Below are 57,671 nucleotides of genomic sequence, written 5' to 3' on the forward strand. Positions count from 1 at the left end.
GCCCGCACTCCACACCGCCTGCAACATGGCCAAGACCATGATCAGCGTCACGCCGCTGTCCTTCAGCACACGGATGTCGTCGCCCAGGGTGTTGAACGGATAGATCCCAAAGAACAGAATCCCGACCACTCCCAGTGCGATCAGAATCAAATACAACGGCTGGGCCATCTCGTTTTTGGCCGTCGACAAACCCAGGGCCCAAACCCGAGGTGCCGCTTGGCGAAAGACCATCAATCCGGCGATCAACACGACGACAGCGAGGGCCGTGTAAACGATCGAACTTGCTTGCGGAATCTGTGGCAAGTTGACGAACGTAAAGACCACCGTGGCGGGGTCGATTTCACGGTTCTGGATGTGCAGCTTTGACGAATCCGGCGGCAGCGGCGGCGTGTCGCGGTCTTCGTATCGGTACTCCAGCACTTCGCCGGCATCGACGCGGAACGGCGAAGTCGAAAAGCGAGCCGGATCGTCGGCATCGGCCAACAAGACCGTGCGGTTGCTGCGGATCGTCAGTTCGGACGTGCTGCGGGTGTTGTACTCGATTTCGGCCGGATGGAACGGGGCGTCATCCGGTTCGGCGTCCGGCGATGCCGCGGGCACTTCGACTTCGTGGGTGGTCACGCCATCGGTAAAGATGTTGACGGCGGGGACCGATGCCAGGATCTCTTGCGGTGATTCCACCAGTGGTGTGGAACCCAGGCCGATCAAGGCCAACACGCCCAGCGTTCCCAGCACGTAGGGAATCACACCCTCGCCCAGCATCGAAAACCACTCCGAACGTGTGCGATGCCACATCCCGTAGATCACGCTGAATCCGGCCAGCAGGCCCAGCAACATCAGCGGCAAGACCAGCACGCCCGCGTTTTCCTCGGTCTGCGGCATGTACCACCCGCACAATGCCAGGCCGACGGGGATTCCCAGAATCAGCGATGCGATCACGCCGCGACGCGGGTGATCGGGGATATTGCCTAGGCCGGGGATGAACGACAGGATGGCCAGTACGGCGAAAATGGCCGCTGCAACCACTGCGCCCGCGGCAATGCCCACGCCCAACACCCAGATCGGGGTCAGCCACGTCGGCAGCCACTTCAGTGCCTGGCCGACGAACAGGCCGTTGGACATCAACGCGTCTGAAAATCCATGCAGGCCAACGCTGGGATCGACGAAACCACAGTCAATAAGGGCGGGGGGAACGCAGATGTCGAACATGAAGGGATCGGTCCGGCGGATGGGATGACGAGCACGGCTTTGCTACGCCTTGAGGCCCAATTGGGTTTGACAGAATCCGTCAGACTTCTGGCAATTTCAAGTGCCGGTGCCGAACTTCGTCCGAACAACTCAGACGCTTGGCTGATCCGGCGAATCCTGTGGGGATTCCGGGGCGTCCAGGTAGCGCGAAAGCGCTTCGCGGATCGAATCGGGAATCGGTGCCTTGGTCAATTTGCCGTGGGCCGCCAATTCGCAGCAGACCGAGACGACCTGCCCGCGGGCTAACATGCGATCGCCGCACCGGAACGTGAATCGATACGTGACGCTGCTGCGGCCGATGTTGCGAACCGAAACGTCGACGGTCAATTCATCTTCGAAGCGGGCGGCCGACAAATAATCGCACTGGGCGGAAACACGCGGCCAAGTCAGCGGTTTGGTGTCATCCCGTTGCCGGGGCAAAACAGAAATCCCCAGCGACCGCAGCAAGGCATGCTCCGCACTCTCCATCCACGGGAAAAATGCGGCGAAATGAACGATGCCGGCAGCGTCGGTTTCGCAGAACTCCACGCGACGCTGGACCGAAAAGACGTCCGGTTTATTCACCGACGTAGGGCATCAGAGCCATGAAGCGGGCTCGTTTGACAGCCGCGGTGACCGCGTGCTGGCTGACGGCGGTACAGCCGCTCTTGCGTCGACCGACTATTCGGCCTTGGCGATTGACCATCTTCTTCAGCAATTCCACGTCCTTGTAATCCACGTACATCGGACGTGGGCGGACGCCATCGACGAAGATCGGGTCCTTTTTGCGGGTACGTGAACGGACGCGTGAACGCTTGCGGGCTCGGCTACGCGAGCTCATGGGACGTGGGGGCATACAGTCTTTTCAACTTGTCTGCAGGACGAACGGACTACACGGCCGGCGCGATCTTTCACCGCCGGCTCGCCAAACTGCGGATCGCGGAGTATGGCGAAACCTGCTGCGACCGGCAAGTGGATTTCACGTCCGTTTTGATTCGGACGATCAATCGTCACGATCCACAAAATCGCTCGATTCGGTTGCGGTGCCCCCATCGTCGCCATGTCGCCGCCGCGATGTCCGCCGAATTGTCCGTCTCAACGCCAGGCGGCGGCCTAAGGGTTTCCTAGGTCGGCATTCGTTCCCGCAAGCCCACGGGCGGTTTGGCGATGCGAATCGACCTCGGCCGATGTCGCCCGCGGTGGGCACGGCGGCAAATGCGAACCAGGCGAACCGATCCGCCGCCCAGCCACCGGACCGGGGCGAAAAGAACCATGTCGTTATTCCATACCCGTTTGAATCAATGCCCGCAGCGACCAGAGGGGCGTCCACGGCGTGGCATTTCTGTCGTCGAAGTCTCGCTGGTGCTGGTCATCGGCGCGGTCGCGGTTTATTGGGTGCCGCGGGTGATGGCGAACATGGAACGTGAAAAGGCCACCGATGCTTTCGACTTCCTGAACAGCGTTCGCGAAGCACAAGTCGATTTTCACGCCCAGGCGGGGCACTACGCGGCAAACCTCAGCCAGTTGGACTTGGACCGCACCGCCCCGATCCATTTCTCGATCGGCCCGGTCGACAGCACCACTGACGCATGGAGTCTGACGCTGACCCGCGCCGGCACGGCGACCGACAACAAGTACACCGTGATCTTCACCGAACAAGGTTTCGATTCACGTCGCAGCAGTGTGACCGGCGACTTGATTCCACAAGATTTGCTTTCGGGCCAGTTCGTTTCGCCGGATCTGATTGCCGGCGGTTGGGCAGGGCGACCCGACATTCACGGCGATTCGGATCGGTGATGTGGAAGTCGCGAAACTGAAATCCATCCCGGAATCGCAAGCCAGCACGGCAGTCCACTGGGACGCCAACGTATTGCACGCTTGCCGAGTGCACCGAACTTGGTGGGGAGGGGTTTCGTTTCGCCACGCGTCACAGGATTTCACCCGATCGACCGAAGATGTCGCGCTCTCGGACCTGTTGAATTCCCTGGGGCATGATCTTTCCGCGGATCGTTTGGTGGTGGGATGCCCACTGTCGCTTTGCCAAGTGCGAGTCTCCGCCGACTCGCCTGTTCCGATCGAATCGTCAAACGGTGTTGCCGGCAGGCAGCTCCGGTTCAACGACGTGTCACAGGAAATGGACGGCGGTACTGTTCTGCAGTCGTTTCGTTTAAGCGATCATTTCGGTGGGCATCGTGTGGACGTGACCACGCCAGGCGGTCAAATGCGGTCGATCGTGTCTGCACTGCATGGCGGTCCAGCCGCGCAGGAGGTGAACGTCGCGAACGATCGATCACAGGTCGTTGCGATCACGCCGGATTTGATTGTGCCGTCGGCCGGCTGGAATCGACCGTTCCGGTCCTCGTCGATGGTCGCGGTGCACGTCTTCTTGGGCCTGCGCGACCAATGGGTTTGCGTTTGCTGCGGGGGTGTGCCCGTGCTGGTGCGTCGTTGCCCGCTGCCCGGTGGCGATGAAGCGTCCGGAGTCTTGGACGTGGTCGAAGGCTTGGTCGATGAAGCGTCTGGTCGTTTGTTTCGGCATCGTCCCGCTTCGCGTTTTGCCGCCGATTTGGTCGTCGTCTATGGCCGCGACGAATTGAAATCCTTGATTTCCACCACCGCTTGGGGACGTCGATGGGGACAACGCTGGACTTGGTTGCCCGCTCAGACATTGGATCGTGAATCCATCGCGATGAATCTGGCCTTGCGTGGCCAAGTTTCTGATTCGAACGGGACATCGTCGACGCCACCGTCTTCACCGCACTCAAACCCAGCGAACCCCAATTCCCCGCACCGTCGGGCGTCCAGCGAAAAGGACCGTTCGATGTCGTCCGGCGGGTCGTCGGCCTTGCCCAGGACGGTTTTCGTCCGGCGACAACGCCCGCCAAAGCCTTCGGCCAAGTCAACGATTCGCTCCTGGTCGGTTCGTTTGGTTGCGTTGGGTCGATGGTCCCAGGCTTGTTTTGAAAAGATCGTCCGCCCTGCCCCGCTGGGATCTCGGACCCATTAGCGACCGCTTTTTTGTGTCAAAGAGTCACCACGTGATGAAATCCATCTCCAACGAGATCTCCGTTGATCCTCAGGGTTCCGCCGGTACCAGTCAGTGGGCGATGCAGGTGGGACGCATGGATCCCGATGCCGTGCTGCGCTGGTGCGAGGCCCCGGAGGATGCCAGCGATTCTCCGCTGCAAGACGGTGTCGGCAGCGCCCCGGTTCTGGGCACCGATGGATTGATCGATCAGACGGCGATCGCACATGCGTTTTCACAAATGTACCTGATCCCCGTCTTTGATCCGCCCGTCGATGAGCCGTTGCCGGTCGACCGATCGGTCGCCGAATCGATTCCCAAGGAGGTGTGCGAGAAGCATTCGCTGGCACCGTTGGCTGATGACGGTTTCACTTTGGAAGTGGCCGTCGCCTGTCCCGACGGGCTGCGTCACGCCGATGCGATCGGTCGCCAATTGGATCGCCGGATTCGCCCCATGTTTGCCACCGCCGATGTCGTCGGACGGCTGATCGCCGCGTTGCATGATTCAACCAATCGTCAGGATGGCTTGCTGCGACACGCAAAGGCAGCGGAGGCCTGCGATGACCCTTCGCACGATGAACGTCCGACGATCCAGCGCCCGGCGGAGCAGGTTTCGCCAGCGGAACGGCCGTCCGACGAAATCGATGCGGCCAAACGCACACTTTCGATCGGCGCTGCATCGGAATCCGACCAAGCCATCGCCGACCTTCTGGCGGAAGCCATTCGCCAAGACGCCACGGATATTCACTTGGAACCGGCCGGCGACACCTGCCGCATTCGAATCCGTGCCGAAGGCCGCTTGTCTGTCCACGGCGCGTTTTCCGTCGCTTTGTATCGCCAAATCAGCGACGCGTTGAAGTTGCGATCGCGTGTTCGCCGCAGCGAGAGTCGTCTGCCACAAGAAGGCGGATTCACCCTGCTGCGCGGGGCAAAACGTTTTCATGTTTCCCTGCAGACTTTTCCGACCGCCGCCGGCGAAAGCATGGTTCTGGGGTTGCGCGAACTTTCGGCTGTCGCGGAATCCTTGGACGCGTTGTCGATGGACCCGGTCCAGCTGGCACGGGTACGCACGATCCTGCAATCGTCCCACGGTCTGGTTGCCATTTGCGGGCCGCGTGGGAGCGGAAAGCGGGCCACCATGCAAGCCTTTGCCGCCGAATTGAACGACGTCACCCGAAACGTATGCTCGGCGGAGCGGCGTGGAACGGTGTCGATGCCCGGCATTAACCAAGTGCTGACCTGCGAGGCCGCCGGCTTGGGGATGACACAAACCCTACAGGTCTGCTTGAACCAAGATCCCGATGTCGTGTTGCTCGGTGAACCCTGGAATGCAGGCACCGCGCGTCTGTGTGCCGACGCGGCATCGGCCGGCGCGCTGGTCATCGGCATGATGCGCAGTAGCGATTCGTTGTCGGGCTTTCGTCGGTTGTGCAGCTACGGCGATTCCGCTGCGCCTTTCACATCATCACTGTCCGGCATCATCGGCCAGCGCAGCTTGCGACGGCTGTGCGATCATTGTCGCCGACCGACGCGTCCCGATCGGGCGACCGCCCAGCGTTTGTCGTTGACGCAGGATGCCGTGCTGTACCAGGCCGCCGGATGTGACGCGTGTGACCAGTCCGGGTATCAGGGAACGATGTATCTGTATGAAGTGATACGGATCCCCGATGAGATTGATCGAAACGACGTTTGGAACGACGCCGGTTCAGTCACTCGATCGGCCAGCGATTTCAAAACCATCGCGCGCCGGCAAGGCGTTCTGACTCTGGCCGAACAGACAAGGACGCATTTGTTGGCCGGGCACGTCAGTGTTCAAGACGCATTGCGGGGCGGGACCGTCATGGGGTCCAGATCTTAGGGGCCGTGGCATTCGATGCCGAAGCGTTGATCGCACGATGGTTTGGGCTTGTGGGTGTTGTTCTGCGACGTGCCTTGATGCGAACGTAAGGTGCCGCAAACCGGCATCGGTCGGCAAACGAGTCGGCGGCGCTGGTCGAATCCGCATGCATGGGTTCGGTTAAGTCTTCGACCACAAATCCCGATCGACACATCCCGCCGATCAGTTCTTCCCAGCGGTGAAGGTATTCCGTGGCACCATGTTCGCGCAGCCGGCGTGCCGCTGCCGACCAATGCTCCGGTGCAGGCACTGGATCGCGTCGATAGTACGAATGCAGGATTTCATAGCTGCCACCGCCACCGCGTCGCAAAGACGTTTGAAGGCTGACCGGTGTCTTGTGCTGGCTGATGTACAGACCACCGGGTTTGGTGACCCGGGCGACTTCGGAAAAGACACCGGACACATCCGGCAGATAACACGTGCTGACCGGGTGGACGACCAAGTCGAAGGATTCGTCACCCAGGCCCGCCAAGTCGTCCATGCTGGTTTCGATGATCCGCACCCGGTGCCCGTGGCGGGCGGCCATCTGACGATCCAGCTCCAGCATCGCGGGGCTGTAATCGACCACGGTTACCTCCGCACCGGCGGCGCTGTACAGCGAACTGTGACGCCCCCCGCCTGCGGCCAAGCACAACACACGCCAACCGTGAATCGATCCCCCCAGCCAGCCGATCGGGTCCACCGTGGACAGCGGATCGGCCAATTCCGCGTCGCTGGCCGGGCGGCAAAGCGGATCTTTCTTCGCCGCCATCGCGTCGTAAGTGTGGCGATTGGCCCGCAATGCGGCGTTTCGTGGATCCATGGCGTGGCCGGCCTTCGGGGGCCGATGAAAACGGGGAAGATGAGCGTCGCGTGGGGGGATACTCGAAAAAACGCGAAAAAAATGCGTGGTTTTTCGAATCCGGCCCACGACGCGGGAACTTTTGCAACGCGGTGGTCATCCGATGCCATGAATCACCACCGACCGCACGACCGTGCCGACGAAGCCGCCAGCGTTGCCTGGGGCTGCTGTTTCATGGATGAAACCCATCGGCCTGGTCGGTCACGCCGGATACACGATCCGGATAACATAACGCGGCGTGGTCCTTGAACGAATCGTGAATGATGTCTGATTTAGACCCCGAAATCGAAGAACGGCTCAGCGGCTATTTGGATGGTGCCGTTGATGCGCAACAGCAGGCGAGGATCGATGCCCGTCTGCGACACGACGCCGATGCGCGGGCGGATCTGGAAAGTCTGCGTGATCTGGGTGACCGTTTGCGCGAACTGTCCGCAAGCGAATCGAATGTTTTGCCCGACGGTTTTGCCGACCGCGTGGTGGAATCGGCGATCGAACGAGCCCGTTTGGAGGGCTGTGAGGACAGCCACCCGCTGTTGAAGGCGTCGACACAACCCGTACGGACCGCCATCGCGGTGCCGGTCAAACGCGTCGTTGCCGTGGGCGCCTGCTTGGCCTTGGCCGCATCGGTTGCATTGGCCGTCGTTTTGTTGCCCGACCCATCACCGGTCGATCCGATCAACGGTCTGGCGCAGACCGATTCGTCAGACGTCCGCGATGTCGACACGCAGCCGGGAAGCCAAGTTGTGGTTCCACCGGAGATGCCTCAAGCGGATCCGTCGTCGATCCAGCAGGATTCGATGCTGGTGCAATCGGACCCCGATGTTGATGGCGGGATCGATTCGACGTCGCGCGAAACCGTGCTGCCACGACCGGATACCGTCGCCAGCCGAACGCAACCGAAAGATGCCTCGACGATGACTCCGGCGGCTGAAGACACGGTTGCACCGCCCGAAGATGCGGCGGTGTTGGATTCTTTGGTCGGCGCATCGGCAACGGGCCGGTCACGTTCGACCAAGGCCGTTTTGGTGCTGGACATCCGGCTGGTCGATAAGCGATTGGGGATGGCACCGATCCGCGACGCGATGCGACGTGCACGCGTGGCCGACGAAAGCGAACAACCGGTCGACCCGTCCGTTTTGGGCGCCGTCGCCAACGCGGTGGATGATGCAAACCTGTCGGGTTCGCTGATGTATTTGAAAGCCCCGGCGAAGCAGCTGGACCGATTCATCATGAATCTGCTGGCGGATCGCGAACAGGTCGAATCCGTGGGGCTTAGCTTGGCGTCAGATGCTCCGGTACTAGGCGTTGCATCGGAGTTTGCCGATGTCAAACCGACGTCGGTTCGTCACGACTTTGGTGACATGATCGATTCGGCAGAATCGTCGAAGTTGGTGGATAGCCTGGCCGACCGTGCGTTCCTGCCACTGCAAGCGACATTGGTACCTGATGCCATCGCCGGGCTTCAGCCGGGTGGTGCCGATGACGGGCCGGACGTCATGTCCAACGTTTTTATCCTGGTCCGCTAGGCCGACCACGAGTCTCGGCCGCTGGTTTTGACCGTTTGCCTAAATCGCTGCTGCCGCCCAAAGCGATTGGCAGGGCTTAGCGGTCGATTCCGCGACCGGCGGCGGCCGACAGGATGTCTTCGATCCGTTCGGTGGTACGTTGCACGTTGTGGTGTTGCCCGATCACATCGAAACCGTTTTCAACATGGCGGCTGACCCTTTCGGGGCTACGTGACATGGCCGCGATCGCGGCAGCCAGTTGATCGGCATTGCCCTGCCCTGCCCAGAAAGCGATCGGCTTGTCTCGCTGGATTTCCGGTGCACCGCCGGCGGTCGTGCAAATGACCGGGACCTTCAGCGCCAATGCTTCCAGCACGACGTTGGGCATGCCTTCGAACAGCGATGGCAGTACCAAGGCATCGGCCGTCACCATGTGTGCCGCCGGACGTTCCGATCGGCCCAGAAATCGGACCCAGTGATTGGTCGGACGCCCGGGTTCGGACGTCGCAGTCGGATGGTTCCAGCCGTTTGACGCGACGATCTTTTGAAGCTTTGGCCGCAGCGGTCCGTCGCCGACCAAGTCCAATTGAATTGCAATGCGGTTGGCGGACGGCCCGGATTGCAGCTTCCGAAGTGAATCCAGCAGAACCTCGTGCCCTTTTTCCGGCGTCATTCTGGCGACACAGACCAGACGCAAACGTTGGTGCTGTTGGCCGATTCGGGTTTCCGCATCTGCGGCGTCATTGCGCAACGCATCCAAATCGATAGGATTGGGAATGACTCGGATCCGATTGGGCGACAATCCATAAGACTGGGCGGCTGATTCGGCGGATTGTCGGCTGACCGCGATCACCTGGAAGGATCGGCGATAGGCCATCGCCAGCAAACGGCGTTTCCAAGCAATGAATTTCGTTTCGACCATTGGCAACGCGTGACTTGGCGGGCTGACAATCGTGGAAACACGTGGCACGCGGCACCGTCGGCAAGCCGACGACGCAGTCAATGTCATGTGGTACGTGCGGTCGTAAACGACATCGATCTGTTCGTCACGCAGCAGCATCGCCAGTTCTCGGGATTCTTGGCGGTGGATTCGACCGGGCCAATTGCGTTGGATGTCCGTGGCAAAATCCGATGCCACGTGGACCGGAACATCCGGCGGAACGGCCTTCAAAAAGATCCCTTCGGCACGTTTCAGATACAGATGCGGTTCAAACCGGTCGCGATCCAAATGACGCAGCAAATGCAGGATTTGTCGTTCGCTGCCGCCGCCGTCCATCGATCCGATCATCAACAGCACACGGATGGGGGCGTTGGGATCGGGCGTCACGGCCATACGACGTCAATCCACACCAAGCGGTGATCACTGGCCGTGATCCAATAGCGTTGCGGGGAATCCGGTCCCGGCCAAAACACACCGCTGTCACGAAGCTCCAGTGATTGATCAGGTACCACGTAGTCGACCCGCATCCATCCGTTGCGACCAAAGTCGGCAGTCGCGTGAGGGCTGACGCTATCGGAAGGTTCCTTTTCCGCGACCGCCGCGCCGATGGGCTGTGGATCGGTCGTGCGATCGTGTTCCAGCAAGTTGATGATGGCTTCACGTCGGCCGTCGCCGCGAACCGGATCGGCATTCAGGTCACCCATGATCACGAACGGGTCGTCGGAATCAAAGCCGCCTTGAACCCCCGCATCATCAATCATCCAGGCGTCGGACGAACCGTCCAAGTAATCCGTCCAGAAGCGAATCTCATCGTGGTTGCGGCATCCATTGTGGTCTTCTGGACCGTCGAAAACCGGCGGCGTCGGGTGGCTGGCAAGAACGTGCAGCGTGCGTTCACCGATTCGCACCGGAACGTCGATGTGATTCTTGCTGGACAACCGCAGCTGATTCCAAACGTCTTCGTCGTAGTACGTTTCACCCGATTTGGGATCGACCGGAACTTGGGGATCGGGCATCGACGCCCAACGCAACGTCTGAAATGTCCGGATCTGTTCGTCATCGATGGGAAAACGGCTAAGCACGGCCATCGCATACTGCCCCTCGTACACACCGTATCCCCAAGCATCATTGGGTTGGCCGGGTAGCCCGTTATCGTCCAGGTCCAGTCCCGAATCGACGCCCGTGTTGCTGGGGAATGAACGAACGTGCTCGAACCGGTGTCCTTCGCGTTCGGTATTGCCGACCGCAAAGAACAAATCGTTCAGCGCGTTTACCGTCGCGGCGTCTTCGTCAAAATCGATTTCATTCAGTAGCAAGACATCCGGACGCACCGTTTGAACGATCGCCGCGATCCGTTCGGCTTGCTGGTCCTTGCCATCAGCCAGGCGTTCCATCATTTGTCCGGGGGCTTTGCCGTACAGCGACACATTGAACGTGGCGATCCGAAGAACGCCGTCCTTCTTAGGCGGAATTTCGCCGGTCGCGGGTGAGATCACAGTGCCCGGCATCGATTGGGGGGCTTGGGGGTCCGGAGTGTCGGAGTCTGCCGGATCTGCTGCGATCGGCGATGCTGGTTGAGTCGAATCAGAACCGGATGGCTTTGCCGACGCGGTGGCATCGGGTTCCGATTTGGCGCATCCGGTGATCACCATGGCCAGCACTGCAATGACGCAAATCCAGCGATTCATTCGACATCCACACTCTACATACAGGATCGCTACGGATCCGGATCGGAAAGGAGACGGCAGGGCGATGGTTCGGTCGACGCCCACGCCCGTGCGTGTTCCAATCGCGTCGCCCGATCACCGCCACGGTTGACGTCGTCAAACGGTCAAGCCAAGTGTTTTCGATATTCACACCCTATCAAACGAGACCCGGGACGGGCACCGGCGGCGTCGCACCACACTCGAAGCCCATCCAATCCTGATCCGTCATTCGCTCAGTATTGAATCTCATGGAATCCAATCAACCAAAGCACTCGTATTTGGCAACCGACCTGGACGGCACTCTGATCCCGCTGCAGGTGCGGGAGGCGGTGCGTGGCGGCTTGTCGGTCGACGAAGCGGAACGCCGGCTCGAAGCCAGCACCGAAGCTTTACGGCGATTTCATCAAGCCATCCAACCGACGCCCGGGCAGCCGCGTTTGCGCATGGCGTTTTTAACGGGGCGGCATTTGGAATCAGTGGGCGATGCGATCGGACAGTTTGATCTGCCCCTGCCCGAATGGATTCTGTGCGATGTCGGTAGCAGCATCTATCACCGTCAGGCCGGTGACGTTGCGGGACGCTCCCCCGCGGGCGATGTCGTGACCGACGGGTTTGAACGCCTGCAAGCCTATGACGACGAACTGTCGCGGATCACCGGTGACATCGACGCGGATGATCTGCGGCGACGTTTGCAAGCGATCGACGGCATTCGATTGCAAGAGCCCGAAAAACAGGCCCGCTTCAAACTGAGTTTTTACGCGGACCAGCATGAACTTGAGCAGCGGGTCGCCGCGATTCGTGAGTTTCTGGATCAGCAAGATTTGCCTTTTGGCATCGTTCACAGCGTTGACCCGTTCAACGGTGACGGGTTGATCGATGTGATGCCCCGCGGGGTGACCAAAGCCCATGCATTGCATTGGTGGATTCAACACTTTGGAATCGATTCCGACCAAATCGCCTTCGCCGGTGATTCGGGGAACGATCTGGCTGCTTTGATCAGCGGCATTCCAGCGGTGGTTGTCGGCAACGCTGATCGTTCCTTGGCTTCACGCGTGTTGCGGCATCATCGTGAATCGGGCTGGGAAGGACGGCTGTTTTTGGCCGACGATCACAGCACCGCCGGCGTCTGGCAAGGGTGTCGGTGGTTCGGATTGGTGGGGCGTGACGGATCAGATCCCACCATTGGCTCCGATGCAACGACGTGTCCTTCGAGCCTGGAGATTGATCGCCTGCACGGTCATTTGGGGGCATCGCTGATCCATCGGGATACCACGCGTTTTGTGGTGTTTGCACCTTCGCACCAAGAGGTTGAAGTCTTGCTGGTCGACCAAGGCGATCAACCAATGTCCACCCATCGGCTGCGTCGGACGGATGTTGGATATCACGTGGGGTTGGTCAATGAGTGTCCTGCGGGGACACGCTATCGCTATCGATTGTCCGGTGAAACCGTTGTCCCCGATCCGGCCAGTCGTTTTCAGCCGGATGGTGTTCATGGTCCGTCACAAGTCGTCGACCGCCGACACGCATGGGCACACCGATGCGCCGATTCGATCGGTCGTGATGATTTGATTATCTACGAACTGCATCTGGGAACGTTCACCGATGCGGGGACCTATCAGGCGGCGATTGATCGACTGGACGAACTGGTCGAACTGGGTGTCAATGCGATTGAAATCATGCCGGTCGCGGCCTGTGGCGGACGCTGGAACTGGGGCTATGACGGCGTCGATTGGTTTGCACCCATGGCCGACTATGGCACGCCGGATCAGTTTCGCGACTTCGTCGATGCGGCCCATGGCAAAGGATTGGCTGTCATCCTGGACGTCGTCTACAACCACTTTGGGCCGGAAGGCAACTATCTGCATCCACTGGGCGGATACATTTCCGCCAAGCATCACACGGTCTGGGGTGATGCACCAAACTTTGACCAGCCGCCGACCGATCGCGAAGTCCGACGGTTCGCGATCGCTAACGCGATTCACTGGTTGGATGAATACCGTATCGACGGTTTACGTGTCGACGCGATCCACTGCATCGCCGACGACAGTGAAAACCACTGGGTGGCTGAATTGTCGGAGGCGGTTCGAAAGTGGGGTGATTCGAAGGGCCGCAAACCATCGCTGATCGCCGAGTCCAACATCTACGATCCCCAGATGCTGATTCCTCGGTCACAGGGCGGCATGAACTTTGACGCGCAGTGGTGTGACGACTTTCTGCACAGCGTCTTTGCCGTTCTTCGTCCGGGCGAACAACTGTCCCAACGGACCTATCACGCCGAAAGCGACCTGCGACAGGTCATGTCACAGGGCTATGTCTTCGAAGGCACGGTACGTTCGCCACGCCAGCGGACCGAACCGGGGGCGCGAGTGGACACTGCGGGCTTGGTCTATTCGATTCAGAATCATGATTTCATCGGCAATCATCCGCTGGGCCAAAGGCTGCACACCATCGCCGGGATGTCGGCGCAACGTGCCGCTGCTGCCTTGCTGATTCTGTCGCCCGCCATTCCGATGCTATTCATGGGGGAAGAGTTCGCTTGCCCCAACCCGTTTTCGTTCTTTGTCGATTTTGGCGATGATCATCTTCGGCAATCCGTGGTCGAAGGGCGGCGCCGCGAATATCCACAGCACGATTGGTCGGCCGGGCATTTGCCCACCGATCCTGCCGCCATGGAATCATCCAAGATCGGTCCGAGGTCGGCCGGATCGGAATCGATGTGGCGATGGTATCGCGATTTGATTGCGATGCGAAAGCAACTGCAACAGGCTGCTTGCTTCGGCGATGATTGTTATGACGTCTTGGCAGGACCAAAGAACGTGTTTGTCATGCGTTACAGCAACGACAAGGTCGCCGTTACGATTCAAGTGTGCTTGGCCGGCCAGGTTTCCGCTGCCGTCCTGCAGTGCCGCGATGGTGAATCGACGGTGATGGATTCCATGGCCGATCAGTATCGTGAGGAAACCGATAGCGCCGCCGACCAAGAACATGCCGCGGCATCACGGGCATTGATCACCGCACGCGGCTTGGCTGACGGTTGATGCGTTACGTCAGCGCCGGGCATCGTCGTCTTTCGACTTACGAAACGGGAGTTCGGGGACGCTGCTTTTGCGAAGCGAGAGGCAACCCGCGGTAGGCGGTTCGAACCGGTCAGGTTACACGCCCGGGCCACAAATAAGCGGCAGCGACGCCGCCCAGTAATCCGCCCAAGTGAGCGCCGTTGGCAACGTTGCCGATCAGTGGCGTCATGCAAATCACCAGCCATCCCAGCATCAGCATGACGTTCTGGGGTGGCATGCGGATCGGGTACAGGGCTTCGACCTTCGGACGAATCCAGATGTATCCGAACAGTCCGAACACTGCACCGGAGGCACCGATGGCGAACGGTGATCCTTGCAACGACGGGGGCAACCAGTCGGGCAGCAGCACCTGCACCAGCATTCCCGCGATCTGGCTGACCAGCACCAGACCGGCGAAAAACAGCGACCCGTGCAGTCGTTCCAGCGACGACCCCAAGGTGTAGATCCACAGCATGTTGAACAGCAGGTGAATCACGCTGCCGTGCAAAAACATCGGTGTGATCAGACGCCAAACTTGGCCCTTTTTTAACGATGCCAAGCTGTCGCCACCGTCCGCGGTCGCGAACACCGTCCAGTCGACCACTTCACCACGTTCGCTTTGCAAGGTTGCATAGTCGTAGCGGTCGACAAACGACATCGCCAAATAACTTTTGGTTTCCAACGAGAGGTTGTCCCGAAAATCGGCGTTCCGGGGATCCGCCCAATCGACGTTGCCAAAGTTGGTCCCAAAGCTGGCCAGGACCGAAATTGCAATGATCCCGATGGTCAGCGGGATGTTCGCCTGACGCATGCGTCCCATCCCCGGACCGCCGGTGGGTACCGAACGGATGTTCTTCTGCATCCGCTGTTGCTGTTTGGCCTGCTCGCTGCGAATTTTTTTGACCTGATCACCCACGTCATAGCGGGGGGCACCCGGGTCTTGGCGGAACGTGCCGAGTTCGGTTCGGGCCGCTTCCACGTCCGATTCGTCACGGATCCAGACGTCGCATCCGTCGGATTCCTGTTCCCACGTCGCGTCGATCTGGCGTGTTAACAGATAGTCGCAAAACCGGCGGGCGTCCCTGGGCTGTGAAAGAGTCCCGATTTTTCGCATGAATGAGGGGGGGATGGGGGGAGTTAAAGCGTGGCCAATGGCGGATTGGATGGTTCGGCGCCCATCACTCGACCGTGATCGGACGCGAAAAGACTTGTCGAAATCGTCCGTTGATGAATATCATGCATTGTCGGTTGGAACGATAGACCGGCCGGAAAGACCGATTCATAGCCCCGACGAATTGACGAAAAGGGAAATCCCGATATGGCAATCAAGCTCAGCGAACGTGCTGCCGAAGAAGTCAAACGCTTCCAAAAAGAACACAATTTTGACGATTCGATGCTGCTGCGCATCGGCGTCGCCGGTGGCGGCTGCAGCGGCTTCAACTACACCCTGAACTTCGACGACAGCTTCGACGACAAAGTCGATTCCAAGTACGAATGGCACGGCGTGGCCGTGGTCGTCGACAAGAAAAGTGCTCTGTACCTGGATGGCACGACCGTCGATTGGTACGAAAGCCTGGAAAAGAAGGGGTTCACCTTCGACAACCCCAACGCAGTTAAAAGCTGTGGCTGCGGCAGCAGTTTCCAGGCCTGATTGCCAAGACAGGATGCCTTTGACGCCGTCGCACTGACGGGCTGGCACGAATCAAATTTCGCCGACGGCCATGCGATCGATCGCATGGCCGTTTCTGTTGGCCAGCCGTTTCTGTTGGCAGCCAGTGGCCGCTTGCCGTCCCGCGGTGGCGGAATTGTGCTTGAGGCCTCCGTTTCAAATCGACGCCGGGACCGCCACGTTGGATTCCTTAATGCCATTAGAAGACTGGATTTGCGACGTTGCGGGCGCCGAATCGGTCGGCCCCACGACGCCAGTTCAGTCGCTTTGGAGCGGGTACGGCCAAATCGTCCGTGTTCCCTTGGTGAAAGCGTCGGTCCCTACGGTGATCGTCAAGCAGGTGCGGCCGCCGCAAGTCGGCGACCAGCCCGGACGCCACCCTCGCGGATGGGATACACCGATTTCTCATCGACGAAAGTTGCGTTCCTACGAAGTGGAATCGGCGTTCTATGCCCGATTCGCGGACCGATGCGACGATCGTTGCCGCGTCGCCCGTTGCTGGGGCCAAGCCAGTGACCAAGATAGCCTGACATTGGTGCTGGAAGATCTGGATGCCGCAGGGTTTCCCTTGCGATTGGGCCGATTGGACATCGACGGTGTGGCTCGCGGGCTGGCGTGGTTAGCCAATTTCCATGGCACGTTCTTGCACCCGGCCGACGATGCGACCGGCTTCGATGGACTGTGGCCGATCGGAACGTACTGGCATTTGGACACCCGGCCGGACGAATGGCGGGCGATGCCCGAGAATGATCTGAAACGCCAAGCCGCTGTGATTGATCAGCGTTTGAATGAGAGCTTCTTCCAGACGCTGGTTCATGGTGATGCCAAGGTCGCCAACATGTGTTTTCCCGCTGACGAGCGATCGGCGCCGGCGATGGTGGATTTCCAGTACGTCGGTCGCGGATGCGGAATGAAGGACGTGGCGTACTTCTTAAGCAGTTGCGTCGACGAATCGGAATGTCAGCGAAACGAATCGACTTACCTGGCCATCTATTTCGCTGCACTGCGTGCCGCCGTGGTCCGCCATCACGGTGATCGATTCGATCTGGACGCCTTGGAAACGCAGTGGCGACAACTGTATCCACTGGCCTGGGCGGATTTCGTGCGTTTTCTGGAAGGCTGGTGTCCCGGCCATGCCAAGCTGACCGGCTATTCCCGGCATATGGTTCACCAAGCGTTGACGTCGGCGCAATCACCGACGTCCTCCGACGTCTGAACCATTTGGTGACGATGCTGAATCGGCGTGCCGCGAACCGAAACGAATCAGCGACCGGAGGTCACTGTTCGTTTTGATCTTCCGCCGCCGGAACGTTGTCCGAGTCATTGGAGTCACCGCCGTCAGGTGTCGGCGCTGTTTCGGCTTCTTCCTCATCGCGTTCTTCGGCCGGCACACGCACCACTTCGATCAGAGAATCGTCCGCGTCGACGTTCATGATCCGAACACCTTGGGTGTTGCGACCGATCACGCTGATATCGCCGGCCTTGATCCGCTGGATCTTGCCTTTGGCAGTCATCATGAACACTTCGTCGTCGTTTTTGACGACGGCAATGCCGACCACTTGTCCGTTGCGTTCGCTGGTGCGGATGTCTCGCAGCCCCTTACCACCACGCTTTTGTGTTCGGTATCGGGCACCCGAGCTGGTCGATTCTTCTTCTCCCGCATCGTCTTCATCGGTTTCCACCAAATTCGGACCGAACGGGGTGCGTTTGCCGTAGCCGTTTTCGCAAACGGTCAGCAGCGTCGCATCGGGATCGGCGACCACCATGCCGACGACTTCGTCGTCGCCGACCAGGGAGATGCCTTTGACCCCCGAGGTGTTACGACCCATCGGGCGAGAATCGGATTCCTTAAAACGAATCGCCATGCCGGTCTTGGTGACCATCATTAATTCATCACCGGGGCCGACGACGGCGGCATCGACCAATTCGTCATCCTCGCGAAGTTTGATGGCGATAATGCCGCCTCGCTTCGGTCGGCTGTACTGTTCCAGCGGTGTTTTTTTGACCAAGCCTTTTCGGGTCGCCATCGCGACGTAGTAACCTTCCTGGTCAAAGTCCCGCACGACCAAACACTCGGCGATCTGTTCGCCATCTTCCAAGTTCAGCAGATTGACGATCGCGCGTCCCTTAGAATCTCGGGCAAGTTGCGGCAAGTCATAGACCTTTTGCCAGCGAACTTTACCGGTCGTCGTCAAGAACAACAGGTACGCGTGGGTACTGGCGACAAACAGCAACGCGATCGGATCGGCTTCGTCGGTCTTGGCACCCTTCAGGCCTTTGCCGCCACGACGCTGGGTGTTGTAGACACTGGTTGGCGTGCGTTTGATGTACCCGTTGTGGCTGATCGAAACCACCATGGTTTCTTCGGTGATCAGGTCTTCCAGATCGATGTTACCAAGTTCTTCACCGGAGATTTCCGTCCGGCGTGCGTCACCAAAGCGTCGTTTGATCTCTTCCAAGTCATCTTTGATGATCCCGTAGACGCGTGCCTGATCGCCCAGGATGTCCAAATAGTCGGAAATTTCCTTCAGCAACTCAGCATGTTCATCGGTCAGTTTTTCCTGTTCCAGGTTGACCAACTGGCCCAACCGCATCCGCAGGATCTCGTCCGCTTGGACGCTGGTCAGCGTGTACGATTCCGCCTCGCCGCGTTCAATGACGAATTGTTTGAAACCTTCGTCGCCCAGAGCCCGCTGCATCAGTGATGAGGGGCATTCGATGCCCATCAACCGCTGTTTGGCTTCCGGCTGGGTACGGCTGGTGCGGATCGTTTGGATGATCTCGTCGATGTTGGCCAGTGCCAGCAACAAACCTTCGACGGTGTGTTTGCGGCGGCGTGCTTTGGCCAGCAAGAATTGGGTGCGGCGCCGAATCACGTGGACGCGGTGACGAAGGAACTCCGTCAGCATTTCCTTCAGCGTCAGTTCACGCGGCTTGCCGTCGACCAGGGCCAAGAAGATCAGCGAAAAGGTGTCTTGAAGCGGGCTGAATTGATACAGCTGATTCAGCACGACATCCGGATCGGCGTCGCGTTTCAGTTCGACGACCAGACGAACCGGTTCCTTCAGATCACTTTCATCGCGGATCGCGGAGATGCCTTTGACTTTGTCGCCGTTGACCAGCGCGGCGATCTTTTCAACGATCCGGTCGCGATACTGTTGGTACGGAATCTCGGTGATGATGATGCGATGGCGGTTGCCCTTCATCTCCTCGATTCGGCAACGGGCGCGCACCACCATTGTGCTGCGTCCGGTCTTGTAACCGCGTCGAATGCCGGCCCGTCCGCAAATGATCCCGCCGGTGGGAAAATCGGGACCCGGGATGATTTCGCACAATTCGTCGATCGTTGTTTCCGGTTCATCGATCAACCGAATCAACGCATCGCAGACTTCCGTTGGGTTGTGCGGTGGGATGCTGGTCGCCATCCCAACGGCAATCCCGCCGGAACCGTTGATCAACAGGTTCGGAAACTTGCTGGGCAGAACGGTCGGCTCGCTGCGTGCTTCGTCGTAGGTCGGGACGTAATCGACCGTGTCCAGTTTCAGGTCGTCCAGCATGTTGGCCGCGACGGCACTCAAGCGAGCTTCGGTATATCGCATCGCCGCCGGGGGAAGGCCCGCGATACTGCCGAAGTTCCCCTGCTTGTCGATCAACAGGCTGCGCATGTTCCATTCTTGGGCCATGCGAACCAGCGTCGGATAGATGACGCTTTCACCGTGCGGGTGATAGTTACCCGAAGTGTCGCCGGAAATCTTTGCGCACTTGACCCGCTTGCTGCCCGGGCCGAGGTTCAGGTCGTTCATCGCGACCAAAATCCGACGTTGGGATGGTTTCAAACCGTCACGGACGTCGGGCAAGGCACGGCTGACGATCACGCTCATCGCGTACGTCAGATAGCTGTCACGCAGTTCGTCTTCGATCGGCAGATCGACCATCCGCAGGGCACCACGGCCCCCTTCCCCGTCTCCGGCCGGCGTGACCATGTCGGTGCCCGACGGTGGATCGCCGTTGCCGTTTTCTGAACCGGCTTCGACGTCATCGGCGCCGGTATTTTCCGGACCCGACTCGGACGGTTCGGCGTCCGACGGATTGTCTGATTGGTTTTCGTTGCCGTCTTCGAATTCGTCGTCTGCCAACGTCGTTGCTCTTGGCTATAGGGGGACCGGCCGGCCGAATTTGGGGCTCAGATTCGCCGCTGAACGAACCGGTTAGTGTAAGGATTTTGGGTCCCGGCCACAACGGCCCCGGAGTGACGTGCAGGCGTCATAAGTTATTGACTGGCATGGCTTTATGTGGTGAATTTGCGGTCGCCCAGTGCGGCAGGGCGCGGTGCCGCCGTCGCCACGGTAGGATTGTGTGGCGACGCCTTGGCGTGTCGGCACGCGCTGCCCCACAAGGGTGCCCTTTTCCATCGATCGGTGCTTCGCCTTCGGGCGGATCGGCGGTCCCGTTTCTCGAGTCTGTCATGTCTGATCCCAACGACGCCATTATCGAGTCCATTCGGCTGTATCGCGAGGCACTTCAAGAGACCCGGACGCTGTTTATCGAAAGCGGCAAGCTGATCCGTGGCTCCTACAGCTGGCTGGGCCAGGGCGACGGGGACGCCGCATCGATTGCCGATCAGATGGATGATCTGCACCAGGGGTTGGTGATGAAGGTGTTTGCCACCGTGGTGCCCGACGCAGGTTTCCAATCGATGCAGCAGCGTCAAATGGGACGCGTGTTGTTGGAACACCTGTGGGGACAAACCGTCATGGGATCCAAGCTGCGCGACGCGGTCGATTGGCTGGTCCAAACGGCGGTTCAGTTCCAGTGGGCCGATCTGGTACGTCCGTTCGCCCAGATCCCTTCGATCCGCGACCGATACGGTGAACTGGAATCGTTGGTCATGCGGATGGCCAAGCTGATTGCCGCGGTCGACGGCGGAATCGATTTGAATGAACAGGATTGCATCGAATCAATCATGCGGCAGATGGAGATCAGCGAAGGTCGAACTTGGCAATCGACCAGCCCGTCCGAACCAGCGGTTGAACCGGAGGTCAATCATCCCGAAGACACCGACGCCGCCCGGGAAGCCATTGATTGGTTGCGTCGTGAAGCCCAACGGTTGCGTGATGGGGCCGGTGCCAGTGCGGGCCGGCCCGCCGAGCCGACACCGATGCCGACCGGTGGACCGGCCGCGGCGTCACCGAAACCGGCGGTCACCGCAAGAACGCCGGCAGTGGATCCCGACGACGATCGGACTCCGGAACAGCGTTTGGACGACGCACGCCAGAAACTGAACCGGCTGGTCGGCCTGGATGGAATCAAGGACCAGATCGAAACGCTGACCAATTTTTTGCGGATGGAAAAGCTGCGGACCGAAGCGGGCTTGCCCACCAGCAAACCCAGTCTGCACATGGCGTTCGTCGGGAACCCCGGCACCGGAAAGACAACCGTGGCGCGGATCGTTGCCGAAATCTATGGTGCCCTTGGCGTCCTGGAAAAAGGTCACTTGGTGGAAACCGATCGCAGCGGTTTGGTCGCGGAATATGCGGGGCAGACGGGACCGAAAACCAACGCCAAGATCGATGAGGCTTTGGACGGCGTTCTGTTTGTCGACGAAGCCTACACCTTGATCGATGAAAGCGGCCAGGATCAGTATGGCCGTGAAGCCGTGCAGACGCTTTTGAAACGCATGGAAGATCAACGCGAGCGACTGGTCGTCATCTTGGCCGGGTATCCGAATGAAATGAACAAGATGATTCGCAGTAATCCCGGGCTAAGTTCGCGGGTCGGGACGACGATGCGATTCGAGGATTATGATCCGGCCGCGTTGTGCCGGATTTTCGAATTGATCGCCAAGAAGTCGAAATACGAATTGACCACCGAGGCACGGCGAAGACTGCTACGTGGCTTCACCTATCTTTATCTGAAACGTGACCGACACTTCGGCAACGGCCGCACGTCGCGCAACAGTTTTGAACGCAGCGTCCGTCGGTTGGCCAATCGCTTGGCGGGGATGACGGAAGTGAATCGCGAACTGCTGACGACGTTGGAAGCGGACGACATCGAAGTGGCCGGCGTCACCCAAGCTCATTTGGCTGCGATGGCGGCCGAGCCGGGCAAAGTCCGTGTGACCTGTACGCTATGTGACGTGGCGATGGTCATTGACGACGCGCTGTTGGGGACCGAGGTGACCTGTGAACACGACCCGCAGGTCCGCTTCACACCGGACTTTGGCGATCCGGTGGTCCAGTTGCCTGAAGCCGCTGCAAGTGAGCAAGATGCGACGAGCGACCCATCCAGCAATGGGAACGCCGCTGATGATGGCGATGCCGCTTGAGGTGAAACCAACGCGTCGGCCGACGATCCAAAAAGAAACCGCCGACCCTTTCGGGGCCGGCGGCTGAAGTGCTTTCTGGCGATTGTCAGCGTTCGCGTTAGAAAGGCGAATCACCGAACGGATTGTCGTCGCCGCCCATGTCGCCGAACGGGTTGTCGTCACCACCGGTGTCGCCAAACGGGTTGGAATCGTCGCTGCCGCCGAACGGGTTGTCGTCGGCAGGGGCGTCGGCCGGCTGTGCCGCGGCCGCATTGCCGTCGGTCTTGAACGGATCTTCGTCCAAGGTGCCTTCCAGCACATCCTTGCTTTCGACCGTGGCGTCGGCCACCGGATCGTCGGCGAACGGGTCGACTTGATCAGCCGGCGGCATGGCGGGTGCGTCAGCGACCGGGGGGGCGGGGGGCGGCGTGGCTGGTGCAGGCGAAGCGGCTTGGATCTCGTTCATCCGCTGATTGGACCGTGCTTGGCCAAGCATCAATTGCTGGACGCGTGCTTCACGGCGAATTTCTTCCAGCTTCAACCGCGCGGATCCTTGAATTCGTGACAAGGAACGGCCGATGTCACCGTTAACTTTACCGCGGGCTTCCAGCTCGGCACCGGCCTGCCAATCGGCCTCCGCCTCGTATTGCCGCCCCATCGCATCGGCCGCAAAACCGCGGAAGTAGTAGGCCCGAGGGTCTTGATAGCCGTGGGTGATTGCCTGGCTGAAGAGTTGATACGCCTGGTCGTACTGATGCGAGTTATAGGCGTGGACGCCCTGGCCGTAGATCGTGTTCAGGACCGAAAGCTGGCCTTGTGCGGGGGCCGTCGTCAGGCAGCAAGCCAGAAGGGCAGCGGCCGCGTAAAACCACTGGAAATGTCGCGTCATTCGGGATCGTCTCCACCCGGAATCGGGCTTCTTAGGGGAGGTCAGAGAAGCTGAATTCAGTCTCCAGCACTCTAGTCGTCCCGACGATCGTCTTCAAACATTTTTGCCGTCTATGACGATCAAATGTTCATTCACACCGGTTCTTCGTTGAATTCTCGCGTTTCGGTGACCGCACCGGGGACGATCTTGGTGACGCTGACCTTGGTGCGACGCAGTTCCTGGATCTCGGTCGCCATTTCGTTGATCAGGTTCGCGATTTCTGCACCGGCCTCTTCACCGATGTGCACCATCAGGGCTTTGCGGGCTCGATAGCTGAGTTCGAAATCTTTCATAGGACGGCGTCTTCGAAGTGGATTCGGGTTGTCTGAAAAGACCCGGAGTGGCCCGATCAGGCTCATGCGGGTGGTCGGCGAGTGCCCCTTGCGGGTTTCCGCCTCACGCTAAGCCATTCTGGCTACCAAGTCTGCAAAGACAACGCTATCGCTAAATTTTCACTCCACGGTGACGCTTTTCGCCAGATTGCGTGGCTTATCAACGTCACAACCCCGCAAAAGCGCAATGTGGTAGGACAATAGTTGGAGGGGGACGATCGACACGATCGGCTGGGTCAGCCCGGGGGCATCGGGGATCGTGATAACGTCATCGGCGATCTTTTGGACCTGCGGATCGTCCTGGCTTGCGATCGCAATGATCGGGCCGCCGCGGGCTTTGACCTCTTCCATGTTGGCCACGACTTTGTCGTAGGTCGTGCCTTTGGGGACGATGAAGACACTGGGCGTGTGTTCGTCGACCAAGGCGATCGGCCCGTGTTTCATCTCGGCCGCCGGATAACCCTCGGCGTGGATGTAACTGATTTCTTTCAGCTTCAACGCGCCTTCCAAGGCGGTCGGGAAATTGTATTGCCGACCGAGGTACAGGAACGTGGACGCCTCGTGGTACTTGGCCGCGATTTCTTTGACGGTGGCATCACAGCGCAACGCTTCGGCGACTGCGTTGGGCAGCATCCGCAATTCTTCGATGATGCGTTGACCGCTTTCAAAGCTCAGGTGACGCATCCGTCCGAAGTACAACGCCAGCATGGCCAAGACACAACACTGTGATGTGTAGGCTTTGGTGCTGGCCACACCGATTTCCGGACCCGCGTGCAAGTAGATGCCGCCGTCGGCCGCTTGGGCGATGCTACTGCCGACGACGTTGTTGATGGCCAGCGTCCGGTGCCCTTTGCGTTTGGTTTCACGGATCGCTGCCAAGGTATCGGCGGTTTCACCGCTTTGGGTGATCCCGAACACCAACGTGTCATTTTCGATCGGCGGGTTGCGGTACCGCAGTTCACTGGCGTATTCAACCGACACGGGAATCCGTGCCAATTCTTCGATCATGTATTCGCCGACCAGCGCGCTGTGCCAACTGGTACCACAGCCGGTCAGAATGATTCGACGGACGGTTCGGATCTGTTGCGGCGTCATGTTCAGACCGCCGAAGACCGCCGTCGCGTTTTCGTCATCCAGGCGACCACGCATCGCGTTGCGCAGCGATTCGGGTTGCTCGTGGATTTCTTTCAGCATGTAGTGCGGGAAACCCGCCAGATCGACATCGTTGCTTTCCACGCTTAGCGGTTGAATGTCGACGCGGATCTTGCCCTGGTCCTTATGCAGGACCGAAAAGCCGTCCTTGGTCAGGACCGCGACTTGGTGATCGGCCAAGTACACGATGCGGTCGGTGCGCCCGGCGATGGGCGATGCGTCACTGGCGACAAAGAATTCACCCCGTCCCACGCCCAGTACCAACGGCGATCCAAAACGTGCCGCGACCATCAAACCGGGACGTTCACGAAACAGAACCGCCAGGCCATAGGTTCCCCGCAGTTGTGCAATCGCCCATTGAACCGCGGTGACGTACTTGGTGTTGGGCTGATCGGGATTGTCGGGCGTGACCTTCAAGCCTTCGGCGATCAAATGCGCGATGACTTCGCTGTCGGTTGCCGATTTGAATGCATACCCTTTGGCGGTCAGCTGATCTTTCAGTTCTTGAAAGTTTTCGATCACACCGTTGTGGACCAAGACCACTTCACCGTCGCCACCGATGTGTGGGTGCGCGTTGGTCTCGGTCGGCGGACCGTGTGTGGCCCAGCGGGTGTGCCCCAGCCCCACAACGCCGGATCGCGGTGTCGGTCCCAGGCGATCGGCAAGGGCTTGGATCCGCCCCACGGCGCGGGTCACATGAATCGATTCACCGCAGTGGATGGCGACACCCGAACTGTCATACCCGCGGTATTCCAACCGACGCAGACCGTCGACCAAAAAAGGTTCGGCATCCGTCGCGCCGACATATCCAACGATCCCACACATGGTTGGTGATATCCCGTGGTGAAAAGAGTGCTTTGGTCCAAGGCGTGCCGCAGCGGTGATCAGGCGGCACGTTTCGATGCGTCGCCACCACCGTTAACTTCTACCCAATCGTTTCCCACGTCGGCAAGCCATAGCGATGCGTCCGAAGCCAGCTTTGCGGTCAGCTTCTTCGCATCTTCACCGGCGTGAAAATTTTGGGAATCCAAAATGACATCACACTGGCCCAGTGAGTGTGCGACCCGCGTTAGCCCCAAGGTCGTCGGCATCGGGAACAGACGCGGCTGAATTCCCAGTCCACGAATCTGGCGGTGAAAGTCTTTCAGCGTCAGATCGCTGCCGCCCATTTCGAACGTGTCGACGCCGCAATAGGTGATCGATTCGGCGGGAATCGTTTGCATCAGCGTCGACAGAACCGCTTCGGCACGCTGGCCATCACCGACGCCGATTTCCAAGACTCGCAGGGTGGCGGGCGTTTCCGCTTTGACCCACTTGCGGAGCTTCTTGCAAAGCACGCTGTGACGGCTTTGAGCCGCGCGAATGGATTTGGTGACCGCCTTGGTTTTCGGTTTTGCCGGTTGCGGTTGTGAAACCGCGACGTCGGTGCGATCGCCGATCGCGCGGGCGTCGGCCCCGCGTTCAGCGGTCGGAGCCGCTTTGGAAGTCACAACCGCTGCTTCCGCCGGCCTGGCGGCCGAGGACGCCGATTCCGGTACATCGGTTTTGCGGAAATAGTTCCAGATCTTCAACAGCGACATCGCCTGATTACTCCACAAATCCCAACGAACAGCAGTTGCAAAGGAAACCGAATGCGGGACGGGCCGACTTGGATCCTGAAACCATGCGGTATGGCAAGTCGGCGGGGTCCGGTTTTGACGGATTCAATCATTGAATCGGACATGCCGGCCGGCGGAGTCGATCGGATCTGGCGAAGGTCCGGTTAGGAAACTTTTGCACGACTGTGCGTCCTACGTTTTCGTGAACAGTCCGCCTTCGGCGCGTCTGCCTATCGCGATAGGTGGGGCACGCCGCCACCGCGCCCAACGCCCCTGCAGATCGCCGTGACGCGAAAATCACAGACTCCTTCCCGCCGATTGCCGCTGGCCCTGCTTCCCACGACCGATGGGATCCGCCAGTGTGAAACCCGGCTGGCGTTTTCGGCCAGCCTGGCGGCGGCGGCCACGGCCGACCTGATTCAAGACGGACTAGGGTCACACGATGTGTCCGACGTTCCATTGCCGATGGATTCGTCAGGCACCCTGTCACCGGCGTCCGATCATTCCCTTTTGGATCAAGCGGCTGACCTTCGTGATACGTACGGTCTGACCGGCGACGGCCAGACCATCGCGGTGATCGACAGCGGCATCGCTTGGGATCACGAAGCGTTTACCTCGCCGGGCCAAGGCGTCGGGATCGGGCCGGGGTATCGAGTTGTCGGCGGATGGGATTTTGCCGAAGACGACGCGGACCCATATGACGATGGGCCTGCCGGGTACCACGGCACTCATGTCGCGGGTTTGTTGGCCGGGCAGAGTTCTGAATTATCAGGGATGGCACCGGAAGCAGATTTGGTGGCCCTGCGCGTCTTCGACGATTCCGGAGCGGGCAGTCTGGAGTGGATCGAATCGGCACTTCGTTGGGTCCACGATTCCCAGAACGATTTCGAGCACCCGATCACGACGGTGAACCTGTCGATCGGCGCTGCGCTGAACGATGCAAATCGCGACTACGCCATTGGCATTCTGGAAGACGAACTGCAGCTATTGCACGATGACGGAATCTTGGTCTTCGCTGCTGCCGGAAACTACTACGCCAACGATGAAATCACGCCGGGGACCACGGACTTGCTGTATCCGGCATCCAGCCCCAACGTGATCGCTGTAACGTCCATCGATGACGGTGGGCAAATCAGTGATTTCGCACAGCGGGAAAGCGGCATCTTAGCGGCACCGGGTGAAGGCCAAGGCAGCGCCGTGCCCGATCACGTCTTCGGTTGGGATGGCACCGTCGACGACTATGCCGCACTAAGCGGGACCAGCATGGCGACGCCCCAAGTTGCGGCAGCGACGGTTCTGATTCGCGAAGCCATGATCGCATCCGGTCTGGAACCGACGGCCGATGATGTCCTGCAGCGATTACGAGATCATGCATCGGAGCATCAAGACGCCGAAACAGGGTTGACCTATTACTCGATCGATTTGCAGTCGGCGCTAGACGGTCTGCAACCTTCTGGCGGTTCACACCAAGGCGATGATGGTGGCGAAGGTGAAACAGCGGTATCGGCTAGCCAAGTCACGACGGATCATCAGTCACAGCAATTCTCGTTGGACTTGCGCGACGGGATGTCATTGAATGTCCGAAACCACGACGGATCGGAGCAGGCGTACTTGCTGACCGATCAAGACGGCCAGATCTTTTTAGATGCCGCAGGCGGTTCGGACCGATTGGAAATTCTGGGATCCGTCGGTAGCGAGCGATTGCGGTTATCGGCGGACCCGAATTCCGATGTGGAAAGCCGGTTGATCGCCGGCGGCGTCGAAATCGTTTTACGCGGTTTTGAAGACGTCCAGTTCGAGGGAGGCGGCGGATCGGATCGTGCGACCCTGTACGATTCCAGCGGTGATGATTTGCTGGAATCGCGCAGCGGCGACGCGGTGTTGTCCGGCGTGGGGTTTCGTTTTGATGTGCGCGACGTCGTTCGCACCTACGTGCACGCGACCGCCGGCGGAAACGATGCCGCGTATCTGTACGATTCTGATGGCGATGACACACTGGTGGTGCAGCCTGGATTCACCAGTTTGCGTGGAACCGATTCGTCGGGCGCTAGCCTGTTTCAGTCGGCGTACGGTTTTGAATCGGTTTCGGCCTACGCAACGGCGGGCGGTCATGACACCGCGGAACTGTACGACAGTGTTGGCGACGATGTCCTGTCAATTTCACCCACACGCAGCATGGTCAGCAGCGGTGGTTACCAGGTCAGCGCACGTTATTTTGAAAACGTCACGGCGGAATCCGCCAGCGGCGGCACCGACATTGCCAAGATCTATTCCAACGAATCAGAAAGTCAGTGGCATGTTGCCGCGGGACTGACGCAATGGACGTCCGTCGACGGTGCGACACGGATCGCACGCGGATTCGACCGTGTGGATGCGTTCGAAAATTTTCAACCGGTGTCGTTGCCGCTGGGCTTCACGCCTCAAGCGGCACCAGTCCCATTGGATGTCAGCGATCAAGACGATGAACGCTTTGAAGATGCCACCCGCCGCGTCTTTGAACAGCTGGGCTTTTGAAATCAGGGCAACGCGTGGTGATCGCCCGTCTGCTTTCACAGTGGCCTGGTCAATCTGCGACCTGACCAATCTGTGACCTAAATGATCGCCAGCTTAGACCGGGGCATAGGTCTCCGACGGTCTCCAGTCGACCAGTTGAACTTCGACGTTTCGATAGCCACGGAATTCATTGATCACCGGGCGAAAGGCGACTTCGATTGGACCTTCGCAAGCGTTAAGCTCGTCGCACCAATCACCACAGCCGAACGCGACACCGCGGATGGTGCGTTCCCCCTGTCGCAGCGTCACCGTCAAGTGTCGATCGCCGCCACCCATTCGTCGTGCGGGCTGGTCCAAGCGGATGTCGCGAGCCATCAAGATCGGACGTGGATTGCCGGCACCGAACGGCGCCATCATGTCGATGTGCTTCATCGTTTCCAGCGTCAACTGCGTCAGCGGGGCTTCGGCGTCGATCACGATCTCCGGTGTAACATCGCGTTCGGACCATTGCCGGGCGACCGCTTCACAAAAGTCGCCGCGAAAGGCATCGATTTGACGTTCTTCGATGGTGATGCCCGCCGCCGCTTGGTGGCCGCCGAAACGCACCAATCGTTCGCTGCAATTGGACAACGCTTCATGCAAATCGATATTGGTGCCGCCCACGCGCCCGCTGCCGACCGCTTCCCCGCGACCGGCGGAATCCATGGAAATCACAATCACGGGTTTGGCGTACTTGTCGCTCAGGCGACCGGCGACAATCCCGATGACGCCTTGATGCCATCCCACGCCGTTCAGCACCAATGCCGCATCATTTTCGCCATCAAACTGGTCGGCGATCTGCTTGTTCGCCGCCAGATAAACGCTTCGCTGTAACGATTCCCTTGTGCCGTTCAATTGGTCCAGATACTCGGCCAGTGCGGCGATGCGATCGGGATCCGTTGCGGTCATCAATTCCACGGCCAACTGTGCTTGTCCTAACCGTCCCGCCGCGTTCAACCGAGGTGCCAGGGTGTAGGACACATTTTCGGTCGTCATCGTGCTGCCGCGGTCCAATCCATTGCGGCGAATGATTTCTGCCAAGCCCGGACGCGGGCGATTCTTCAGGACTTTCAATCCGTGTTCGACCAGGATCCGGTTCTCGTCCAACAGCGGCACAACATCCGCGATCGTTCCGATGGCTGCCAATCCCAGCGAATCCATCAGAAAGTTTTTCATCCGGTCGCTGACTTTCTTGGCACCGCAGTGAGCCTGGCAGAGTGACCATGCCAATTTGAAGGCAACGCCGGCCCCGCACAATTCACCAAAGGGATATGCGGTGCCAGGCAATCGAGGATGGACGATCGCATCGGCATCGGGCAATTGGTCGTCCATCTGGTGGTGATCAGTGATCACCAAGCCGACACCAAGTTCCTTGCACAATTCGGCGCAAGTGACGCTGGTCACGCCGCAATCGACGGAGACGATCAGTCGCTTTCCGCGATCGGCAAGTTTCCGAATCGCATCGGCGTTCAACCCATAGCCGTCTTCCAGGCGGTTGGGGATGTGATAGCTGACGCGGGCCCCGATCAGATTCAGACAGTTGACCAAGATGGCGGTTCCGGTCATTCCGTCGGCGTCATAGTCACCGTAAACGACGATGGGTTCATCATTTTTGACCGACCGCATGATCCGCTCGGTCGCTTCGGCGATCCCGGGCAGCCCGTCAGGATCGCGCAGCCCGGAAAGCCGCGTGTCCAAGAATTGCTTGGCCGCGTCTCCATCGTAGATGCCGCGGCTGACCATCAATTGGGCCACCACGGCGGGCAGTCGGGCAGAATTTGCGAGTCGTTGTACGCGTGCGGAATCGTGCGGGACCACACGCCAAGCTCGTTTCATCCTTGATCACTCCGACCGCCAAGATTCCAAACGCACCGTGACAAGCGTTCGCCATCGATGCGTAAGGATGCTGAACTATTTCTTCTTTTCGACGTGCCAGGTGTGCTTGCGCAGCGAAGCGTTGTACTTCTTCAAACGCAGCTTTTCGCCACCGGGCTTACGCTTCAGCGAATAGTTGTACTGGCCGGTTTCTTCGCAGACCAGAAAAATGGTCTCTGCTTTCTTCTTGCTCTTCGCCATAGGACGGGAAAATCGGGGGAATGGGATGGGGGAAGCCGATCCGGCAAGACCGCGAATAGTGCGTGGGCCGAATCAATGGATCGATCATTGGCCGCCTTGCCGGCAGCAGATCAAAGCGGCACAGTATGCCTGACACGGTGGTGGTTCAGCAAGCCGAAATGTTTCCCGGGCCTCTGTGGTCAGTCTCTTCGCACCGGCCGTTGGGCGTCCAATCGCTGATTTTGCCACCCAAGGACAACCGCCCGAAAGTCAGGGGCCGCTGGAATTGGCGGCGGCGTCATGGATTGCGAAGAAGAATTGTCCGCTTATCACGAGGCCGGGCATGCGGTCGTCGCCCACGCTTTGGGGGGTGAAATCGAGTCCGTCCAGCTGGGCGGCGAAGCGGATTCGTGGTTACCCGAACGGTTCGGCGATTGTCGTATCAACTGGGGCCCGGTCGATCCGAACGCGGATTTCCAGCGGCAACGCGAGATTGTTGCTTTGTTGGCCGGACCGGCCGCCGAAATGATTTACTCCGGTGGTGATGTTGATCCGTCCATGTTCGGACCCTGGGCGGCCGATTGGATGATGGCCCGGTCGATGGCCGTTGCCCTGACCGGGGACCCGCAGCGGGCACAGGCGATTTTGGTTCAGTCGCTGCAACAACTCGATCGAATCCTACGTCGCGACGATTGCTGGGCTGCTTTGGCAGAAATCGCCGATCAGCTTTTAACGCACGAGTTCGTCGATGGCGAAACTGTGCAACAGATCGTGGGGTTCTGGGGGCGATACGGTGGTTGACCATCGGGCTTCGACCGGGGCACCGGTGAACCGGGCGGCCGCCGAGAAAAGCCTGTGAATCAATGTTCGATCAGTTCACGTTTGGTTTCATCACCCATGGTTTCATCGCCCAGTTCGTTCCCGTTGTTTTCGTCCGGCTGTGATACGGATGAATCGCGTAGCTCCCAGACATCGGTGGGGGCTTCGGTCGCGGCCAAGATCTGTTGAGCCGCTCTTTTGCCGCTTTCAATGCAACTGGGCACGCCGACGCCGCCGTACGCACTGCCCGCGACGGTCAGTGTCGAAAAGGCAGCCAGGCGGTCGCGAATCTTTTGCACCCGCTGGTTGTGCCCGACGTGGTACTGCGGCATCGCGTGAACTTGGCGTTTGATGTGTCGCATCAACGGATCACCGCTGATACGCAGCGTCTTGCAAAGTTCCCAGTGTGCCAATTCCATCAGTTCCGAATCGGGCATCCGCAACAGGCCGCTTTGGCATGCGCCGCCGATAAACACCCGCATCAACACGCTGTCCTCGGGCGCCCGGCCTGGATATTTCAGGCTGGAAAAACTGCAAGACAAAATGAAGTGATCTTCGGCAATCGGAACGACAAACCCATACGAGTTCAACGGTTCGCCGACTTGGTCCAGCTTGTACGCAAGTGAGACCACCGCACAGCTGGCATACGGGATCTCCGCAATCTCATCCGCGGCATCGACATCAACCTTTGACAACAGTTGTGATGCCGGTCCCGCGGGTGCGGCGACAATGACCGAATCAAACTGTTCCCAAGGTTGTTTACCAGCATCGACTTGAAGCGACCAATGCATCCCGTCGCGAACGATGTCTGTCACGGGACTGTTCAAACGCAAGGTGCCCTCGGGAAGACTGGACACCAAGGCGTCGACCAACCGACTCATGCCGCCGTTCAGCGTCATGAACATGCTGTAGCGTGCACCACGAGAGTTGGCGGTGGCTTTCGGTCTGGCTTTGCGCTCACGCAGCATGCCACGAATCAGGCTGCCGTACTGTTTTTCCATTTCCATGAAACGCGGCATCGTTGCTGCGACGCTTAGCCGATTGGGGTCCGCGGTATAGATTCCGCCGACCAGTGGTTGCACCAAGCGATCAAACATCTCTCGACCGAAACGTCGGCACACGAAAGCCTGCAGGGACTCGTCTTCGACGTCTCGCCGACGCGGCAGAAAGTATTCAACGCCGCTGCGAAGTTTTCCCCAGGGGCTAAGAATCTTGGATGCCAGGATCGGCCAGATTCGTGACGGTGCCATCACGGTGAAACCCGCGGGAATCGGTTCCAGCTTTCCGCGACGCATCACCATCGCGCCTTCGCGTCCGGGTGTCGTGCCGACCAATTGATCGCCCAGGCCCAGTTGATGACAAAGCTTGACCGCAACCGGCGAAGTGGTGATGAAGTTGTCCGCGGCGCCTTCGATCAAGAATCCATCTTGCCGAACGGTTTGGATGACACCGCCGGCACGATCACCCGATTCAAACACGGTGACTTTGACGTTGTTGCCGTTGGTAACCAATTCGTGGGCTGCGGCCAGGCCAGTCATGCCACCGCCGATGACGGCGATGCGTTTGGGAGCTTTGGATTGCGTCATGGATTCAATCCTGTGATTCGTCGTCGGATCGGCGAACCGACGATGGGAAATAACAACAGTCGGGATCTTCGGCGAACATGTTGCCCGTCACGCCATAGGCGCGGGCACGCGAACCGCCACAAATCTTGTTGAATTCACAGCAGCCGCATTTGCCTTCCAAGTAGGAGGCGTCGCGAAGCTTTTGAAAGACCGGTGAATTCTGGTAAACGTCGACGACGCTTTGCCGGGGGAACACACCACAGGTCACCGGCAGAAAGCCGGTCGGATGAACGACACCGATGTGGCTGACGAACATCACGCCTTTTCCGTCGTTGATTCCCGCCGGCATGAACGGACGCGTCGTTTCGTCATCCAATTTGCCTTCGCGGCGACGTTTCGCGGCATGCTTCTGAATGATGAAGCGGCGGTAATGCATCGCTTCGGTGGTTTTGATGCGATAAGGCTGTTTCAGTGACTGCTGATACAGTCGTTCAAAAGCTGCTTCGCATTGATCGGCGTTCAGACGATCACTTTCGGCGGCGCGTCCCACCGGGATCAAGAAAAACACCGACCACATGTCCGTGCGAACCGTGGCAAACTGGTCTGCCATGGTTTCGATCTGGTCCACATTGGCAGGCGTCAGGGTGGTGTTGATTTGGGTGCTGACACCAAGGTCGGCGGCGGTGGCAAGCATTCGCATGCTGTGTTCATAACTTCCCGAAACGCCTCGGTTGGCGTCATGCGTCGCCGCGTCCGCGCCGTCAATGCTGATCGCCATCCGTGAAATCCCGGCATCTCGCAATCGTCCAATCGCTTCCGCGGTGACCAGCGGTGTCGGGCTGGGGGTGATCGAAACCTCCAAACCGCTTTCGACGGCATAACGAATCAGTTCAAAAAGGTCGGCGCGTTTCAGCGGATCGCCACCGGTCAAGATCAACATCGGTGGCTGGGGGAATTGGGCCAACTGGTCGATCAGAAGTTTTGATTCCGCCGTCGTCAATTCGCCAGGATCGCTTTTGGGCTGCGCGCAAGCACGGCAGTGTTGGCAAACCAAATCGCAGGCCCGCGTGACTTCATAGAAACACAGCATCGGGCTGTGATCGAACGACGCTCGTGTTCGTTGGTGCAGAGGATTCGAACTGGGGCGAAAGGGCGCGATCATGACGGATCCTAAGGATGTGGCCCGGCGCGATGGAAATCAAATGCTGAGACCAACAATCCTATCGAAGAATCCTGCAGCATAGGCAGATTCAAAGTTGTGTTTTTCGTGCGTCACATTGTCACGCGATCACGGGAAATTCCTGATAAGTCATTCAAGATGAAAATGAACAGGCATCGCAGAAGCGAACGCATGCACCGCCGATTCAGTCGATGCGATTCAATTCCACTGAGTGAACGTCAATGATTCCCGGTCCCTGCGGCTCCGATGCAAACAGCCGCAACGTTGTGCGACCTTGGGTTAGATTCAACGTCCCCAGCGAAAGGGCGCGGAAATCCTTGACAAAGTAGTGCGACTCTTTGACGCGTTCCTTGGGCTTCGCATAAAGCGGCGGGTCGAAAGCGACGGACACCAAAACGGACGTGCTGGCATCGTTTGCAGCGGCGCCGATGCGCACCCCGACGTTCGACGGAGCGCAGGTGTAGTGGACGACCGCTTCGTATAGGCCCGTTTGGCCGATATCGATGGGCCAATCAATGTGATCCGATGCATCGACCCAATTGACGAAGAATGAATTGTTCGGCGCTTTGGAACTGCGACGAATCAATCCGTGTGGCGTTCCATCCCGCGCGGGCAGTCGCGTCTTTGCGCGATAGCCGACAGTGAAGGGGCGATCCGTATTGGCGTCGAATGCCTGTCGCATGGATTCGCCGAATTCCGCAGCTTGCTTCTTCAGTCTGGTGGTCAAATCGGGGTGTCGTGATGCCACGTCGGTCGTCTGACCCAAATCTTGCCGCAAGTCGAATAAATGCCCCTTCGCATCCAATCGAAAACGGTCGGTGCGCGCACTGATTTGGTTGCCTCGAATGGAGAAGATTGTTCGCTCCGGCCATGCGCCTTGTGATCGCCGAAACAGTGGCAGCAAGTTTTTTCCGTCGATCGGTTTCGGCGGTTGCCAGTCGATCCCGGCAAATTCGGCCAGCGTTGGCATCAGGTCCAACGCCGCTGTTAGGTGTTCGATTCGCTGTCCGCCATCGATCTGGCCCGGCCAACGAATGAAACAGGGGCTGCGCACGCCACCTTCATCGATCGATCCCTTCTTGCCCTTCATGCCACCATTGAAGCGATACGAATTGGGCCCGTTATCGCAAAAGAACACGACGATGGTTTGTTCGCTCAGGTGCAAGCCTTCGATCTCCGATAGCAGTCGCCCGACGTTCCAATCGATGTTCTCGCACATCGCCAGTGCCGCCCGCGTCATCGCCAAGTCTTCACGCTGTGGATCGCGATGTCGTGGATCGATCGCGGCATCTTCAAACTTGTCGTAGAACCGGTCGTCGACCATCATCGGCGAATGCGGCGTATTGAACGGCAAATAGCAGAAAAACTTCTGCTCACGATGCTTGCGGATGAACTCAATCGCGTGGTCGGTAAAATCGTCCGCGACGTAACCGTTGCCGCGCACCATCGTGCCGTTGTGTTCCAGTGGGGGACTGAAATAGTGTCCCCAGTGGCCGGAAGTGAAACCGTAAAACTCGTCAAAGCCTTGGTCGTTGGGATGATAGGGAGGCTGCGTGCCGTTATGCCACTTGCCAAAGATTCCCGTGGCGTAACCCGCATCTTGGAAGAGTTCGCCGATCGTGAATTCGTCTGGATTCAGACGCTCTTGGCCTGTGCTTACGCCGCTGACACCGGTTCGTGGGTAATAGCGACCGGTCAAGAACTCGGCACGTGTGGGGGCACAGACCGAACAGACCAAAAACTGTTCCAGCGTGACGCCGTCGCGAGCTAACGAATCGATGTGGGGTGTGCTTAGATTGCGATTTCCATGAACGCTTAGGTCCCCCCAACCCTGGTCGTCTGTCAAAATCACCACGACGTTGGGACGCGCGCCGGCATCAGCCAGGCATGGTGGCGTTGATAAAACCAACAACGCGGCAAAAAACGCGAATTTGGAATGAGCGAAGCTTCGAAAGAGCAACGGAAGTCGCGATTCGAAGAATAGTTTGCCCTGAACGGGATGGCATCGATGCATGGCGTTCCCGACGCAATGGTGACTGATTTCGTTGATGTGAATCACACAGTTTAGCCATGCCACCGACGGTCAGTGCGGACGCGTTGATCGGGGGTAACGGCGCATGCGGTCGCCGCCTGAAGGCCAGCTAGGCACAAAAAAAGCGTCCTTGGCAAGAACCAAGGACGCGATGCTGTTTCAGCAGATACGTTTCGATGGCATTCAATTTAGACTGAATTCAATCGAACGACTGTTTCATCACTTAGCGGAGCTTGAAAACGTAGGCGTAATCGCAGGGACGTTTTTCAGGCAACGTGATCTTCAGCCCTTCCTGGGTGCGGTCGTATTCCAAGGGGCTTTCGGATCCCAGCAATTCAATCGATTCGATTTGTCCGGGCCAGTGTTCCGATCCCGCAGCCAAAGTGCGGATGTTGATTTGACCGGATTCCGGCCAATCCATGATCGTCGCATAGATCACGTCGCCCTTTTTGGTGAAGCGAACGTCTTCGGCGGTGAACGGCTTGTCTTTGGATTCCGAAACGTGACCGGTGGAAACTGTCGTCGGGCCTTCGCCGAAGGTGGACCAGAATTCGGTGCCGTAGATCGATTCGCCGTTGATCTTCAGCCATCCGCCGATCGCTTTCAGGATTGCTTGATCTTCCTCGGGAATGGTGCCGTCGGGACGCGGACCGACGTTCAGCAGCAGGCAACCATTTTTGGAAACGATGTCCACCAAGTCGTCGACCAAGCGATCCGGCGTCTTGTATTTCTGGTTCTGGGTGTAGCCCCACGAACTGGCGCTGACCGCCGTGTCGGTTTGCCAGAACGGTTCACGAATACCGGCCATCTTGGAGCGTTCTTTGTCCAAAACCGCAGCCGATTCGGGAAACGCTTGGAACTTGTAGTTGATGATTCCCAAGCTGTCGTCGTCGCCGGACGTCTTGTTGTAGTAGTACGCGGCAAAACGTTTCAGGTGATCGGCAAAGGGATTGGAGTCGTAAGATTCGATAACGCGAGGAGCGATTCCAAAGTCGAACCACATCACTTCCGGCTGGTACTTGTCGACCAGTTCGCAGGTGCGTGCCAACCAATCATCTTTGAATTGGTCGTCGTGCGGTTCAAAGTTCTCTTGATACTTGTCGGCACCGGGCTTGAACAAGAAAGGCATCGGGCGACCGTACAAACCTGCGAATTCGGGGTTTGCGTTGTCGTAATCTTCGCTGCGGACGTAGTACTGCCAGTTGAAAGCGCGGTGGCTGCTGAGCCCAAAGTGCAGGCCTTCGGCACGGACGGCATCGGCCAGTTCGGCGATCACGTCACGGTGCGGTCCCATTTCCGAAGCGTCCCATTTGGTGAACGCACAGTCGTACATGGGGAATCCGTCGTGGTGTTCGGCGACGGGGATCACATAGCGTGCACCGGTATCCTTAAAAAGCTTGGCCCATGCGGCGGCGTCAAACTTTTCGGCTTTGAATTCTGGGATGAAATCCTTGTAACCAAAAGTCTTTTGTGGTCCATAGGTTTCACGGTGATGTTCGAAAAAGTTGTCACCGCGGCGTTTCGTATCGATGTACATCTGACGCGGGTACCATTCACTGCCGAAGGCCGGCACGCTGTAGGCACCCCAGTGGATAAAGATCCCGAACTTTGCGTCTTTGTACCACTGTGGGATTTTGTAGGTGGATAGCGAGTCCCATTCGGGCTGGAATGGACCGTCCTTTGCAGCCTGGTCGATTTTTTCAACAGCCGGGGCGACGGCGGGATGCGGCGCTAATTCGGGGTGCGTGGTCGCGTCCTGGCCCCAAACTGGCGACGCGAGCGTGCCGAGCAAAACGGCGGCACCGAAAAGGGTTTTATTCATGACAAAGTTCTCTTGTCGTTCTGGATAGGGGGAAACAGGTTAGGCGGATGTGCTGGTGGGACGCTGGGTCATCGACATTGCAAATCCATAGATGGCAATGACGACAAAACAGATCAGCGGCAGAACAAAGGAAACACGGACGGATTCCAGTTCCATTCCGGCAAAGTTGAACGCGTTCATGTCGATGATTTGGCCTTGGAAACGCGGCATCAATGCACCGCCGACGATGGCAAAGATCAGGCCGGCCGACGCCAGTTTGCCGTCTTCCGGATTCAGGCCATCCAGTGCCAATCCATAGATCGTTGGGAACATCAGTGACATGCAGGCGCTGACGCCGACCAGGCAATAGATCCCCGCATAGCCTTGAACAAAAATGGCTCCCGCGGTCAGCAGCATCCCGCCGATCGCCAGGATGCCCAACAGCAATCCCGGGCGGAGATATTTCAGGATGAAGGTGCAGATGAACCGGCTGGTCAAAAAGATGATCATCGCGGCGATGTTGTGGCGTTGGGCTTCGGCCGCCGTCATCCCCAATAGTGTCATTCCATAGTGAATGATGAACGTCCAACACATGATTTGTGCGCCGACGTAGAACGCTTGAGCAAACACCCCGCCCAGATAGCGGAACGTCGCCAGTTTCAATGTCAGTTTGCCCAGTGATATCTGTTCATGTTCGCGTCCGGTGTCCGGCATTTTCGAAATTGCGAAAACCAATAGGACGGCGATCACGACCACGCCGATCACCACATAGGGGACACGCACAACGCCCAAGTCGTGCGCTTGCATGGCTTGGTGTTCGGTCGGGTTTGCAACGCTGTAGTCTTCCAGTGCCTGGGTGACCAAACCGTCGACTTCGCTGGGAAGCATTTCCTGATAAGCCGGGTTTGCGTCGACTTGCTGCTGGCGAAAATCGGCGACTTGCAAGTTGGGCAGGATGAATTGGCTGGCAACAATCATCCCCGTCAATGAACCGATGGGATTAAACGCTTGGGCCAGGTTCAGACGTCGTGTGGCCGTTTCCGGTGGCCCCATCGAAAGAATGTAAGGGTTGGCGGTGGTTTCCAAAAAGGCCAAGCCGAACGTCAACACGTACAGTGCGACCAGGAACAAACCGAATTGCATGTTCATGCTGGCGGGAATGAACAACAGGGCGCCGATCGCATACAGCCCTAGGCCCAGTAGGATCCCCGTCTTGAACGAAAACCGACGGATGACCAACGCGGCCGGGATCGCCATCGTTGCATAACCGCCATAAAAAGCCGTTTGCACCAACGAGCTTTGAGCGTTGCTGATCAGAAAGATCTCTTTGAACGCTTTGACCAGCGGATTGGTTACATCGTTGGCGAAGCCCCACAGGGCAAACAATGACGTGACCAAAATGAATGGAAACAAGAACTTCGATGGGACGACCGTCGCTTCACTTTCGGCGGTCGCTGGGGATGGGACGGGTGAGTCGACCGGGACGGTGGAATCGGCCATCTGTCATAAGCCTTAGGTGGGAGAAGCCTTATCGGGGAAAGAAGTCGCGGAAAGCTTCGATTGTCTTGACCGCGGCGGTATCCGAATCGGGCAGCGGGAATGCTTCGGCCGAAAGATAGCCGTCAAATCGGATGTCCTGGAGCGCCCGGGTGATCGGCGCAAAATCCATGTGTCCCAAACCGACGGCCTGTCGGTTGGAATCCACAAAGTGAATGTGTCCGATGTCGTTGCCGCCATCGCGGATCGCCTGGGCAATGTCGGCCTCTTCGATGTTCATATGGAACAAATCGGCCAGCAGTTTGACGTTGTCCGTGTCCAGGGTTCGCAAGAAACCGCAGGCGTCGGCCACGGTGGTCAGCAAATTGGTCTCGTAGCGGTTCAGCGGTTCATAGATCAGCGGCACGTCATGTTCCGCAGCGATCGGGGCCAAACGATTGATTGATTCGGCAAGCAATCCCAAAGCCGCGTCACGATCCAGGTCGCCGCCCCAGCGTCCCTGCATCGATCCAATGATCGCGGGCGCCGACAATCGACCACCAAAATGAATGATGGATTCGACGAATTGGCATGCCTTTTCGCGACGATCTTTGTCGGGGTCGGTCAGGCTTAGCCCGTGTTTGACCATGCCCGCGCCGGTGCCCACCGCGGCAACCTTCAGCTCATGCTGCTGCAGCGTCGGCAGAAGTTTGTCCACGTCGACCGCATCGGCCGAAGGGGCGAAGATTTCGATGGCATCAAAGCCCAGGCGTGCTGCTTCGCTGCAGGCATCGTCCAGTCCGTTCCAATAGACAAAAGGGCCGCCCTTGGCTTCTTCGACCAAGCTGACGGTGATGGCTGACTTGATCATTTTCAAACCTCGATAACCGCTTTGATGACTCCGGTTTCCGGTCGCGTCCACGATTCGAACACATCTGGGACTTCGTTGAATGACGCGTGGTGCGTGATCCACGGTTGGGTGTCGATGATACCGGCATCAATTAGGCGAATGATGCGTGGGAAGTCCGGCGACAACGCGTTGCGGCTGGCCATCAAGTTCAGTTCGCGGCGATGGAAAAACGCCGCGTGGGGAAAGTCCAGGTTCTGTTGCGTGATTCCCACGTAAACAACCCGACCGGCAAAGGCGGCGAATTCCATGCTGCGGACCATCGACCCGTTGTGACCGGTGGCATCGATCACCACGTCGGCAAATTGGCCGTCGGTCAAGTCGCGGATCGCTTCGATATCCGAATCGTCGCCTTTGATTTGGACGGTGTCTTGCACCCCCATACGCTGGCGAACGAACTCCAGACGTGATTCCACCAAGTCGGCGATGATAACGCGTGCGCCCGTCAGCTTTGCGAACTCCAAAGCCGACAAGCCGATCGGACCGGCACCCAAGATCAAGATGTTTTCTTTGCCCTGCAGTTTGCTGCGGTCCACCGCGTGACAGCCGATGGCCAATGTTTCCACCAATGCGGCTTGGTCCATGGTGAGGTTGCCTGAAGGGTGCAGCTTTCGCGCCGGCAGCGTCATCTGTTCGGCCAAGCCGCCATCGCACATGACGCCCAATGTTTGATGATGTTCACAACAGTTGGTGAACCCACGGCGACACGAATAGCACTGTTGGCAATTGATGTACGGTTCAACCGCACAGAACTGGCCGACCGAGACGTTCTTGACGCCTTCACCGACGGCCACGACTTCCACGCCCAATTCGTGCCCGGGGATGCGTGGGTAGGAAAAGAACGGGAACTTACCCAGGTAGCCACCCAGGTCCGTTCCGCAAACGCCCACGCGATGAATTTTGACAACGGCTTCGCCGGGACCGGGTTTGCCGGGAGCCTGAATATCAACGATTTCCCAACGTTTGGGTTCGCTTAACTGCAGTGCTTTCATAAGGATTGATTCGTCTTGGTGGGTCAATTGTTTTCGGGAAGGCCGGACGGATGACCGACGTTCTTGACGTCTGCGAAGATCTGTTGGACTTCCGCCAACAGGGCTTCGTCCATCGGTTGATCGATCCACTGAGCCCACTTTTCAATGTTCTTGGGATTCGCGCTGCCGGCGATCGTGGTCGACATGTCGGGGTTGGCGCAAGAGAACTGCAGTGCCAATTGCGCAATGTCCACACCGTGTTTCTCACAGCACATCGCAGCTTTGCTGGCTGCCGCACGCACCTCGGGTGTTTCCAAGCACCATGGCGGCAACGGCGCGTTGGTCAGAAGGCGTGCCTGGAAAGGCCCAGCGTTCATCGCACCGATGCCCTTTTCTTTCAGCATGGGAACGGTTTCATCGGCAAACCGAGTGTTTTGTAGCGTGTATTGGTTGTACGACAGCACGCAATCCAAGTCGGCTTTGGCGGCGATCTCGTGAAAGATCTTTTGCGGATAACCACTGATGCCGACATAACGAATTTTTCCGGCCTGTTGTGCTTCACGCAGGGCGGGCAGTGTTTCGGCAACGATTTGGTCCAGGTCGACAAATTCGATGTCGTGACACAGCATGATGTCGACGTGGTCCAATCCCATCCGGTGCAACGAAACGTCAACGCTTTCGGCGACCCGTTTGGCAGAAAAGTCAAACTTGTCGCGATCGTAGCGTCCCAGCTTGGTGCACATCACATAGTCGTCACGCGGCACATCACGCAGAGCAACGCCCAGCAGGACTTCGCTCATCCCACGACCGTAGTAGGCCGACGTGTCGATCAAATTGATGCCCAAGTCCAAAGCGACGCGAACGCTGCGAAGGGCTTCGTCCAATTGGATGCTGCGGAATTCTTGCCCCAGCGATGAGGCGCCAAATCCGATGACGGGTAATTCCAGGTCCGTGCCCAGAAGCTTGCGTTTTTGCATTGCGGAAGATGGGGTGCGAATGAATGGGGGCGATGGAAGGAGCCGGCAGTAACCGCGGCGTTGCGAAGTGGACCTGCCGTTGTCAGCAGGCCGCCTGAATCGGTCACAACAGCCGCGGCCGAGCGATGCAGCCGGCGATCAAGTGCGGACGCCGGCGAAGCCGGTCGTCGGTTAGGTTAGCCGACGAAAAGGGGCTTCAGGTGACGGTCATAAATATTTTTGGTCACCTGGGTTCCGACAATTTCTTTGTTGGCTTTCAGCATGTCGGTGTACCGTTGGCCCGCTTTGGCAGCGACCTTGAACGACACGTGCAGCAACTGTCGAACGCTGGGGTTAAAGCTGGGACAGCTTTGGTCGTGACGAATCACGTTGGCCATTTCGCTACCCGACCATCCGGCGACGGTGTCCGCACCGGGCAACTGGCTGCGATCGATGTCGATGACGCTGGCATAGGGTGCACAGAATTCATCGACATGGTCGTAGGCCGTCTGATAGATCTCCTTGGCCAATGCCAGTCCGTCGCCTTCGGCTTCGGCCAGTCCGATGATTTCTTCCAGCCAGGTCGTGCCGGCGGTCTTCAGGTGGACACCGGCGCCGGTTCGATTCATCGCTTGGCGGATGATCGGATACAGGCTGAATTTGTCGCTGCCGCTGTGCACGCTAAGCTTCAGGTTTTCTGGCAAGCCATAGGCTTTGACCGCGTGCGCGATGACGGCCAAGTCGTCGTTGAATTCCTTTTCGAACTGCGTCAGGTCGCCGACGTAATCGACACCCTTGTTGAAACGACCTGTGAACTTCGGTGCAATCGTTTGTAACGGAACGTTTTGGTCGGCCAAGGCAACCAAGATGATCAACAGTTCCGGTGGAGTTTGCGGGGCATCGGTCTCGTCCATGCTGACCTCGGCGATGACCTGGTCGGCGCCTTTCTTGTCAGCGATGTATCGATAGATTTCCGCTGCTTCGGCGCAGGCGGACAAGTATTGCTTGCCGACACGCCGCACATCATCGGTGGTGATCGTCAGCGGTTCGGACAGGCCGTCCAGTTCCAAGGTGCCGACCAGTTCACCGTGCTTGGCAACAAACGTGTCCAGGTCTGCGTCCGAGGGGGCTTTGCCGATCGAGTCGGCCACGTCGATGGTGAAAAAATCGCTGCACGGCAGAAACGGATCCACCGTTTTTAACCCGATGTGGTCCGCATCGACGTGCCAGTCATGCGACCATCCGCGGCTTTCGATCGCGGCCTTTGCCGCGGCCATGACGCTGGGTGGCTCGGATCCGACGAAGGTGTGCTCGCGGTTGGATTTGTTCCAGACCGGCGAAACGATGACGTCTTGAGCGGCTAGTTTTTCAAACGCGGCCAGTTGGGCTTCGGCTTCATGGGCGAAACGGTCGCCGACACCAAACGAGTATTTGGCAAGTGTTTTCATCGAAGATTTTATGGATGGTCGTGGGGAATAGAGATGGGCGGGGATCGCAAATGCGATGCGTCCGTGCCGATCCAAGCGGCGGGCCGGTGCGACAGGACTGACAGAATACTGTCTGGACGATCGGCACGGGGGCACCACCGATTCGGAGACCTGATCTGCCGTGCGGCGATCGGCGTGGGGCAGGCACGGGACGCGGGGATGACCCAAAAGTGTGAGCCGCCCTGTCGGCAAATGCCATGGCCGGTCTTGACCTGGGCATGACGATTCTTAACCTGTTTGGTATGGCCGACCCGTCTTCCGCATCGATCAACGAACCGGCCTTTGTGTCCCAACAGGTCGCCGAGGCACGGCGGTATTACTTGGACCTGAAACCGTCGCCCTATGAGTCGTTGGTGGTCGTCTGCGGTGGCCGCGAACGTATGCGCACGGATTATATCGTCGCCCGAAAAGACTTTCCCTATTACGCGATCGAAATGGTGGCCGAGGGCGAGGGACAGTTGACGCTGGAAAACGTTCACCATCCGCTGCGTGCAGGCTCGGTGTTCGCCTACGGCCCCAAGACGTCGCACCGCATCGAAAACTGTGGTGCGGTGGGAATGAAGAAGTACTACGTCGATTTTTGTGGGCGACGTGCCAAGCAGTTGGTCGATCAAACGGGGCTGATGTCGGGAAAACCGTTGCAGGTCACGGCACTGCACGAACTGGTCGACCTGTTCGACATGTTGGATCACGACGGCCGAGATGACGGCGCGATGAGCCAGCAAATCTGTACTTCGATTTTGCAGTTGTTGATGTTGAAGATTCAGCGGCTGGCGGTCGGGCCCGGTGCCAACGTGCCCCGCTGTTATGACACGTATCAAACGGTGCGTCGGCACATCGAAGACAACTTCATGCGGCTGGAAAGCGTGGCCCAAGTCGCCCAGGAATGCGGAATCACACCGATCTATCTGTCGCGACTATTTTCACGCTTCGGTGGCGGTGGTGCCTATCAATTTTTGATACGCAAGAAGATGAACTACGCCGCCGAATTGCTGCTGGAAGAATCCATGCTGGTCAAAGAGGTGGCGGAGCGTTTGGGGTTCGCCGACGCTTTTCAGTTTTCGCGTGCTTTTAAACGCGTCTACGGTGTGCCCCCGAAGCAATTGATTCGGCAGCACACCGGACGTGCCGAGCCGGCGGAATAGACGCCGGCTGTGGCGATGTTGCTGGGATCAAGGCATCTTGTCGCCGACTTCTGCCATCTTTTCCTCCAGCATCGTCTTCATCTGCTTGATTTCATCAGCGTACGCGGGATCCTCGATCAGATTGTTCATCTCCTCCGGATCTTCACTCAGGTCGTAGTATTCCCAGTAGGGATCGGTGGGCTTGTCCAAGGCGCCGGGCGCGTCCAGCGGCTTGCCATAAAAGTAGATCAGCTTGCGATCCTTGGTGCGGATGCCCAGGTGTGCCGGGTTGTCGTGGTGGGCCATGTGCATCCAGTACCGATAGTACGTCGCGGTGGGCCAGTCATCCGGGGTCGGCTGGCCGTTCAACATGGGTTTGAACGATCGGCCCTGCATGAAGTCCGGCTTGTCGACGCCGGCAAAATCCAACAGCGTCGGCGCGAAGTCCACGTTGTTGGCGATGAAATCCAATCGTTCGCCCGCGGGGATTGATTCGGGATAGCGAATGATAAAGGGCATGCGGAGCGATTGTTCGTACATCCAGCGTTTGTCGATGTAGTCGTGTTCGCCCAGCATGAATCCTTGGTCGGCGGTGTAGACGATGATCGTGTTGTCCAGTTCGCCGCTGGATTCCAGGTGATCCAACAAGCGTGCAATATTGTCATCGACGCCGCGAACGCAGCGCAGGAACTTCTTCAGGTAGCGCTGGTAAGCTTCGCGTTTGTAGGCTTCGTCGGACAAGCTATCGTCGACGAACATGTGGTCACCCATGTTGCGCCGTTCGTTCCGCTTTCCGACCGAGGTTCCGTATTGCGGTTGGCCATGGGGGCCGTGGTTTCCGCGTTCCCACAAGCTTTTCGGTTCGGGGATGGTCACACCGGAGTACAACCAGTCATAGCGTTCCGCATTTTCAAAGTTATCGTGCGGCGCTTTGAAGTGGTGCATCAAAAAGAACGGCTTGTCTTTTTGTTTTCGTGTCTTCAGCCACTTCAGTGAGATGTTCGTGATCGCATCGGACGAATGAACGCTGTCATAGCTGTTGAAGCGAAACTCGTTTTCCGGCCACGGCTTGGGGCCGCGGACGCGGAAGATCGGGTTGAAGTAGAACCCTTGGCCGGGCAACACGGTGTAAAAGTCGAACGCCGCCGGTTCGGCTTTCAGGTGCCATTTACCGACCATCGCGGTTTCGTATCCGGCGTCTTTCATCAAGTGTGCCAGGAACTGGCGTTCACCTTCGATCTTTCCGTTCAGCGTCGTCACGCCGTTCACGTGCGCGTATTGGCCCGTGATGATCGCCGCGCGGCTGGGTGTGCAGATTGAATTGGTGACGAAGCAATTCGTCAGCAGCGCGCCTTCGCGGGCCAGGCGGTCCAGCGTCGGCGTCGGGTCCAGCACGGACAATCGGCCCTGATAGGCGCCGATGCCTTGTGAGGCATGGTCATCGGACATGATGTACAGAATGTTCGGCTTTTCCGTTTCGGCGTTCGCCTGGAAAGACATTCCGGTGGCCAAACAAACGGCCACTAACAAGTATCGAATCATGGAATCTTCGTCGTGGGAGTGAAGGAAACAGGTGTTGGTGGTGAAGGGTCAGGCGATCAGTTCGTCGATGACTTGGCCGCCAAACTGGCTGAGTTGCTTGTAACGACCGGCGTGAAAGTATGTCAGCTTGTTGTCATCCAATCCCAGTAGGTGCAACAAAGTGACGTGCAGGTCGCGGATCGGATGTACGCACTCGACGGCGTGCCTGCCGAGTTCGTCGGTCGCGCCCACAGTCGTGCCGCCTCGGACGCCGCCGCCGGCCAGCAACATTGTCATGGCATGATTGTTGTGGCCGCGTCCGAGTGAATAAACGCCGCCGCGTTTGTTGTTGTCCGGTGTGCGACCAAACTCACCGGTCCAAATGACCAGCGTGTCGTCCAGCATGCCGCGGCGTTTCAGGTCCGCGATCAGAGCGGCCATCGGCTTGTCGACGCTGCGGATCCGTGCGCTGTGTCCACGTTGCAAATAGTCGTGGCTGTCCCAACCGCCGCTAAAAATTTGGACGAACCGAACCCCATTTTCGACCAAGCGTCGCGCCATCAAGCACTGCCGACCGAAGGTTTCGGTCTCCGGTTGATCCAATCCGTATGCACGATGCGTTGCCGCGGTTTCGCGACCGAGGTCGATCACGTCGGGGACCGATGTTTGCATCCGAAACGCCAATTCATAGCTTTCCATCCGGGATTCCAGATCGCTTTGGATCGCCGGTGAGGATGCCAAATGTTGCTGGTTCAGCCACTGGAGTTCGTCCAAGGCACGTCGTTGATGTTCACGCGATTTGTGCGCGGGGGCCTGCAAGTCCAGCAACGGCGTCCCTTCCGGTCGCAGTCGCGTGCCCTGGAAATGTGCCGGCAAAAATCCGTTGCTCCAATTGGTCGCGCCGCCTTGGGGCAACGCCAGTTCGGTCATCACGACATAGCCGGGCAAGTTTTGATTCTCGCTGCCCAGTCCATAAGTTGCCCATGCACCGATCGCCGGATCACCTCCCAGCCGGCTGCCCGTGTTCATGTGAAAGAGGGCTTCGGGGTGGTTCAGTGATTCGGCCTGGCACCCGCGAAAATTACAAAGTTCATCGGCGACAAAGGGATCTGCTAAGTGCACCCACTGGTCGCACATGTCGATGCCCGACTGACCCACGCGACGAAACTTGAACGGGCTGCCGACGAAGAATTTGAAGCCCTTTTCCAAGCCTCCGGTCAGGTTCGATTCCGTTTTGTGCAAACGCGACAGTTCGGGTTTGGGATCAAACGTGTCCATTTGGCCGGGACCGCCCTCCATGAACAACATGATCACGTTCTTCGCTTTGGGCCGGTGCATCGGCGACTTGACCGCCAGCGGTGACGCCGAAGCGGATTGTGCGGCGTCGGCGGCCAACAAGTCGGTCAGCGCAACGGATCCCAACGTCGCGCCCAGCCCGTACAGAAACCCACGGCGGGACGCCGGTGTGGATGACGGTCGTGAACAAAGGGATCGGGGCATCGAGATCACTGTAGGTATAAGAACTCGTTCGTGTTGAACAGCAACAGGCAAGCGTCGGCCAACGCCCGCGTCGGTGCGTCCACGTCCGCGGGCTTGATGTCAGGTGTGTAACGATCAAAGACGGGCAAGATTTCTTGGTACTCAAACGGTTTGCCCGAAAACTCTTCGACCAGAGATCGAGTGATGCGCCGAGGATAATTCACCGGCGTCGGTTGGACCTGTTGGTGATACCCCGTCATGTCGTCGATGTAGCGGACCAGACGGTCAACCTCTTCGGGCGACGGAGACCGGCCCAAAATGATTCGAAATGCCGCCGCCAATTGATCCTTGGTCGACTTGTGTTTTTGCCGCAGACGCAATGCCATCGCGACGCTGCGATCGGTGACCATGTCGCTGTACATCAACGTGAAGGCCTGCGGTGTGACTGCCGCGGATTCACGCCGTTCGCATGATTCATTGGGGTTGGGTTGGTTGAACAGCTCCAAAAACGGATCCGCCTGGCCACGAACGCGATACGCATAGATCGTGCGGCGGTTGCGTTGATCGGGAGTTGCCGATGGTTGATATGCCGGTGCCAGGGAAAACTGAATCATCCTTGGCTGCAGCGCGACTTCCATGTTGATTTCCGGCATCACGGGCAATCCGCCGACCGAACGATTCAGTTCGCCGGTGGCCGCCAGCATGGCGTCGCGAATTTCCGGGGCAGACAGCCGCCGCGGTGGAAAGTAGGAAAGCCAGCGGTTGTCTGGATCGATTCGTGCGACCGCCCCGGCGTCCACCGGTGTCGCGGCGCGGCGGTAGGCTTTCGACAGCAGAATCATCCGATGCAGCCGCTTCAGTTTCCAATCGCCGTCGACCAATTGGTGGGCCAGATAATCCAGCAGTTCCGGATGAGTTGGTCGGCCGCCTTTGCCCCCAAAGTTGTTCGGATTGGCGGCGATGCCTCGGCCAAAATGTGACTGCCAGATCCGGTTGACAATCGAACGCGTCGTCAGCGGGTTGTCCGGATGGGCGATCCAGCGGGCCAACCCCAGTCGCCGGCCTTCGATCGATTCGGTCAGACGAAACGGATCGTCGTCGCCGCGGGCCTCGTGCGTTTGAAAGTGTGCGTCGCCGGTGGTGGACAAGCCGCATACGCTTAGCACGCCGGGGGTCACTGGATCGCCAGACGCGGTCAGATCACCGCCACCCAGAATGAAGCAATCTGGGGCCCGGGACTGTTCGTCGTTTCGTTTGATACGAAGTTTGCGTGCGTTGACTTTGGGGGCCGATGAACCGCCGGAATTGAAAACGCTTTGCGCCATCGGTTCGTAGCGTTCCAGTCGTCGTGTCCAAATCCATTCGTCTTGTTCGCGGACCTTCAGTTGGCCCTGTTCGATGTGGTCCAGACCGACGTGTCGGGGCGGCTTTTGGTCGTCCGGCAAGCCGCGTCGTTGATCGGCGTCTTGGTAATCCAAACCGCGTTCGTCGAACCATTGTCGTGCCGCGGCTTCGCGTTTGGCGATCAGCTTGTCTTTTTCCGCCACCGCAAAGTCCAACATGCGTTGCACATGTCGGCGTCCTGCCTGCAGGCGGTCGGTGTTTTCTTGTGGCAAGAATGGGACGCGGCGTTCGGCCATCTGTGTCGTGGCGAAGGTTGCGTACAAGCGGTAATAGTCCCGCGTCGGGATCGGATCAAACTTGTGATCGTGACACTTGACGCATCGCATCGTCGTCGACAGGAAGGTCTGGCCGACCGAATTGACGACGTCATCCAGGTACATCTGGCGTGCCGGTTCGGGTTCGATCATCGCGCTGTCCCATGGCCCCAATCGCAGAAAGCCGGTGGCGATGATCCATTCGGCTTCCTGGGGCGTGTAGTCACCCGATATTTGTACCTGACGGACCGTCGCCGCATCGGCCGACAAACGTGCGGCGACCGATTGGTCGGCCAATTCATCACCGGCGATCTGTTCGATGATGAACTGATCGTAGGGTTTGTCTTTGTTGAACGATCGAACCACATAGTCACGGTAACGCCACATGTTGGAACGTTCATAATCGTTGGACATCCCGCCGGTGTCGGCGTAGCGTGAAACGTCCAGCCAGTGTTGCGCCTGACGTTCGCCAAAGTGCGGTTCGGCCAGCAAACGATCGATCAACGCTTCCCAAGCTGCGTCGGCATCGGTCATGTAGTCCTTGCAAAACGCATCGACCTGTTCAGGGCGAGGCGGCAGGCCGGTCAAGTCGAACGTGACACGTCGAATCAACGTTTGTGGTGAAGCCATTTTGGCCGGCGTTAACCCCGCATCTTCGATCGCCGCATCGACCAACATGTCGATGACATGCTCCGGTGCAATGCTTGGTGCGGACTGGTCGCCCGAGCTGGCCGATGCGATCGGCGTCATCAAGGGTTGGTACGCCCAAAGGTCATCGGGTTGATAACGCCGGTACGTCCATGTGTCGGATGTTCCGCCGCTGGTGGACACCAGCACGCCGTCATCGGTCACCCTTTGTCGGGCGGCCGCAGCGCGGATGGCGTTCTGTTCCTGCTGTGATGGCCAGGGTGCACCGGCGGCAATCCATGACACCACGCTTTGGATTTGAGTCTCGGTCAGCCGGTCATTTTCTTTCGGCGGCATTTCCAAGCCTTCCCAGCGGATTGCCCAGACCAGAGGACTTCCGTCGGGATCGCCCGGCACGATGGCGGCTTCGCCCGATTCGCCACCGCCCAGCAGTGCCGCGCGGGCTCGCATGTCAAAGTCGCCTTGCAACTGTTCCGGGTCGTCGCCGTGGCAGCCGAAACACTTGGACTTCAGCATCGGCAGGACTTTCAGCGTGAAGTCCTGGGCCGATTTCAAAACGGTTGGCGTGTCTGACAAACCAGCGTCGTCGCTTGACCAAGCGGGGCAAATGCCGATCGCCGTGATCACGGTCCAAAGCAGACAGCGGACCGCAGAGAGCTCTGCAATCGAACCGCTCCGCGACACGTTTTGGCCGATCCACAAACGTGGAGGCTGTTCGGATTGCGGTGATTTCAAGCGGCGACGCATCGACAAATCGGCGGCAATGGTGGGGGCAATCTGCAGGCGAGAGGAGGTGGCCGGTGGTGCGGCGGGGCGTTCGCAGGGGGGATTCCGATTATGACACAACCCCCGGCCGAAAGATATTAACAATTAACGAGTGGCAATGGTCGGATTTCGATCCGCGGACAAATTTTGTTGCCTCCGCGGTCGGGGGGCGTTAAGTTCACCAGGTGTGCTCGTGCAGTCGGGGCTTGCGTCGTGAAGACGTTTGGATGCTGTGCGGCACCTCTTTTCTTGGACGAATTGCATTGGGGGTGATGAGATGCTGCGCTGGCCGCCGCAATCTTCAGGCAGCGTGTTTTGCGGTCTTATCCTGTTTGCAACGTCGCTGGTGACTTCCACACCCAACGCCGGCGCAACCGATGCAATTGTCTGGCATCGCTCGCTTGAGACCGCCAAGTCGCAGTTGTCGTCGATCAGTGGCGATACCGCGCCGCTGTTTCTGATCGCCGTGACCAACGACATCGACACCCCTGCCGAAACGCAGCCTTCGTTTTGGTGTCGCCAGTGGCTTGATCGCCGCGTCGCCGGCGTTCTCTCGGAACGTCCGGACCTGGAGACTCGCGTTGGTGCGGTACATTTGGCGGCCGGATTGCCGCCGGAATTGACGGGCCAGTCGGATTTCAATCGCCCCGAACGTCTGGTTTTGGCGGTCGCGGATGCCGACAGTCGCCTGTTGAGTTTTTGTGTGGGAATTCCGACGCGCGACACGTTGTGGGGCATGATCGAGGACGCCGAAGAGGTGGCTGCGATGCGGGCCAACGCTGCGGTGCGTCCGGGACACTGGCGACGCGACGTGGCACAGCGAAGTTTGCAGCGGGTGAATCGATACTATGCCGAGCGTTTGCGCCGCGTCATGCAGGCGTTGAAACTGGTCAAACAAGTCGAGCCGGATCCGGCGGCTTTGGAACAAGTGGATGCACCGGAGGGACATGGGACGTTGCCGGAAGCTGAACTGGATGACGGCAAGCTGGATCAAGGCCTGCCGAATGCCGAGCAGCCCTCCGAGACCAATGCGGCAAGCGTCAATGAAGCGGTGTTGCCGAGCCGCGAAGAGGAGGGGGAATGGGAAGATCCCCAAGTCGATGATCAGTGGACCGAGAAGCTGGATGCGGCAGTGAAGATTCAAATCGCAGGCGATGCCGGTTTGGATGCTTCCGACCCGGTGGACTGGGGCCTGCGTTTGAATTTGGTGCATGACGTATTTACCTCGCTGTATCGGCTGGATGCGTTCAGCCGTTTTGCGGATAGCGAGATTCGCCGAGACGATCCCGATTTTTATCGTGTGACGCTCGGCCAGTTGGAACAAAACGCGGAGACACGCGACGACTGGGTGCAGTGTGCCCTGCCGCTGTTGGTCGGTCTTTCGCTTCGTGACCGATGGGAATCCTTGGTCGAAGTGGTTTGGCAACAACCGGCCGTCAGGTTCGAACCGATGACGGCGGAGTTGGAAGCTTGGTGGAACAAACACCGACCGGTGACGCCGCTGGTCTTCAGGATGCGGCGTCTGGCGATTGCCGATGCATCGGCTCGGCACGAGGTTTCCGCCACGGGGCCGCCCGGAAGAGTCACTTGGGCGGACTTGGAAAACGCTTTGCAACAGTTTCCGGTTCGCGAAGTCTCCTACAGCCAATGGTGGGCGATTCAGCGAAACGAAGGATGGGTCGCCGTCGATTTGTTTCGGCCGACCACGGTCACCGACATCGTTGCCTCGCCCAAGTCGAATCGACCGATGTTGATTCGTCGGGGGGAATCGCCGGCGCGAAACCTTTCCAAGCTTCGTCGGTTGCAACGCGCTGCCGGCAAAACGAATGATCCTTGACGGGCCTGGCGTCAAGTGAATCGGCCGGTTTTTGGCCAGGCATCGGTTTGCGCGTCGTCGCAGTTTACGGGGCGACTCTTTTCAACAAAGCTTTTCTTTTCGGGGGTTCGGGTAATGGAGAACGTGATGTGGCACAAGCGATTACTGTGCGGCCACGCAAGTGTGTGCCGCTGGTTGGTTTTGTTCGGTGGGCTGGTCGTTGCACCGGAGATCGTCAGCGCGGTCACGCCCCAGGATGTTGCGACGGGGCGGTTGCTGTTTGAAAAACAATGGCAATCATCCAATCCTGCGATGGGCAGCGATGGATTGGGGCCGTTATTCAATGCCACGTCCTGTGTGGGCTGTCACCACCAAGGCGGTGTCGGCGGTGGCGGTGATTCAAGGTTCAATGCGAATTCGATTGGCTTGGACGCGATCAAGCTTTCGGCCAATGCCCTGCGCTCGGACGTCCAACGCATGGTTCGGACCTTGCATCCGAGTTTGGTGGACTCGTCCGGAAATTTGCAGGCTACCGCCACATTGCCCCATTTCGGCGGCACGTTGCCGATGCGATCTTTGCGTCAGCGATACGTCGCGCATTCTTCCTCCGAGTTTGCCGCGGAAGGTGGGGCTGCGACTCCGGCCGACGTTCGCGAAAACATGACGGCGTCTTGGAAGTGGAAAGGAGTGACCGCCAAGACCGGGATGGAAATCGAAGCCCGTATTTTCCAACGCAACACCACGGCTTTGTTTGGGGCCGGACTGATCGACCAAGTGCCGGATTCCGATTTGGAGCGGCAGGTGGCGATTCAACGTCGACATCCGGAGGTCAGCGGACGCCTGTCGATCCTGCGTGACAACACTTATGGGCGTTTCGGTTGGCGAGGGAACTTGTCGCGTTTGGCCGACTTTGTGGACCAAGCCTGCGCCAACGAAATGGGTCTGCAAACCAAACGTCGCGAACAACCCACGGATTTAGGGATGCCCGATTATCGCAATCCCGGTATCGATATTCGCGAAGACCAAGTTTTGCAGGTACGTGACTTTATCGCCGCCCTGCCCCGCCCTGTGCGTGCCAAGCCACGATCGTCCGAACATGCTAGCGAGATCGCTTTGGGCGAGCGTGTGTTCAACAAGATCGGCTGCAACGCCTGCCATGTGAAAGACATGGGGCCGGCGACCGAGCTATACAGTGATCTGCTTCTGCACGACATGGGGGATCGGCTTTATGACTATGACGCTGCGGAGCCCGATGTGGTGCGTGCCGAGCTGATTCGGCAAGTGGTTGCCATCGGAGCGGCGACGGAGACGTCCGGCTATCGAGGGCGATCGGTATCACTCGCTTCATCGCCAACGCCAATACTTACTCGAGAACCCGTGTATCAAAGGACACCCCGCAGATCCAATGCTCTTCGCGACACCGTCGTGATTCAGCCCGGTCAACGGTTCACTCGTGTGCGAATTATCAATCCCGGAAGCTGTGAGCAACGAAATATTCATACCCCGATGCAAGAACAGATGGCGTATCGCCGAACGTTGCGACCGTCCAATGTGACACAAGAATGGCGGACGCCGCCGCTGTGGGGTGTGGCCGATTCGGCACCCTACATGCACGACGGCCGGGCCGAAACGTTGGCCGAAGCCATCGCCATGCATGGGGGCGAGGCCACTGGGTCGCGGGATCGCTATCTGAATCTTGGGTTTGCTCAGCGTGAAGCCTTGCAGACGTTTTTGAAGTCGCTGATCGCGCCGCCCACGGCTCCCCAGCCGACCACGCTTGCGGCCAGCCGCTGACGCCGCTGGCTGATCGCCGACTGACCTCTGCGCAGACCAGCTTCCTCGCTATATTCTGCGGCTCAATGCACTAAGTCAGCGTCGTCACGACCCTGGCGGTGGGTGTTCCGAACAGGGTTGTGCGGACGCCTGACAGGGGCCGTGGCGAACCGGGTGGGAAAGAACATGTCAGGTCATGCGCAGGGCAAAGGCGGAGTCATCCGCTTTCTGGTCGAAAATTCGTTGCTGTTGATCATCGGGGCCGTCGCGGCCTTGGTGTGGGCCAATACCGATGGCCATAGTTATCACGAATTCATTCACTTCGATTTGGCAGCGATGGTGTCCGGCGACGACGGACACGTTGATACCGATCATGGTGCCGAACCCCACGGCGATGCCGGCCACGAAGCGGACGATCACGGCGACGATGGCCACGCGGAAGCCGGCCATGGTGGCGAATCGCACGCCGATGGCGGTGGCGGACACCACGGGGTGACGATCCACTTTTTGATCAACGACGTTTTGATGGCTCTGTTCTTTGCCATTGCGGGCAAGGAGGTCTGGGAATCGTTGTTGCCCGGTGGGGCTTTGGCCAATCCGCGAAAGGCGGCGACGCCATTGTTGGCCACCCTGGGCGGAATCTTGGGGCCGGTCGTCGTTTACTTGGCCGGGGCGGCGCTTGCCGGCGGCGACGCGTTCGCCGCGTTCAAAAACGGGTGGGCGGTTCCCTGTGCGACGGACATCGCATTCAGTTACTTGGTGGCCCGATTCATTTTCGGGGGTTCGCACCCGGCGATCGCCTTTTTGTTGTTGCTGGCCATCGCCGATGATGCGGCCGGTCTGATCATCCTGGCGATCTTTTATCCGACCCAGGCGATCGAGCCGATGTGGTTTTTGTTGACCGTTGCGGCGATTGCTTTGGCCTGGGGGCTGCAGAAAATGCGAGTCCAGTCGCACTGGTGGTACCTTCTGGGGCCCGGTGTGATGTGCTGGTTCTCGTTCTACTTTGCACACATCCACCCCGCATTGGGGCTGGTGCCGATCATTCCCATGCTGCCACACGCCCAGACGGACTTGGGGATTTTCGCACGCGAAGAACTGAATCGGGACGACACGTTGAATGCGTTCGAGCATTTTTGGAAGGTGCCCGTGGAATACATCTTGGGCCTGTTCGGTCTGGTCAACGCGGGCGTCGTGCTCAGCAGTGTCGGGACCGGTACCTGGCTGGTCTTGGCCGGATTGTTGATTGGCAAGCCGGTCGGCATCACCTTGATGACCTTGCTGGCCGAAAAGGGGTTGAAGCTGCAAAAACCCGCGGGAATGGACTACCGCCACGTGGTCACCCTGGGCATGGTCGCCGGGATCGGGTTTACGGTGGCGTTGTTCGTTTCGGTCGCCGCGTTCAAGGAGCCCGGTGCGATTCAAGATTCGGTGAAGATGGGCGCGCTGCTCAGTTTCCTGGCGGCACCGTTGGCGATTGCCATCGGGCGTGGGCTGGGTGTTCGACCCGAGTCCGATGACGCGTCCGGTGGTGCGGAAGCTGCGGCGGCTTGATCGATTCGACGGTTTCGTCGACCCTGTTGCGGCGGAATCGGTCCGCTGATGTTTACCTGTTCAGCTGAATGCGATCTTGATGCGTCCCAACGACCTGCCCGCCGAAGCGATCGGCGAAGACGAACTGCAACGGCCCCAGCCGGCGTTCGACCCGCTTACCACCAATGATTCGCAGGACCTATTGCGGGTCATGCGGCACACGATCGAAAGGCTGGATCACGACAAGACCGCTCGCGGGGATCTGAAGCTGCTATCGCGGACGTTGCGTGAATTGCGGTACGCGTTCAAGGTCTTTCGCCCGTTTCGTCGGCGACGCAAAGTGACGATTTTCGGATCCGCGCGGACCAAGCCGGATCATCCCGACTATCAGAGTGCCGAGGAATTTGCACGTCGAATGGCGGGCCACGGCTGGATGGTCGTCACCGGTGCCGGCGGCGGCATCATGGAAGCCGGGCACCGCGGGGCGGGCCGCGAAGCGTCGATGGGGCTGAACATCATGCTGCCCTTCGAACAAAGTGCCAACGAATACATCGAAGGTGACCCCAAATTGGTCACGTTGAAGTATTTCTTCACACGCAAGCTGATGTTCCTGAAGGAAAGCAGTGCGATCGTGTGTGCCCCCGGCGGTTTCGGAACGCTGGATGAGGCGTTGGAAACGCTGACGCTGGTCCAAACGGGCAAGCAGACCATGTTACCGCTGGTTCTGTTGGACCACCCCCAAGGCGACTACTGGGCCGACCTGCAAAAGTTCTTTGACCGGCAATTACTGCGGGGTGGCATGATCAGCCCCGAGGACGTCAGCCTGTACAAAGTCACTAATTCGGTGCAGGAAGCGGTCGACGAAGTCCTGGGCTTTTACTGTGTCTATCACTCGATGCGGTATGTCAAAAATGAACTGGTGTTCCGGCTGAAAGAAGCGTTGACCGACGAGCATTTGGACCAGATCAACACCGACTTTGCCGACATTCTGGTCAAGGGCACGTTTCGGCAAGGCGGGCCGTTGCCTGAGGAAGCTGGGGAACCCGATTTGGCCCAGTTGCCCCGCCTGATCTTTCACTTCAACCGTCGCAACCTGGGGCGATTGCGGATGTTGATCAATGCGATCAATCAGCGACCGGGCATCGGCCCGGATGCGGACTGTCCCAGCGTCTGAACGCCTTGTTTGTTACGTCCAAACCGTGACCGCTGATTCCAACGCCGAACCGTTCCACATCCATTTGGCTGGCCGCGACGGCGGTCCGCTGGATTGCAGTTTTGAACAAGCCGAATCGGCGCTGCAGCAGATCCAGACGCTGTATTTTGAACCCGACGGATCCTTCGCCTTCAAAGGTCCCGCCAGCGGGCTGGAGCTGTTCGGGATGGTCTACGACGC

The 57,671-nt window shown here is 58.7% G+C and carries 42 protein-coding genes (2 of these 42 cut by a window edge); 16 read left to right on the forward strand and 26 right to left on the reverse strand.

What is annotated here, in order from left to right; genetic code table 11:
* From HFP54_RS19590 to rpsR, 3 genes are all read right to left on the reverse strand, one after another.
* Positions 1 to 1,122, reverse strand: partial view of an ABC transporter permease gene (locus HFP54_RS19590; protein ID WP_146416225.1) — the 5' portion only. The gene continues 603 nt to the left of window position 1, outside the view; the window shows 1,122 of its 1,725 coding nt (coding positions 1-1,122); its start codon is at positions 1,120 to 1,122; the stop codon falls past the left edge of the window.
* A 216-nt stretch (positions 1,123 to 1,338) separates the two neighbouring features.
* Positions 1,339 to 1,812, reverse strand: a complete 474-nt coding sequence (locus HFP54_RS19595; RefSeq protein WP_315853936.1) for an acyl-CoA thioesterase — start codon at positions 1,810 to 1,812, stop codon at positions 1,339 to 1,341.
* Positions 1,805 to 2,068 (reverse strand): 30S ribosomal protein S18, encoded by a 264-nt coding sequence (gene rpsR, locus HFP54_RS25795; RefSeq protein WP_196784533.1) that lies wholly within the window; start codon positions 2,066 to 2,068, stop codon positions 1,805 to 1,807. The genes HFP54_RS19595 and rpsR overlap by 8 nt, the downstream gene beginning before the upstream one ends.
* Positions 2,069 to 2,499: 431 nt before the next feature.
* Between rpsR and HFP54_RS19605 the strand changes: the two genes are divergently transcribed.
* The 3 genes from HFP54_RS19605 to HFP54_RS19615 are packed head-to-tail and all read left to right on the forward strand — an operon-like array spanning position 2,500 to position 6,110.
* Complete coding sequence (locus tag HFP54_RS19605) at positions 2,500 to 3,024, forward strand: hypothetical protein (protein WP_168566465.1); 525 nt, start codon at positions 2,500 to 2,502, stop codon at positions 3,022 to 3,024.
* Position 3,025: 1 nt separating this feature from the next.
* Positions 3,026 to 4,234 (forward strand): hypothetical protein, encoded by a 1,209-nt coding sequence (locus tag HFP54_RS19610; RefSeq protein ID WP_168566466.1) that lies wholly within the window; start codon positions 3,026 to 3,028, stop codon positions 4,232 to 4,234.
* Positions 4,235 to 4,268: 34 nt separating this feature from the next.
* Positions 4,269 to 6,110, forward strand: a complete 1,842-nt coding sequence (locus HFP54_RS19615; protein ID WP_168566467.1) for a GspE/PulE family protein — start codon at positions 4,269 to 4,271, stop codon at positions 6,108 to 6,110.
* Here HFP54_RS19615 and HFP54_RS19620 read toward each other — a convergent pair.
* Positions 6,091 to 6,900 carry a class I SAM-dependent methyltransferase gene (locus HFP54_RS19620; protein WP_146416224.1) on the reverse strand — a complete coding sequence of 270 codons (810 nt, stop codon included), beginning with the start codon at positions 6,898 to 6,900 and terminating at the stop codon, positions 6,091 to 6,093. The two genes, HFP54_RS19615 and HFP54_RS19620, sit on opposite strands and share 20 nt — an antisense overlap.
* Positions 6,901 to 7,250: 350 nt before the next feature.
* Here HFP54_RS19620 and HFP54_RS19625 point away from each other — a divergent pair, with 350 nt between their 5' ends.
* The gene (locus HFP54_RS19625) at positions 7,251 to 8,516 is read left to right on the forward strand and encodes an anti-sigma factor family protein (protein ID WP_168566468.1); all 1,266 of its coding nucleotides are present in this window, start codon (positions 7,251 to 7,253) and stop codon (positions 8,514 to 8,516) included.
* A 76-nt stretch (positions 8,517 to 8,592) separates the two neighbouring features.
* Here the strand turns inward: HFP54_RS19625 and HFP54_RS19630 are convergent, their stop codons facing one another.
* The gene (locus tag HFP54_RS19630; protein WP_168566469.1) at positions 8,593 to 9,828 is read right to left on the reverse strand and encodes a glycosyltransferase; all 1,236 of its coding nucleotides are present in this window, start codon (positions 9,826 to 9,828) and stop codon (positions 8,593 to 8,595) included.
* Complete coding sequence (locus HFP54_RS19635; protein ID WP_235952062.1) at positions 9,819 to 11,123, reverse strand: endonuclease/exonuclease/phosphatase family protein; 1,305 nt, start codon at positions 11,121 to 11,123, stop codon at positions 9,819 to 9,821. The genes HFP54_RS19630 and HFP54_RS19635 overlap by 10 nt, the downstream gene beginning before the upstream one ends.
* A gap of 266 nt (positions 11,124 to 11,389) precedes the next feature.
* Here HFP54_RS19635 and treZ point away from each other — a divergent pair, with 266 nt between their 5' ends.
* Complete coding sequence (gene treZ / locus HFP54_RS19640; RefSeq protein ID WP_168566470.1) at positions 11,390 to 14,179, forward strand: malto-oligosyltrehalose trehalohydrolase; 2,790 nt, start codon at positions 11,390 to 11,392, stop codon at positions 14,177 to 14,179.
* A 109-nt stretch (positions 14,180 to 14,288) separates the two neighbouring features.
* On the opposite strand, the gene HFP54_RS19645 is transcribed toward treZ, so the two are convergent.
* Positions 14,289 to 15,311, reverse strand: coding sequence for a rhomboid family intramembrane serine protease (locus HFP54_RS19645; RefSeq protein WP_168566471.1), 1,023 nt, complete (start codon positions 15,309 to 15,311; stop codon positions 14,289 to 14,291).
* A gap of 204 nt (positions 15,312 to 15,515) precedes the next feature.
* Between HFP54_RS19645 and HFP54_RS19650 the strand changes: the two genes are divergently transcribed.
* A complete protein-coding gene (locus HFP54_RS19650; protein WP_145293699.1) occupies positions 15,516 to 15,848 on the forward strand; it encodes a HesB/IscA family protein in 333 nt (110 codons plus the stop codon).
* Between the two features lie 211 nt (positions 15,849 to 16,059).
* Positions 16,060 to 17,082 (forward strand): oxidoreductase family protein, encoded by a 1,023-nt coding sequence (locus HFP54_RS19655; RefSeq protein WP_168566513.1) that lies wholly within the window; start codon positions 16,060 to 16,062, stop codon positions 17,080 to 17,082.
* 61 nt (positions 17,083 to 17,143) lie between these two features.
* On the opposite strand, the gene gyrA is transcribed toward HFP54_RS19655, so the two are convergent.
* Complete coding sequence (gene gyrA / locus HFP54_RS19660; RefSeq protein WP_168566472.1) at positions 17,144 to 20,002, reverse strand: DNA gyrase subunit A; 2,859 nt, start codon at positions 20,000 to 20,002, stop codon at positions 17,144 to 17,146.
* A gap of 329 nt (positions 20,003 to 20,331) precedes the next feature.
* Here gyrA and HFP54_RS19665 point away from each other — a divergent pair, with 329 nt between their 5' ends.
* Entirely contained in the window at positions 20,332 to 22,191 is a 1,860-nt protein-coding gene (locus HFP54_RS19665) for an AAA family ATPase (protein WP_168566473.1), read from the forward strand.
* A gap of 97 nt (positions 22,192 to 22,288) precedes the next feature.
* On the opposite strand, the gene HFP54_RS19670 is transcribed toward HFP54_RS19665, so the two are convergent.
* The 4 genes from HFP54_RS19670 to HFP54_RS19685 all read right to left on the reverse strand — a co-directional run bounded on the left by HFP54_RS19670 (position 22,289) and on the right by HFP54_RS19685 (position 26,162).
* Positions 22,289 to 23,059: a tetratricopeptide repeat protein gene (locus tag HFP54_RS19670; protein ID WP_206036301.1), complete on the reverse strand. Its 771-nt coding sequence runs from the start codon at positions 23,057 to 23,059 to the stop codon at positions 22,289 to 22,291.
* 131 nt (positions 23,060 to 23,190) lie between these two features.
* Complete coding sequence (locus HFP54_RS19675; RefSeq protein WP_145293708.1) at positions 23,191 to 23,391, reverse strand: hypothetical protein; 201 nt, start codon at positions 23,389 to 23,391, stop codon at positions 23,191 to 23,193.
* Between the two features lie 159 nt (positions 23,392 to 23,550).
* Positions 23,551 to 25,407 (reverse strand): glutamine--fructose-6-phosphate transaminase (isomerizing), encoded by a 1,857-nt coding sequence (gene glmS, locus HFP54_RS19680; protein WP_168566474.1) that lies wholly within the window; start codon positions 25,405 to 25,407, stop codon positions 23,551 to 23,553.
* A gap of 59 nt (positions 25,408 to 25,466) precedes the next feature.
* Positions 25,467 to 26,162 (reverse strand): hypothetical protein, encoded by a 696-nt coding sequence (locus HFP54_RS19685; protein WP_168566475.1) that lies wholly within the window; start codon positions 26,160 to 26,162, stop codon positions 25,467 to 25,469.
* Positions 26,163 to 26,465: 303 nt separating this feature from the next.
* Between HFP54_RS19685 and HFP54_RS19690 the strand changes: the two genes are divergently transcribed.
* Positions 26,466 to 28,694, forward strand: coding sequence for a S8 family serine peptidase (locus HFP54_RS19690; RefSeq protein WP_168566476.1), 2,229 nt, complete (start codon positions 26,466 to 26,468; stop codon positions 28,692 to 28,694).
* 93 nt (positions 28,695 to 28,787) lie between these two features.
* Here HFP54_RS19690 and recJ read toward each other — a convergent pair whose 3' ends face one another.
* Together recJ and rpmG are read right to left on the reverse strand one after the other, a co-directional pair.
* Positions 28,788 to 30,548, reverse strand: a complete 1,761-nt coding sequence (recJ, locus tag HFP54_RS19695; RefSeq protein WP_168566477.1) for a single-stranded-DNA-specific exonuclease RecJ — start codon at positions 30,546 to 30,548, stop codon at positions 28,788 to 28,790.
* Between the two features lie 75 nt (positions 30,549 to 30,623).
* Positions 30,624 to 30,788: a 50S ribosomal protein L33 gene (gene rpmG / locus HFP54_RS19700; RefSeq protein WP_145293718.1), complete on the reverse strand. Its 165-nt coding sequence runs from the start codon at positions 30,786 to 30,788 to the stop codon at positions 30,624 to 30,626.
* A gap of 279 nt (positions 30,789 to 31,067) precedes the next feature.
* Between rpmG and HFP54_RS19705 the strand changes: the two genes are divergently transcribed.
* Positions 31,068 to 31,568, forward strand: a complete 501-nt coding sequence (locus HFP54_RS19705; protein WP_168566478.1) for a cell division protein FtsH — start codon at positions 31,068 to 31,070, stop codon at positions 31,566 to 31,568.
* 59 nt (positions 31,569 to 31,627) lie between these two features.
* Here the strand turns inward: HFP54_RS19705 and hemG are convergent, their stop codons facing one another.
* From hemG to HFP54_RS19750, 9 genes are all read right to left on the reverse strand, one after another.
* Positions 31,628 to 33,172 (reverse strand): protoporphyrinogen oxidase, encoded by a 1,545-nt coding sequence (hemG, locus tag HFP54_RS19710; RefSeq protein ID WP_168566479.1) that lies wholly within the window; start codon positions 33,170 to 33,172, stop codon positions 31,628 to 31,630.
* 4 nt (positions 33,173 to 33,176) lie between these two features.
* Positions 33,177 to 34,313 carry a TIGR04053 family radical SAM/SPASM domain-containing protein gene (locus tag HFP54_RS19715; RefSeq protein ID WP_168566480.1) on the reverse strand — a complete coding sequence of 379 codons (1,137 nt, stop codon included), beginning with the start codon at positions 34,311 to 34,313 and terminating at the stop codon, positions 33,177 to 33,179.
* A gap of 202 nt (positions 34,314 to 34,515) precedes the next feature.
* Positions 34,516 to 36,291, reverse strand: coding sequence for an arylsulfatase (locus HFP54_RS19720; RefSeq protein WP_168566481.1), 1,776 nt, complete (start codon positions 36,289 to 36,291; stop codon positions 34,516 to 34,518).
* Between the two features lie 295 nt (positions 36,292 to 36,586).
* Complete coding sequence (locus tag HFP54_RS19725) at positions 36,587 to 38,185, reverse strand: alpha-L-fucosidase (RefSeq protein WP_168566482.1); 1,599 nt, start codon at positions 38,183 to 38,185, stop codon at positions 36,587 to 36,589.
* Between the two features lie 39 nt (positions 38,186 to 38,224).
* A complete protein-coding gene (fucP, locus tag HFP54_RS19730) occupies positions 38,225 to 39,664 on the reverse strand; it encodes an L-fucose:H+ symporter permease (protein ID WP_168566483.1) in 1,440 nt (479 codons plus the stop codon).
* A gap of 28 nt (positions 39,665 to 39,692) precedes the next feature.
* Positions 39,693 to 40,511 (reverse strand): sugar phosphate isomerase/epimerase family protein, encoded by an 819-nt coding sequence (locus tag HFP54_RS19735; protein WP_146415685.1) that lies wholly within the window; start codon positions 40,509 to 40,511, stop codon positions 39,693 to 39,695.
* A 2-nt stretch (positions 40,512 to 40,513) separates the two neighbouring features.
* The gene (locus HFP54_RS19740; protein ID WP_146415684.1) at positions 40,514 to 41,539 is read right to left on the reverse strand and encodes a zinc-binding alcohol dehydrogenase family protein; all 1,026 of its coding nucleotides are present in this window, start codon (positions 41,537 to 41,539) and stop codon (positions 40,514 to 40,516) included.
* 23 nt (positions 41,540 to 41,562) lie between these two features.
* A complete protein-coding gene (locus tag HFP54_RS19745) occupies positions 41,563 to 42,495 on the reverse strand; it encodes an aldo/keto reductase (RefSeq protein ID WP_168566484.1) in 933 nt (310 codons plus the stop codon).
* A gap of 176 nt (positions 42,496 to 42,671) precedes the next feature.
* Positions 42,672 to 43,922: a tagaturonate epimerase family protein gene (locus HFP54_RS19750; RefSeq protein ID WP_168566485.1), complete on the reverse strand. Its 1,251-nt coding sequence runs from the start codon at positions 43,920 to 43,922 to the stop codon at positions 42,672 to 42,674.
* A gap of 236 nt (positions 43,923 to 44,158) precedes the next feature.
* Between HFP54_RS19750 and HFP54_RS19755 the strand changes: the two genes are divergently transcribed.
* Entirely contained in the window at positions 44,159 to 45,106 is a 948-nt protein-coding gene (locus HFP54_RS19755) for a helix-turn-helix transcriptional regulator (RefSeq protein WP_235952065.1), read from the forward strand.
* 27 nt (positions 45,107 to 45,133) lie between these two features.
* Here HFP54_RS19755 and HFP54_RS19760 read toward each other — a convergent pair whose 3' ends face one another.
* From HFP54_RS19760 to HFP54_RS19770, 3 genes are read right to left on the reverse strand one after another with little or no spacing between them, the layout of a single operon-like run.
* The gene (locus HFP54_RS19760; RefSeq protein WP_168566486.1) at positions 45,134 to 46,627 is read right to left on the reverse strand and encodes a sulfatase family protein; all 1,494 of its coding nucleotides are present in this window, start codon (positions 46,625 to 46,627) and stop codon (positions 45,134 to 45,136) included.
* A gap of 48 nt (positions 46,628 to 46,675) precedes the next feature.
* Positions 46,676 to 48,106 (reverse strand): DUF1501 domain-containing protein, encoded by a 1,431-nt coding sequence (locus tag HFP54_RS19765; protein WP_168566487.1) that lies wholly within the window; start codon positions 48,104 to 48,106, stop codon positions 46,676 to 46,678.
* Between the two features lie 5 nt (positions 48,107 to 48,111).
* On the reverse strand, positions 48,112 to 51,138 hold the full coding sequence (locus HFP54_RS19770) for a PSD1 and planctomycete cytochrome C domain-containing protein (protein WP_168566488.1): 3,027 nt from the start codon (positions 51,136 to 51,138) through the stop codon (positions 48,112 to 48,114).
* Between the two features lie 364 nt (positions 51,139 to 51,502).
* Between HFP54_RS19770 and HFP54_RS19775 the strand changes: the two genes are divergently transcribed.
* The 5 genes from HFP54_RS19775 to HFP54_RS19795 form a co-directional block, all read left to right on the forward strand.
* Positions 51,503 to 52,993, forward strand: a complete 1,491-nt coding sequence (locus HFP54_RS19775) for a hypothetical protein (protein ID WP_168566489.1) — start codon at positions 51,503 to 51,505, stop codon at positions 52,991 to 52,993.
* 126 nt (positions 52,994 to 53,119) lie between these two features.
* Positions 53,120 to 54,766: a di-heme oxidoredictase family protein gene (locus tag HFP54_RS19780; protein WP_168566490.1), complete on the forward strand. Its 1,647-nt coding sequence runs from the start codon at positions 53,120 to 53,122 to the stop codon at positions 54,764 to 54,766.
* A 165-nt stretch (positions 54,767 to 54,931) separates the two neighbouring features.
* Positions 54,932 to 56,299 (forward strand): Na+/H+ antiporter NhaA, encoded by a 1,368-nt coding sequence (locus HFP54_RS19785; protein WP_146440168.1) that lies wholly within the window; start codon positions 54,932 to 54,934, stop codon positions 56,297 to 56,299.
* 79 nt (positions 56,300 to 56,378) lie between these two features.
* Entirely contained in the window at positions 56,379 to 57,452 is a 1,074-nt protein-coding gene (locus HFP54_RS19790) for an LOG family protein (RefSeq protein ID WP_168566491.1), read from the forward strand.
* Between the two features lie 25 nt (positions 57,453 to 57,477).
* Positions 57,478 to 57,671: the 5' portion of a hypothetical protein gene (locus HFP54_RS19795; protein WP_146415675.1), read on the forward strand. Its footprint extends 178 nt past the window's final position; 194 of the gene's 372 nt are visible here — the first part of the coding sequence; its start codon is at positions 57,478 to 57,480; its stop codon lies off the right edge, out of view.

The sequence above is a fragment of the Crateriforma spongiae genome (assembly GCF_012290005.1).
Classification (GTDB): domain Bacteria; phylum Planctomycetota; class Planctomycetia; order Pirellulales; family Pirellulaceae; genus Crateriforma; species Crateriforma spongiae.

What these genes read in the sequence shown, in the direction of transcription:
- rpsR (WP_196784533.1), bottom strand. Translation starts at nt 2,068, where the DNA reads ATGAGCTCGCGTAGCCGAGCCCGCAAGCGTTCACGCGTCCGTTCACGT.
- HFP54_RS19605 (WP_168566465.1), top strand. Translation starts at nt 2,500, where the DNA reads ATGTCGTTATTCCATACCCGTTTGAATCAATGCCCGCAGCGACCAGAG.
- HFP54_RS19615 (WP_168566467.1), top strand. Translation starts at nt 4,269, where the DNA reads ATGAAATCCATCTCCAACGAGATCTCCGTTGATCCTCAGGGTTCCGCC.
- HFP54_RS19620 (WP_146416224.1), bottom strand. Translation starts at nt 6,900, where the DNA reads ATGGCGGCGAAGAAAGATCCGCTTTGCCGCCCGGCCAGCGACGCGGAA.
- HFP54_RS19625 (WP_168566468.1), top strand. Translation starts at nt 7,251, where the DNA reads ATGATGTCTGATTTAGACCCCGAAATCGAAGAACGGCTCAGCGGCTAT.
- HFP54_RS19630 (WP_168566469.1), bottom strand. Translation starts at nt 9,828, where the DNA reads ATGGCCGTGACGCCCGATCCCAACGCCCCCATCCGTGTGCTGTTGATG.
- HFP54_RS19635 (WP_235952062.1), bottom strand. Translation starts at nt 11,123, where the DNA reads ATGAATCGCTGGATTTGCGTCATTGCAGTGCTGGCCATGGTGATCACC.
- treZ (WP_168566470.1), top strand. Translation starts at nt 11,390, where the DNA reads ATGGAATCCAATCAACCAAAGCACTCGTATTTGGCAACCGACCTGGAC.
- HFP54_RS19645 (WP_168566471.1), bottom strand. Translation starts at nt 15,311, where the DNA reads ATGCGAAAAATCGGGACTCTTTCACAGCCCAGGGACGCCCGCCGGTTT.
- HFP54_RS19650 (WP_145293699.1), top strand. Translation starts at nt 15,516, where the DNA reads ATGGCAATCAAGCTCAGCGAACGTGCTGCCGAAGAAGTCAAACGCTTC.
- HFP54_RS19655 (WP_168566513.1), top strand. Translation starts at nt 16,060, where the DNA reads ATGCCATTAGAAGACTGGATTTGCGACGTTGCGGGCGCCGAATCGGTC.
- HFP54_RS19665 (WP_168566473.1), top strand. Translation starts at nt 20,332, where the DNA reads ATGTCTGATCCCAACGACGCCATTATCGAGTCCATTCGGCTGTATCGC.
- HFP54_RS19670 (WP_206036301.1), bottom strand. Translation starts at nt 23,059, where the DNA reads ATGACGCGACATTTCCAGTGGTTTTACGCGGCCGCTGCCCTTCTGGCT.
- HFP54_RS19675 (WP_145293708.1), bottom strand. Translation starts at nt 23,391, where the DNA reads ATGAAAGATTTCGAACTCAGCTATCGAGCCCGCAAAGCCCTGATGGTG.
- glmS (WP_168566474.1), bottom strand. Translation starts at nt 25,407, where the DNA reads ATGTGTGGGATCGTTGGATATGTCGGCGCGACGGATGCCGAACCTTTT.
- HFP54_RS19685 (WP_168566475.1), bottom strand. Translation starts at nt 26,162, where the DNA reads ATGTCGCTGTTGAAGATCTGGAACTATTTCCGCAAAACCGATGTACCG.
- recJ (WP_168566477.1), bottom strand. Translation starts at nt 30,548, where the DNA reads ATGAAACGAGCTTGGCGTGTGGTCCCGCACGATTCCGCACGCGTACAA.
- rpmG (WP_145293718.1), bottom strand. Translation starts at nt 30,788, where the DNA reads ATGGCGAAGAGCAAGAAGAAAGCAGAGACCATTTTTCTGGTCTGCGAA.
- HFP54_RS19705 (WP_168566478.1), top strand. Translation starts at nt 31,068, where the DNA reads ATGGATTGCGAAGAAGAATTGTCCGCTTATCACGAGGCCGGGCATGCG.
- hemG (WP_168566479.1), bottom strand. Translation starts at nt 33,172, where the DNA reads ATGACGCAATCCAAAGCTCCCAAACGCATCGCCGTCATCGGCGGTGGC.
- HFP54_RS19715 (WP_168566480.1), bottom strand. Translation starts at nt 34,313, where the DNA reads ATGATCGCGCCCTTTCGCCCCAGTTCGAATCCTCTGCACCAACGAACA.
- HFP54_RS19725 (WP_168566482.1), bottom strand. Translation starts at nt 38,185, where the DNA reads ATGAATAAAACCCTTTTCGGTGCCGCCGTTTTGCTCGGCACGCTCGCG.
- fucP (WP_168566483.1), bottom strand. Translation starts at nt 39,664, where the DNA reads ATGGCCGATTCCACCGTCCCGGTCGACTCACCCGTCCCATCCCCAGCG.
- HFP54_RS19735 (WP_146415685.1), bottom strand. Translation starts at nt 40,511, where the DNA reads ATGATCAAGTCAGCCATCACCGTCAGCTTGGTCGAAGAAGCCAAGGGC.
- HFP54_RS19740 (WP_146415684.1), bottom strand. Translation starts at nt 41,539, where the DNA reads ATGAAAGCACTGCAGTTAAGCGAACCCAAACGTTGGGAAATCGTTGAT.
- HFP54_RS19745 (WP_168566484.1), bottom strand. Translation starts at nt 42,495, where the DNA reads ATGCAAAAACGCAAGCTTCTGGGCACGGACCTGGAATTACCCGTCATC.
- HFP54_RS19750 (WP_168566485.1), bottom strand. Translation starts at nt 43,922, where the DNA reads ATGAAAACACTTGCCAAATACTCGTTTGGTGTCGGCGACCGTTTCGCC.
- HFP54_RS19755 (WP_235952065.1), top strand. Translation starts at nt 44,159, where the DNA reads ATGGCCGGTCTTGACCTGGGCATGACGATTCTTAACCTGTTTGGTATG.
- HFP54_RS19760 (WP_168566486.1), bottom strand. Translation starts at nt 46,627, where the DNA reads ATGATTCGATACTTGTTAGTGGCCGTTTGTTTGGCCACCGGAATGTCT.
- HFP54_RS19765 (WP_168566487.1), bottom strand. Translation starts at nt 48,106, where the DNA reads ATGCCCCGATCCCTTTGTTCACGACCGTCATCCACACCGGCGTCCCGC.
- HFP54_RS19770 (WP_168566488.1), bottom strand. Translation starts at nt 51,138, where the DNA reads ATGCGTCGCCGCTTGAAATCACCGCAATCCGAACAGCCTCCACGTTTG.
- HFP54_RS19780 (WP_168566490.1), top strand. Translation starts at nt 53,120, where the DNA reads ATGTGGCACAAGCGATTACTGTGCGGCCACGCAAGTGTGTGCCGCTGG.
- HFP54_RS19785 (WP_146440168.1), top strand. Translation starts at nt 54,932, where the DNA reads ATGTCAGGTCATGCGCAGGGCAAAGGCGGAGTCATCCGCTTTCTGGTC.
- HFP54_RS19790 (WP_168566491.1), top strand. Translation starts at nt 56,379, where the DNA reads ATGCGTCCCAACGACCTGCCCGCCGAAGCGATCGGCGAAGACGAACTG.